General features: G+C 59.9%; 51 protein-coding genes, 1 pseudogene and 1 riboswitch (1 of these 53 running past the window's edge). Of the genes and pseudogenes, 30 read left to right on the top strand and 22 right to left on the bottom strand.

The window, feature by feature from the left end:
- On the top strand, positions 1 to 1,202 hold the 3' portion of the coding sequence (locus tag HB376_RS31705; RefSeq protein ID WP_213767622.1) for an N-6 DNA methylase. The gene continues 367 nt to the left of window position 1, outside the view; only the last 1,202 of its 1,569 coding nucleotides appear in the window; its start codon lies beyond the left edge, outside the window; it ends in the stop codon at positions 1,200 to 1,202.
- Here the strand turns inward: HB376_RS31705 and HB376_RS31700 are convergent.
- The 5 genes from HB376_RS31700 to HB376_RS31680 form a co-directional block, all read right to left on the bottom strand.
- The gene (locus HB376_RS31700; protein WP_213767621.1) at positions 1,117 to 1,992 is read right to left on the bottom strand and encodes a hypothetical protein; all 876 of its coding nucleotides are present in this window, start codon (positions 1,990 to 1,992) and stop codon (positions 1,117 to 1,119) included. The two genes, HB376_RS31705 and HB376_RS31700, sit on opposite strands and share 86 nt — an antisense overlap.
- A 1-nt stretch (position 1,993) precedes the next feature.
- A complete protein-coding gene (locus HB376_RS31695) occupies positions 1,994 to 2,224 on the bottom strand; it encodes a helix-turn-helix transcriptional regulator (protein ID WP_218627440.1) in 231 nt (76 codons plus the stop codon).
- A gap of 193 nt (positions 2,225 to 2,417) precedes the next feature.
- Complete coding sequence (locus HB376_RS31690) at positions 2,418 to 3,308, bottom strand: alpha/beta hydrolase (RefSeq protein ID WP_213767620.1); 891 nt, start codon at positions 3,306 to 3,308, stop codon at positions 2,418 to 2,420.
- A gap of 61 nt (positions 3,309 to 3,369) precedes the next feature.
- A complete protein-coding gene (locus HB376_RS31685) occupies positions 3,370 to 4,434 on the bottom strand; it encodes a DedA family protein/thiosulfate sulfurtransferase GlpE (RefSeq protein ID WP_213767619.1) in 1,065 nt (354 codons plus the stop codon).
- Between the two features lie 152 nt (positions 4,435 to 4,586).
- On the bottom strand, positions 4,587 to 5,282 hold the full coding sequence (locus HB376_RS31680; protein ID WP_213767618.1) for a FadR/GntR family transcriptional regulator: 696 nt from the start codon (positions 5,280 to 5,282) through the stop codon (positions 4,587 to 4,589).
- Between the two features lie 155 nt (positions 5,283 to 5,437).
- On the opposite strand from HB376_RS31680, the gene dgoD reads away from it, so the two are divergent.
- Together dgoD and HB376_RS31670 are read left to right on the top strand one after the other, a co-directional pair.
- The gene (gene dgoD / locus HB376_RS31675) at positions 5,438 to 6,586 is read left to right on the top strand and encodes a galactonate dehydratase (RefSeq protein ID WP_213767617.1); all 1,149 of its coding nucleotides are present in this window, start codon (positions 5,438 to 5,440) and stop codon (positions 6,584 to 6,586) included.
- 290 nt (positions 6,587 to 6,876) lie between these two features.
- The gene (locus HB376_RS31670) at positions 6,877 to 7,179 is read left to right on the top strand and encodes a hypothetical protein (RefSeq protein WP_213767616.1); all 303 of its coding nucleotides are present in this window, start codon (positions 6,877 to 6,879) and stop codon (positions 7,177 to 7,179) included.
- Positions 7,180 to 7,220: 41 nt separating this feature from the next.
- Here HB376_RS31670 and HB376_RS31665 read toward each other — a convergent pair whose 3' ends face one another.
- Positions 7,221 to 8,156 (bottom strand): CopD family protein, encoded by a 936-nt coding sequence (locus HB376_RS31665; RefSeq protein ID WP_213767615.1) that lies wholly within the window; start codon positions 8,154 to 8,156, stop codon positions 7,221 to 7,223.
- A gap of 438 nt (positions 8,157 to 8,594) precedes the next feature.
- Here HB376_RS31665 and HB376_RS31660 point away from each other — a divergent pair, with 438 nt between their 5' ends.
- The 4 genes from HB376_RS31660 to HB376_RS31645 all read left to right on the top strand — a co-directional run bounded on the left by HB376_RS31660 (position 8,595) and on the right by HB376_RS31645 (position 13,384).
- The gene (locus HB376_RS31660) at positions 8,595 to 9,356 is read left to right on the top strand and encodes a c-type cytochrome (protein WP_213767614.1); all 762 of its coding nucleotides are present in this window, start codon (positions 8,595 to 8,597) and stop codon (positions 9,354 to 9,356) included.
- 21 nt (positions 9,357 to 9,377) lie between these two features.
- A complete protein-coding gene (locus HB376_RS31655) occupies positions 9,378 to 10,676 on the top strand; it encodes a cytochrome c (protein WP_213767613.1) in 1,299 nt (432 codons plus the stop codon).
- A 278-nt stretch (positions 10,677 to 10,954) separates the two neighbouring features.
- Positions 10,955 to 11,575, top strand: coding sequence for a hemolysin III family protein (locus HB376_RS31650; RefSeq protein WP_213767612.1), 621 nt, complete (start codon positions 10,955 to 10,957; stop codon positions 11,573 to 11,575).
- A 309-nt stretch (positions 11,576 to 11,884) separates the two neighbouring features.
- On the top strand, positions 11,885 to 13,384 hold the full coding sequence (locus HB376_RS31645; RefSeq protein ID WP_213767611.1) for a DEAD/DEAH box helicase: 1,500 nt from the start codon (positions 11,885 to 11,887) through the stop codon (positions 13,382 to 13,384).
- 172 nt (positions 13,385 to 13,556) lie between these two features.
- Here the strand turns inward: HB376_RS31645 and HB376_RS31640 are convergent, their stop codons facing one another.
- Together HB376_RS31640 and HB376_RS31635 are read right to left on the bottom strand one after the other, a co-directional pair.
- Positions 13,557 to 14,072, bottom strand: coding sequence for a hypothetical protein (locus HB376_RS31640; protein WP_213767610.1), 516 nt, complete (start codon positions 14,070 to 14,072; stop codon positions 13,557 to 13,559).
- A 223-nt stretch (positions 14,073 to 14,295) separates the two neighbouring features.
- Positions 14,296 to 15,123, bottom strand: coding sequence for a ferritin-like domain-containing protein (locus HB376_RS31635; RefSeq protein ID WP_213767609.1), 828 nt, complete (start codon positions 15,121 to 15,123; stop codon positions 14,296 to 14,298).
- A gap of 768 nt (positions 15,124 to 15,891) precedes the next feature.
- Between HB376_RS31635 and HB376_RS31630 the strand changes: the two genes are divergently transcribed.
- Both HB376_RS31630 and HB376_RS31625 read left to right on the top strand, forming a co-directional pair.
- Entirely contained in the window at positions 15,892 to 16,671 is a 780-nt protein-coding gene (locus HB376_RS31630; protein ID WP_213767608.1) for a DeoR/GlpR family DNA-binding transcription regulator, read from the top strand.
- Positions 16,672 to 16,990: 319 nt separating this feature from the next.
- Complete coding sequence (locus HB376_RS31625) at positions 16,991 to 17,188, top strand: hypothetical protein (RefSeq protein ID WP_031359543.1); 198 nt, start codon at positions 16,991 to 16,993, stop codon at positions 17,186 to 17,188.
- A gap of 86 nt (positions 17,189 to 17,274) precedes the next feature.
- Here the strand turns inward: HB376_RS31625 and HB376_RS31620 are convergent, their stop codons facing one another.
- Positions 17,275 to 17,652 (bottom strand): hypothetical protein, encoded by a 378-nt coding sequence (locus tag HB376_RS31620; RefSeq protein ID WP_213767607.1) that lies wholly within the window; start codon positions 17,650 to 17,652, stop codon positions 17,275 to 17,277.
- Between the two features lie 254 nt (positions 17,653 to 17,906).
- On the opposite strand from HB376_RS31620, the gene glpD reads away from it, so the two are divergent.
- The 3 genes and pseudogenes from glpD (at position 17,907) to ribB (ending at position 21,560) form a co-directional block, all read left to right on the top strand.
- Positions 17,907 to 19,481 carry a glycerol-3-phosphate dehydrogenase gene (gene glpD, locus HB376_RS31615; RefSeq protein ID WP_213767606.1) on the top strand — a complete coding sequence of 525 codons (1,575 nt, stop codon included), beginning with the start codon at positions 17,907 to 17,909 and terminating at the stop codon, positions 19,479 to 19,481.
- Positions 19,482 to 19,786: 305 nt separating this feature from the next.
- Positions 19,787 to 20,395, top strand: a pseudogene (locus HB376_RS31610) (XRE family transcriptional regulator); the annotation flags it as partial.
- A gap of 100 nt (positions 20,396 to 20,495) precedes the next feature.
- Positions 20,496 to 20,676, top strand: a riboswitch (FMN riboswitch).
- 158 nt (positions 20,677 to 20,834) lie between these two features.
- Positions 20,835 to 21,560 carry a 3,4-dihydroxy-2-butanone-4-phosphate synthase gene (ribB, locus tag HB376_RS31605; RefSeq protein WP_213767604.1) on the top strand — a complete coding sequence of 242 codons (726 nt, stop codon included), beginning with the start codon at positions 20,835 to 20,837 and terminating at the stop codon, positions 21,558 to 21,560.
- Between the two features lie 209 nt (positions 21,561 to 21,769).
- On the opposite strand, the gene HB376_RS31600 is transcribed toward ribB, so the two are convergent.
- The 3 genes from HB376_RS31600 to HB376_RS31590 all read right to left on the bottom strand — a co-directional run bounded on the left by HB376_RS31600 (position 21,770) and on the right by HB376_RS31590 (position 24,474).
- Positions 21,770 to 22,639 (bottom strand): hypothetical protein, encoded by an 870-nt coding sequence (locus tag HB376_RS31600; RefSeq protein WP_213767603.1) that lies wholly within the window; start codon positions 22,637 to 22,639, stop codon positions 21,770 to 21,772.
- Positions 22,640 to 22,844: 205 nt separating this feature from the next.
- Positions 22,845 to 24,023: an MFS transporter gene (locus tag HB376_RS31595; RefSeq protein WP_213767602.1), complete on the bottom strand. Its 1,179-nt coding sequence runs from the start codon at positions 24,021 to 24,023 to the stop codon at positions 22,845 to 22,847.
- A 10-nt stretch (positions 24,024 to 24,033) separates the two neighbouring features.
- Entirely contained in the window at positions 24,034 to 24,474 is a 441-nt protein-coding gene (locus tag HB376_RS31590; RefSeq protein WP_346730615.1) for an extradiol dioxygenase, read from the bottom strand.
- A gap of 113 nt (positions 24,475 to 24,587) precedes the next feature.
- On the opposite strand from HB376_RS31590, the gene HB376_RS31585 reads away from it, so the two are divergent.
- From HB376_RS31585 to HB376_RS31515, 15 genes are all read left to right on the top strand, one after another.
- Positions 24,588 to 25,559 carry a LysR family transcriptional regulator gene (locus tag HB376_RS31585; protein WP_213767601.1) on the top strand — a complete coding sequence of 324 codons (972 nt, stop codon included), beginning with the start codon at positions 24,588 to 24,590 and terminating at the stop codon, positions 25,557 to 25,559.
- Positions 25,560 to 25,729: 170 nt separating this feature from the next.
- Complete coding sequence (gene miaB, locus HB376_RS31580) at positions 25,730 to 27,091, top strand: tRNA (N6-isopentenyl adenosine(37)-C2)-methylthiotransferase MiaB (RefSeq protein ID WP_213767600.1); 1,362 nt, start codon at positions 25,730 to 25,732, stop codon at positions 27,089 to 27,091.
- A gap of 56 nt (positions 27,092 to 27,147) precedes the next feature.
- Positions 27,148 to 28,257: a PhoH family protein gene (locus HB376_RS31575; protein WP_213767599.1), complete on the top strand. Its 1,110-nt coding sequence runs from the start codon at positions 27,148 to 27,150 to the stop codon at positions 28,255 to 28,257.
- Positions 28,254 to 28,727: an rRNA maturation RNase YbeY gene (ybeY, locus tag HB376_RS31570; protein ID WP_213767641.1), complete on the top strand. Its 474-nt coding sequence runs from the start codon at positions 28,254 to 28,256 to the stop codon at positions 28,725 to 28,727. The genes HB376_RS31575 and ybeY overlap by 4 nt, the downstream gene beginning before the upstream one ends.
- Positions 28,728 to 28,760: 33 nt before the next feature.
- On the top strand, positions 28,761 to 29,429 hold the full coding sequence (locus HB376_RS31565) for a gamma-glutamylcyclotransferase (RefSeq protein WP_213767640.1): 669 nt from the start codon (positions 28,761 to 28,763) through the stop codon (positions 29,427 to 29,429).
- Between the two features lie 247 nt (positions 29,430 to 29,676).
- Positions 29,677 to 30,582 carry a transporter associated domain-containing protein gene (locus HB376_RS31560; protein WP_213767598.1) on the top strand — a complete coding sequence of 302 codons (906 nt, stop codon included), beginning with the start codon at positions 29,677 to 29,679 and terminating at the stop codon, positions 30,580 to 30,582.
- Between the two features lie 226 nt (positions 30,583 to 30,808).
- On the top strand, positions 30,809 to 32,536 hold the full coding sequence (gene lnt, locus HB376_RS31555; protein ID WP_213767597.1) for an apolipoprotein N-acyltransferase: 1,728 nt from the start codon (positions 30,809 to 30,811) through the stop codon (positions 32,534 to 32,536).
- Entirely contained in the window at positions 32,517 to 33,014 is a 498-nt protein-coding gene (locus HB376_RS31550; protein WP_213767596.1) for a GNAT family N-acetyltransferase, read from the top strand. Before lnt ends, HB376_RS31550 begins: the two co-directional genes overlap by 20 nt.
- 183 nt (positions 33,015 to 33,197) lie before the next feature.
- On the top strand, positions 33,198 to 34,205 hold the full coding sequence (glyQ, locus tag HB376_RS31545) for a glycine--tRNA ligase subunit alpha (RefSeq protein ID WP_213767595.1): 1,008 nt from the start codon (positions 33,198 to 33,200) through the stop codon (positions 34,203 to 34,205).
- A gap of 18 nt (positions 34,206 to 34,223) precedes the next feature.
- On the top strand, positions 34,224 to 36,323 hold the full coding sequence (gene glyS / locus HB376_RS31540) for a glycine--tRNA ligase subunit beta (RefSeq protein ID WP_213767594.1): 2,100 nt from the start codon (positions 34,224 to 34,226) through the stop codon (positions 36,321 to 36,323).
- 11 nt (positions 36,324 to 36,334) lie between these two features.
- Positions 36,335 to 36,898 carry a D-glycero-beta-D-manno-heptose 1,7-bisphosphate 7-phosphatase gene (gmhB, locus tag HB376_RS31535; RefSeq protein WP_213767593.1) on the top strand — a complete coding sequence of 188 codons (564 nt, stop codon included), beginning with the start codon at positions 36,335 to 36,337 and terminating at the stop codon, positions 36,896 to 36,898.
- Positions 36,899 to 36,955: 57 nt separating this feature from the next.
- The gene (locus HB376_RS31530; RefSeq protein ID WP_213767592.1) at positions 36,956 to 37,765 is read left to right on the top strand and encodes a lysophospholipid acyltransferase family protein; all 810 of its coding nucleotides are present in this window, start codon (positions 36,956 to 36,958) and stop codon (positions 37,763 to 37,765) included.
- A gap of 96 nt (positions 37,766 to 37,861) precedes the next feature.
- On the top strand, positions 37,862 to 38,854 hold the full coding sequence (locus tag HB376_RS31525; protein ID WP_213767591.1) for a SprT family zinc-dependent metalloprotease: 993 nt from the start codon (positions 37,862 to 37,864) through the stop codon (positions 38,852 to 38,854).
- A 160-nt stretch (positions 38,855 to 39,014) separates the two neighbouring features.
- On the top strand, positions 39,015 to 39,401 hold the full coding sequence (gloA, locus tag HB376_RS31520; RefSeq protein ID WP_213767590.1) for a lactoylglutathione lyase: 387 nt from the start codon (positions 39,015 to 39,017) through the stop codon (positions 39,399 to 39,401).
- Between the two features lie 553 nt (positions 39,402 to 39,954).
- Positions 39,955 to 40,890: a DMT family transporter gene (locus HB376_RS31515; protein ID WP_213767589.1), complete on the top strand. Its 936-nt coding sequence runs from the start codon at positions 39,955 to 39,957 to the stop codon at positions 40,888 to 40,890.
- A gap of 9 nt (positions 40,891 to 40,899) precedes the next feature.
- Here HB376_RS31515 and HB376_RS31510 read toward each other — a convergent pair whose 3' ends face one another.
- The 6 genes from HB376_RS31510 to HB376_RS31485 form a co-directional block, all read right to left on the bottom strand.
- Positions 40,900 to 41,844 (bottom strand): LysR family transcriptional regulator, encoded by a 945-nt coding sequence (locus HB376_RS31510; protein ID WP_213767588.1) that lies wholly within the window; start codon positions 41,842 to 41,844, stop codon positions 40,900 to 40,902.
- A 157-nt stretch (positions 41,845 to 42,001) separates the two neighbouring features.
- The gene (locus tag HB376_RS31505) at positions 42,002 to 43,150 is read right to left on the bottom strand and encodes a porin (RefSeq protein ID WP_213767587.1); all 1,149 of its coding nucleotides are present in this window, start codon (positions 43,148 to 43,150) and stop codon (positions 42,002 to 42,004) included.
- 416 nt (positions 43,151 to 43,566) lie between these two features.
- A complete protein-coding gene (gene rsmA, locus HB376_RS31500; RefSeq protein WP_213767586.1) occupies positions 43,567 to 44,379 on the bottom strand; it encodes a 16S rRNA (adenine(1518)-N(6)/adenine(1519)-N(6))-dimethyltransferase RsmA in 813 nt (270 codons plus the stop codon).
- Positions 44,380 to 44,439: 60 nt separating this feature from the next.
- Complete coding sequence (gene pdxA / locus HB376_RS31495) at positions 44,440 to 45,432, bottom strand: 4-hydroxythreonine-4-phosphate dehydrogenase PdxA (RefSeq protein WP_213767585.1); 993 nt, start codon at positions 45,430 to 45,432, stop codon at positions 44,440 to 44,442.
- 11 nt (positions 45,433 to 45,443) lie between these two features.
- Complete coding sequence (locus tag HB376_RS31490; RefSeq protein WP_213767584.1) at positions 45,444 to 46,814, bottom strand: peptidylprolyl isomerase; 1,371 nt, start codon at positions 46,812 to 46,814, stop codon at positions 45,444 to 45,446.
- A gap of 124 nt (positions 46,815 to 46,938) precedes the next feature.
- Entirely contained in the window at positions 46,939 to 49,317 is a 2,379-nt protein-coding gene (locus HB376_RS31485; RefSeq protein ID WP_213767583.1) for an LPS-assembly protein LptD, read from the bottom strand.
- Positions 49,318 to 49,565: 248 nt separating this feature from the next.
- Here HB376_RS31485 and HB376_RS31480 point away from each other — a divergent pair, with 248 nt between their 5' ends.
- Both HB376_RS31480 and murU read left to right on the top strand, forming a co-directional pair.
- Positions 49,566 to 50,606 (top strand): phosphotransferase, encoded by a 1,041-nt coding sequence (locus HB376_RS31480; RefSeq protein WP_213767582.1) that lies wholly within the window; start codon positions 49,566 to 49,568, stop codon positions 50,604 to 50,606.
- 17 nt (positions 50,607 to 50,623) lie between these two features.
- Positions 50,624 to 51,316 carry an N-acetylmuramate alpha-1-phosphate uridylyltransferase MurU gene (murU, locus tag HB376_RS31475; protein ID WP_213767639.1) on the top strand — a complete coding sequence of 231 codons (693 nt, stop codon included), beginning with the start codon at positions 50,624 to 50,626 and terminating at the stop codon, positions 51,314 to 51,316.
- A 32-nt stretch (positions 51,317 to 51,348) separates the two neighbouring features.
- Here murU and HB376_RS31470 read toward each other — a convergent pair whose 3' ends face one another.
- Complete coding sequence (locus HB376_RS31470; protein WP_213767581.1) at positions 51,349 to 51,771, bottom strand: type II toxin-antitoxin system VapC family toxin; 423 nt, start codon at positions 51,769 to 51,771, stop codon at positions 51,349 to 51,351.
- A complete protein-coding gene (locus HB376_RS31465; protein ID WP_213767580.1) occupies positions 51,768 to 52,013 on the bottom strand; it encodes a plasmid stabilization protein in 246 nt (81 codons plus the stop codon). The genes HB376_RS31470 and HB376_RS31465 overlap by 4 nt, the downstream gene beginning before the upstream one ends.
- A 152-nt stretch (positions 52,014 to 52,165) precedes the next feature.
- On the opposite strand from HB376_RS31465, the gene purB reads away from it, so the two are divergent.
- Complete coding sequence (gene purB / locus HB376_RS31460) at positions 52,166 to 53,554, top strand: adenylosuccinate lyase (protein WP_213767579.1); 1,389 nt, start codon at positions 52,166 to 52,168, stop codon at positions 53,552 to 53,554.
- A gap of 81 nt (positions 53,555 to 53,635) precedes the next feature.
- Here the strand turns inward: purB and HB376_RS31455 are convergent, their stop codons facing one another.
- On the bottom strand, positions 53,636 to 54,580 hold the full coding sequence (locus HB376_RS31455) for an Ig-like domain-containing protein (protein WP_213767578.1): 945 nt from the start codon (positions 54,578 to 54,580) through the stop codon (positions 53,636 to 53,638).
- 717 nt (positions 54,581 to 55,297) lie between these two features.
- The coding region (locus tag HB376_RS31450) for an Ig-like domain-containing protein (RefSeq protein ID WP_255631664.1) at positions 55,298 to 57,671 on the bottom strand (2,374 nt) is incomplete at its 5' end.

Below are 57,671 nucleotides of genomic sequence, written 5' to 3'. Positions count from 1 at the left end.
ATAGACAGCGCTTAAAGCAAGCCTATCCTGACTTCTACGTGCGCGAGTCCTATGGATTATTTTTTAAATTGTCAGTGAATAGGTTAAGAGAACAGGGGCGTTATGTGTTTCTACTTCCGGACACGTTTTTATCCAGTAAAAATCACACTCCTCTTCGCAGATTTATAGTGGAGAAAGCTGCGCCAACTCATATCATTCGATTTCCGTCGAAACGATTCGAAACCGTGAACTTCGGATATGGCAACCTTTGCGTGATTGCAGGATCGCACCGGGCACTTTCTCGAAACGCGAAGATCCAATGGGTTGACATGTTTGACGACTCTCAGAATCTTGCGGATATTACGCCGGGGCCTCATACAGAGATAGACGCCTTACGCTTATATGCTAATGTCGAGACAGGATGGAATACAGCTTCGCGGGCTTCGCAACACTTCACGTCGGATTGCTGGACCGATCTCGGAACGTTGGCGCAGTGTAAAACTGGGATTTATACTGGGGATAATTTCAGATTTATTGGTTACGACCCGTCAAGAATAAAGCGTCGAATTAATGGCCATCCGATCAACTGGCACGAAAACGTGCGCTCAGATGGACTGTCTCAAACAGAGCGTATCGGTGGTTTACAGGGATTTCAGACTTATGTTCCTCTAATACGAGGAGGTCACCGACAAATGTTCGAGCATCCTTCATCAGCAATAGATTGGAGCAGTGAAGCCATTGATTTTTATAAGACGGATAAAAAAGCAAGACTACAAAACTTCCAATTTTATTTCAGGAAAGGATTGTCGGTCCCAATGGTTGCATCCGGGCGGATTTCTGCAGCCATAATGGACAACGCAATCTTTGATCAAGGCGTCGTAGGAGTATTTCCTGCAGACGAAAGATTGATCGCACCTCTGCTGCTATACTTAAATTCCTCATTCGCCTCGCAAGAAATGAAGCGAATCGTCAATGGTGCGGCTAACAATTCGGCCAATTATTTAAAGCGCATGCCGGTTCCCAACTTTCGACAAGCGGATATTGAAGCCGCGAACATTTTGCTTGCCGAGACCAACGGCGAAAAGTCGCTTTCGCCGTTGGCTTGTGATGCATTCGTTCAAAGCGTTATCGAAGCTGTCACCAGTCAAGATATGGTCTCAAATCTTTCGGCTGGTTCGCAAGATGATGAAGAAATTCCTGAGATAAATCTTCACGCCAATTAACCACGTTGCGCCGCATGAGGTTCATATCAGTACCCGTAATGTTACTGATTTGTTCATATGCGGCGTGACCAGTAAATACAGACCAAAGCCCGAGACGTTGAAGCACTCCCAAATAGGCATTGTTTTCGACTTGCCTAACCAGAAGCATCAGCCTAGTATTCTGATTCCATACGCGGTATGCTCGACCGACCGTTTGCAGCCGTAACATGTTTCCTTTTTCGTTGGAACCAAAGCCACTCTTGAAATCGATAACATGAGGTATATCTGAAACAGTGAACACTTCATCTTCATTCATATTAATGTCACCGATGATTTCAAACAACAGATCCACGTCAAGCAGCAGTTCATCTCGCCGTCCGTGTTCCCCGATGTTTTCCTGAAGTCTATTTCTCAACACGTTCCGTACGAGGTTGAAATCGGGATGAGCAATACGTCTGACTTCCGAAGTATTGGGATGATCCCATGCGGCGGAGCAGAAACCTTCCCATAGCTCACCTACTCTACGAGAGAACGCCATGTATTCGTAAGCCCAAACCTTGTGCCGATATTCGAGGCTCGCAACCGAAAAGCAATATTGCAAGGTAATAGCCGCCTCGGCACGAAAGACTGCCGGCAAAGCGGCGATTCGCCACGAAATCGCATTCTTTACTTCGCTAGCCAACGCGTTCACTGCTTGCGCTTTTTTTTGCGGAGTCCATTCCTGCAAATTAATCGATTGAACCCCCGCGCTGAGTTTCTCGTGAAACCTACTAAGCATGTCATGTTTGTTTAACGTGTGATCCAATGTCATATTATTTTTTTAACTCGCATTCAAAAAGAGATCGTACTGGAACATTAAGTGCATCTGCGATTCGGAGAATATTTTTCAAACTGGGATTCCGTTCTCCCCTTTCTATACCGCCGATATAAGTGCGATCGAGTCCGCAAGTGTCTGCGAACTCTTCTTGGGACAACCCGGCGGCCGTACGCAGGTATCGAATCTGCGCGCCGAATTCTTTGATTAGCTGATTATCAATACTCAAGATATGTAGTTTCTGCGAAGATGAGTTGTAATCTTTATCTCATGATGAACATAAGTCCACGGACTATGAGTATCATTCTGAGATATGCGGTTGAACGCCTCAGGGGCGCGGTGACCCATCTCGCACCTCTGTCCGGTCCCGTGAACCACAACAATCGCCGTGCGAGCAAACAAGGCAGATGTAGAGCCATAAATCAAACTTTTGAAAAGGCTGCCGCCCGATTAAACACCCCCGCATGCGTAACATTCATTCCATGCGACGCGCCTTCAATCGTCACTCTCTGCGCCCCTTCAATCCACTCTTCCAGCGCCCCCACCGCATCCCGAAACATCCGCGGACTATTCCCACCATCAATCAGCAGCGTCGGGCATTGCACCCTCGCTGCAGCCTGCGCATCGTAGGCAGGCAACGGATCTCTAAACTGCAACGCCAACGTGTTCGCGTTATCCATCGCCATCGCCTTGAACTCTTTCGGACTCCTCGCCCAGAACCCTGGCCGGCTCACCGAATCGACAAAAAGCTCCAACCCCGCATCAACTTCCCCGCTACCAATCAACTCCGCCGCCTTAGCCCTTAGCGCATTAATCGGCGCAGGCAAGACCGACCGCGCTCTCCCATCATCGCCGGGCCTAGCCACCGCCCCACCCGGATCAGCAAGCACCAACGACTTCACCAACTCCGGATATCTCACGGCGAGATGAAACGCAACACACCCACCCCGTGAGTGCCCGACAACATTCACAGCCCCAACGCCCAACCGCTCGATAAACCGCCCCAACTCATCAACATGCGCGTCCCAGCTAAACTGCCTTGACCCACCGGCCATCGCACCAAACCCCAACACCCCCGAAGGCCAATAATGCGAAAGACTAGGCGCGACACATCGATACTGCTTAGCAAGCGGCCCTAACTGCGGCTTCCAGTATCGAAAGTCACAAAGCGACCCATGCACGAACAGCATCACCTCATGATGCTCATGCCCAGTCTGTACAAAGGGAACTTGCAAACCATCATCAAGCGTGGCGATATCCGGCGCAGGCAGGCCAAAAAGTTGCGAGGAATCCACCCCATCCAACAGCTTCATCCGATGCAACTCCGATTAACGAGAACAACTCGAAGAACAACTAAATCCCAAACAAAAAACCTCACTCCGGCGCCGTAGCCCGAACGGTCACCATATCGCCCAGGCTCCGATCATCGTCATCATCGAGCGAAGAAGAAGCCGAAGAAGAAGACGCCGAATCCAACGCCCCCGCAGCCGTCCCAAAAGAATCAAAAGGAATAGCCTCCACCGGAAACCCCTTCTTCTCCCACGCGTCCAACCCGCCCTTCAGCGGCCGCACGTTCCGAAACCCCTTCGCCCTCAACTGCCGCGCGATCTGCTTGGCCGTCGCTTCATTCGGACACACGCAATACACCACGACCTCGTGCTCCCGAAACATCGGATCGATTTTCCCTGTCGATTCCAAATCCAGCGGAATCGCGCCTTTGATCCGATGCGCCTCCTTCCTCCTCACCTCTTCCGGCCGGGCATCGAAAATAACGGGCGGCGCATCCGACCGCATCATTTCATCGAGTTGTTCGGGCGATATCCGATACTTCGCGAGCCATCGACGAAACTGCATGCGGCGCACCCACCGGTACGCCAAAAACGCGCCTGCGGCCATCGCGAGCACATCGAGCGCGGTGAGCCCATACGTCCTCACGAACGCCAGCAGGTGCGCGACTTCGGCCTTCAAGATCGCGCCGCCGAGCATCCACGCCGAAGCCCAGAGCGCCGCGCCCACCAGATCCCAGAACACGAAAACCCGCACATCGATCTGCGTCGTCCCGAGCAATGGCGACGACACCAATCCCAATCCCGGAACGAATTTAGAAAGCGCCAGCAAAGGCACGCCGAATCGCTCGAACCAACTCCGGGCGGTACGCAAAGTGGTATCGAGGGAAAGCGAAAACCGCACGAGCGAGTTCAGAAACCGCCGGCCATACAACCGCCCGGCCGCGAACCAAAGCGAATCGGCGATGATCACCGCGATGACCGCGGCCGCCAACATATGCCAGAACGAAGCCAGCCCGGCCGCGACTAAAGTGCCGGCCAGCACCAGCATGGGTGCAGCGGGAATGGGAACGCCGAGCTGGGTGGCGAGCACGCTGACGAACACGGCCCACGCGCCCCACGACGACACAACGGAGATCGGGACGTACGGCATTCGGGCTCCTTCGGGACGGTGCGGAGCGCCGCGTGTCGGATAGACCACCTAAAAACGTCGGCTAAAACCATGCCAAAACAGCGCTCGGACCCGCAACTTTATCCCGAAAATGAAAATATCGCCGAGTGCGCCGAACGTCGTTTATCTCCGCGCTACCCCTCAATTCGCGCCCGCGTCACGCCGAGCAAACCGCCCATCGCGTCACGCGCCGCCGCCGAATTCCGCGCGACGATGGCATCGAAAACGGCCGTATGTTCCGCCATCGATGCGTTAAACACCTCCGCCCGCCGCGCGTTCAACCGCAACTGCGCCTCAAGCGTGCGCTCGATCAACGTCCCGAGCGGCACCAGCAATTCATTGCTGCACGCGTTCAACACGCTCAGATGAAACCGCAAATCGGCGCGAACCCATTCATCGACATTGCGCGCATCCAGCATCGCTTGATGTGCTTGGCTTAAACGTGATAACGCCGCGTCATCGTGATTTACGGCGGCCAATGCAGCGGCATAAGGCTCGATCATCTCGCGCATTTCCTGCAGCTTGATCGCGAACTGCAACGGCTTCGCAACCCGCGAATACCATTCCAAAACGTCGGCATCGAGAAGATTCCACGCCTGCCGAGGCCGCACTCTCGTTCCAATCTTCGGCCGCGATTCAATCAATCCCTTCGATGTCAACGTGCGCAGCGCCTCGCGCAGCACCGTCCGGCTGACGCCAAAACGCTCCATCAGTTCGGCTTCACGCGGCAACGTGGACGCCGGCGGGAAATCGCCGCGCAGAATCTCGGTGCCAAGCTCATACGCCACGCGTCCGTGCAGATCGTGCTGGATATCCTTCCCCTTTCCCAAAGTTGACGCCAGGCAATCAAAACCACGCGATTATACGGACCCTTCCCCGGCAAGGGTTTCCATCGAATAGTACTATTAATATACACATCAAACGGTTTTTTGATAGCATAGAAACCCTCGTTCCTCACTTACCGGAAAAATCAGGAGACGCCAGCATGAAAATCACCAAACTCGAGACTTTTATCGTTCCGCCGCGCTGGTGTTTCCTGAAGATCACGACCGATGAAGGCATCGTCGGCTGGGGCGAACCGGTGGTGGAAGGCCGCGCGCATACGGTCGCGGCAGCGGTCGATGAGCTGTCGGACTACCTGATCGGCAAGGACCCGTTGCTGATCGAAGACCACTGGCAGGTCATGTATCGCGCGGGGTTTTATCGCGGCGGGCCGATCGGCATGAGCGCGATTGCGGGCGTCGACCAGGCGCTGTGGGACATCAAGGGCAAGCATCACGGCGTGCCCATTCACGCTCTGCTCGGCGGCCAGGTCCGCGACCGGATCAAGGTGTATTCGTGGATCGGCGGCGACCGCCCCAGCGATGTCGCGAGCAACGCACGCGCCGTCGTGGACCGCGGTTTCAAGGCGGTGAAGATGAACGGTTCGGAAGAACTTCAGATCATCGATACCTTCGACAAGGTCCAGGCCGTCATCAATAACGTAGCGGCGGTGCGTGAGGCGGTGGGACCGAATATTGGCATCGGCGTGGACTTCCACGGCCGCGTGCACAAGCCGATGGCGAAGGTCCTCGCGAAGGAACTCGATCCGTTCAAGCTGCTGTTTATCGAAGAGCCGGTGTTGTCGGAGAACGTTGAGGCGTTACGCGACATCGTGAACCAGACGAGCACACCGATCGCGCTCGGCGAGCGTTTGTACTCGCGCTGGGACTTTAAGCACATCCTGGCCGGCGGTTACGTGGACATCATCCAGCCGGACGCGTCGCACGCGGGCGGGATTACGGAATGCCGCAAGATTGCATCGATGGCCGAAGCCTACGACGTCGCCCTCGCCCTCCATTGTCCGCTTGGGCCCATTGCGTTGGCGACCTGCCTTCAAATCGATGCGGTCAGCTACAACGCCTTCATCCAGGAGCAAAGCCTCGGGATTCACTACAACAAGGGCAACGACCTGCTCGATTACATCAAGAACCCCGAAGTCTTCAAATATGAAGACGGCATGGTGATGATTCCGCAAGGGCCGGGCTTGGGCATCGAGGTGAACGAGGAGAAGGTGCGCGAGATGGCCAAGGTTGGGCATCGCTGGCGCAATCCGGTGTGGCGTCACGCGGATGGCAGCGTTGCAGAGTGGTGATGTAAGAATTGCGATGCACCGCACTATGCAGAAGCGGCGGGCATCGTAGAATGGCGTTATTGAGACAGGAATTCCGTCTCGATGGCGTTACGTAACTTGCTGGCAAGATCGCATAAGCCAACGGGTTACAGCACTGGAAACGGCTTCCTTTCGGTACACGAAACCCTTGTGCCGAAAGGGTTTGCATGCGGTGACGACGCCTGGCCCGCGTCTTGCGTTATCTGGCGTACGTGTGTTTGTTTCGACCCAGCGCCCGGGAAGAGCGCGACGATCAAGCTAGAGAGTCCAGCATGTATTACACCCTTCCAGATGAATTCGTCCGCACGCAGATGGCCGTCGGCGCGCTGGTGCTGTTCGGCGTGCTGCGCGTGATTGGTGCCGTGATGGGCGCCCATCACGGCTGGCGCATGTCGACGGTGACGCGCTGTTTTGTCGGCGCGGCGGTGCTGTTTTGCTTGCCGCAACTCATCGATGTGGTGATCTCGTGGCCCATGTCGCACCGCGCTTTCGTCGAACTTCAGGGCAAAGCGATCGGCTGCGCGCTGGCGCTGTTCTGCGCACCGATCGTGAGTCACAAACTGGGCTACGAGTAAGTATCGGCATCCGGTAACTTAGCGCATGTAGCCCCCGACGATTAACCCATCGCAGAAAAACCCGGCACGCTGTGCGACAGCACGGCGGCCGCGACGAACACAGCAACAATCAGCAACGCTTCCATCCGCATCACGCCGGTGAACGTGTGCGCATCGACTGTCGATGCAGTGCGCTGCAATCGCGGCATGACGGACCATCGGTTCATCGCGCCGAGTAGTAACGCGGTGGCAATCAGCACGCCCTTCACAACCAGCGCATGGCCCCATCCGCTCGTTTCGAGCGCCACAGCCGATCCTCCCAACCCGCGCCAAGCGTTGTAAATCCCGGTGAGAATCACGAGCGATACGGCAACCACCGCCGCCGTAGAAACCTTCCCGGAAATACGAATCAAGGACGCCCGCGCCAGCGACGTCCCCAGCGCCGGCAACACCCGCCACGCGCACACGATGACCAACCCGCCCCACACGGCCGTTGCCAGCAGATGAACCGTCTGCACGCCTTCGGCAAGCGAAAACGCGCCGGCATCGGCGGCATGTCCCACCGACGCCTTACCCGCCGCTGCCACCAGAGCGCCGATGGCGAACAACCCGATCCGCGGTCCGCCCTTCGGATTACCCAACGCAGTAGCCAGGATCAGCAGCACGCTGCCGGCGAACGCAATCGCCCAGCCCGTGCCGGCATGCGTGCCGGTCACAACGGTGACGACTGCATCGAAGGCTTGAAAGAGAGGCGCACCGCTCATCGATGCCGCCTGCATCCACACCAGCACAAGATCCGCCACCGCGAGCACGACCGCGCCGCCCGTGCTCAGCCGCCGCGCCCTCACCCAGCCGAGACGCGCGGGCGAAACAGGGGCAGCCGCGTTTTCCTTCGATAACCACACGCTCAGGAACGCCCCGCCGAGCGCGCAGGCAAACGCAATATCGGCAATCGCGGCAACGATGACTTGAGCGAACCACAGCGGATCGTCACTCATGACCGCGCCTTGACGAAGAAATTCAGCCTGAAAGTAAACAAGGAATGCATTGAAGGTTCGATGAAGGGTCGAGGAGGAAACTAAACAAACCACCGGGAACGCGAGTCTAGCGGAACGGCCACATGGAATGCACCCATGCGCAAGGACACCCGAGGCACACAAAACCGCCGCCGAGCCTCGGAAAACCCATCGATGCTTTGTCAAACACCGTCAACTGTTAACTGTCACGCATAGTCAAAAACCCCTGTCGATCGGTCGCGCGGCAAATTGTCGCGTACACGTTGAAAGCGAGGCGCAACAGGGCAATGCTCAAATAGTCACCATCAGGCAACGATGATAGAATGCCGCGTCGCATCACGGGCTCGCAGAGCCAATGTGGCAATGGTTCACCACATATTCGCACCGGGCCGAACGAAGCTCGGCAGGTCCTCGAAATTCATGGAGTGTCGCGTGTCTTCAAGACGCATCTTTCGTCCGTTGCTCGCCCCGCTAATGGCTCTGGCGCTGATCGGCGCCTCCTGCATCGCCGGCGCAGCAGAAACCCCGGCGCCCGCTCAAGCCGCCGCCCAGCCAATGGCGCCGGACACCATGGCAGCGCGTGTACAGGGTTGCACGGCATGTCACGGCGTCCACGGCGAAGGCACGGACAACGACTATTTCCCACGTCTTGCCGGCAAGCCGGCAGACTACCTGTACAACCAGTTGCAGAACTTCCGCGAAGGCCGCCGGAAGTATCCGCCCATGAACTACCTCGTCACGTATCTCTCGGACGACTACCTTCATCAGATCGCCACGTATTTCTCGGAACAACGCCCGCCGTATCCGCAGCCGGCCAAGCCGACTGTGTCGGCGTCCACGTTGTCAAAGGGCCAGCAGATCGTGCTGAACGGCGACGCAGGGCGCGGTATTCCGGCCTGCGCGGCATGCCACGGCGCGAACCTGACGGGTATGCAACCGGCCATTCCGGGTCTCGTGGGATTGCACTCGGACTACATCAGCGCGCAGCTTGGCGCCTGGCGTGCGGGCTCGCGCCACGCAATAGCACCTGACTGCATGCAACAGATTGCCACCCGCCTGACCGACGACGACGTGACCGCTGTCGCCGCCTGGCTCTCCACGCAAACCGCACCGGCTAATCCGGTACCCGCGCCCGCAGGCTCGCGCAAAACGCCGCTCGCCTGCGGCAGCGAACCGCAATAAGGCGCGAGGAGCGAGAAGAATATGAAACGCAAGTCCCTGTTCGCACTTTCGGCTGTTGTTGTGATTACAGCCGCCGCAGCCGCCGCAGCACTCTGGTCAGGTGGCGACACCTTCCATTCGGGCGGCGCCGTTGCCGCCGTGCCCGCCGACCAGACCGAGTTGATCAAACGCGGTGAGTATCTGGCGCGTGCTGGCGACTGTATTGCCTGCCACACGGTTCGCGGCGGCAAGACGTTTGCCGGCGGCCTGCCCATGCTCACGCCGTTCGGCACGCTCTACACGCCGAACATCACGCCGGACGACCAGTACGGCATTGGCAAGTGGACATCGGAAGATTTCTATCGGTCGATCCATCTCGGTCGCTCAAAAGACGGCAGCCTGCTGTACCCGGCCATGCCGTTCACGGCTTATACCAAGGTCACGCGCGCCGACTCGGACGCCATGTTTGCGTACATGCGCTCCGTGCCTCCGGTCAATGTAGCCAGCCGCCCGCACGAACTGCGCTTCCCGTTCAACCAGCGCAACATGCTGATTGGCTGGCGCGTGCTGTTCTTCAGTGAAGGCGAATTCAAGCCGGACCCCACCAAGTCGGTTGAGTGGAACCGCGGCGCTTACCTGATCGAAGGGCTTGGCCATTGCAGCATGTGCCATACATCGATCAACCCGCTGGGCGGCCCGGTCAGCTCGGCAGCGTTCGGCGGCGGTCTGATCCCGTTGCAGAACTGGTATGCGCCGTCGTTGACGTCGAATAAGGAAGCGGGCCTCGGCGACTGGGACATCAAGGACATCAACGACCTGCTGAAGACCGGCGTATCGCAACGCGGCGCGGTATTCGGCCCGATGGCTGAAGTGGTCCACAACAGCTTGCAGTACATGACGGACGCGGACATCAACGCCATGTCGACGTTCCTGAAGTCGATCCCGCAAAAGGGCGAAGCGCCGGAAACGATGCAGTTCGAAACATCGGCGCAGTTCGGTTCGGAATTACTGCAGCAGGGCAAGAAGATCTACACGGAAAACTGCGCGAAGTGCCACGCGGAAAATGGTCTCGGCAAACCGCCGGCCTACCCGCCGCTTGCCACGAACCAGTCCATCCAGATGCAGTCGGCCGTGAACCCGATCCGCATGGTGCTCAATGGCGGTTATCCGCCCAGCACGGAAGGCAATCCGCATCCGTATGGCATGCCGCCGTTCGCTCAATCGCTGTCGGATACGGAAGTGGCTGCAGTGGTGACGTACATTCGTATGTCATGGGGCAACCACGGCACGCCGGTGTCGCCGCAACAAGTCAGCAACCTGCGCTCGGCGCCGCTCGACTGATTGAAGAAGGGTTTTCCGCAGGTAGCGTAAAATACGCCGAAAGGCGCAAGCAGGGCGCAGGCCTCGAAACCGGGGCTGCGCCCTTCTTCTTTTTTGAGCACGAATAAGCTGGAACGCGGGTAGGCAGTCTGGATGCGCCTCAGGGGCGGTAAAATGCCCGGGGTTGGTTTGCCGGATTGCGCGGGTTTTGCTCCGGTCTCAACATTTCCTGATGTAGAAAATGAAGCAGAAAAGCGCGGCGTTGCAGACAGGACGCAATACCGCGATGAGGATGGTCGATGCACATTGGTGAACGGTTCAACAGCGTGACCCATCTCGTCGGCACGGTGCTGTCGGTGGCAGGGGTCGCTACGCTCGTCACCATGGCCGCGATGGAACGCGACCCGTACAAGATCGTCAGCTTTGCCGTGTACGGCGCCATGTTGCTCGTGCTGTACACCATTTCCACGCTGTACCACTGGGTCCGCAGTCCGCGGGCCAAGGCGGTATTGCAAAAATGCGATCATTCGGCCATTTACTTGCTGATCGCGGGAAGCTACACACCGTTCACGCTTGTCACGCTGCGCGGCCCGTGGGGCTGGTCGTTATTCGGCGTAAGCTGGGGGCTCGCCGCTCTTGGCATCGTTCAGGAACTCACGCTCGGGCGTCGAACCCGCAGCGTATCGATGGTGATTTACGTGATGATGGGCTGGCTCGCGCTCGTAGCCATCCGTCCTCTCGTTTCAGCACTACCGCCCGCCGGCACGGCGTGGCTGCTGGCCGGCGGTTTGATCTACAGCGCCGGCATTTACTTTTTCATCAACGACGAGCGCATCCGGCATGGACATGGCATCTGGCACCTGTTCGTGTTGGGCGGCAGCTTGTGTCAATTCGTCAGCATTGCACGCTACGTTGCTTGAGTATGTTGCTTGAATACGTAGCATGAGCCTGCCCTAAAACGGCACCCAATGCCTGACGCGAAGCGTTTTACGGCGTTTCAAATGCAACTTAACGCCAGTCAGCGTGTCTTGATAGCGCGTTGATCTTCGCGGCAACTTTCCCGGCGCTCGTAGCTTGTGCTTTGAGCAAGCGCCTCGAACGTCATGCCGCCCGATTTCCTCGATCGTCGTACGCACGCACCTAGTGGTGCGGGCCGCCTTTTTTTGGGCTTCAGGCCTTTTGGGGCTTTAGCGATAGCGCCGGTCGTCATACCGAATCTGTGAACACTTATGTCTTTTGATTCCCTCGGCTTGTCCGAACCCTTGCTTCGCGCTGTCAACGAACTCGGCTACACCATCCCTACTCCTATCCAGTTGCAGGCCATTCCGGCTGTGCTGAACGGCGGTGACCTGCTCGCAGGCGCGCAAACCGGCACGGGCAAGACAGCGGGCTTTACGCTGCCTATCCTGCAACGTTTGTCAGAAGCGCCTGCACCTTTGGCCGGTGCCAAGCGCCCGGTCCGCGCGCTGATCCTCACCCCTACGCGCGAACTCGCCGCCCAGGTGGAAGAAAGTGTGCGCGGCTACGGCAAGTATTTGAAACTGAAATCGACCGTGATGTTCGGCGGCGTGGGCATCAATCCGCAAATCGATGCACTGCGACGCGGCGTGGATATTGTCGTGGCAACGCCGGGCCGGTTGCTCGATCACATGCAGCAGAAGACCATCGATTTGTCGAAGCTCGAGATTCTCGTACTCGACGAAGCCGACCGCATGCTCGACATGGGCTTTATCCACGACATCAAGCGCGTGCTCGCCAAGTTGCCGCCGAAGCGCCAGAACCTGCTGTTCTCGGCTACGTTCTCCGAAGAAATCAAGACGCTTGCGGACAACCTGCTCGACCGCCCGGCGCTGATTGAAGTGGCGCGCCGGAATTCGACGGTTGAAGCTATCGCGCAGAAGATTCATCCGGTGGATCGCGACAAGAAGCGCGAGTTGCTCACGCATTTGATTCAAAAGAACAACTGGTTCCAGGTGCTGGTTTTCACGCGCACGAAGCATGGCGCGAACCGGCTCGCCGAACAATTGACGAAGGACGGCATCAGCGCGCTGGCCATTCACGGTAATAAGAGTCAGTCGGCGCGTACGCGTGCGTTGGCTGAGTTCAAGGACAACACGCTGCAAGTGCTGGTGGCGACGGACATTGCGGCGCGCGGTATCGATATCGACCAGTTGCCGCACGTCGTCAACTTCGATCTGCCTAATGTGCCGGAGGATTATGTTCACCGGATCGGCCGTACGGGGCGTGCTGGAGCAACGGGTGAGGCGCTGTCGCTGGTTTGCGTCGATGAACATCAGTTGCTGAAGGACATCGAACGCCTGATCAAGCGGCCGATTCCGCAGGAAGTTATCGCGGGCTTTGAACCGGATCTGACGCAGAAGCCGGAACCGATTCTCCGACGCAGCCAGGGCGGCGGCGGTGCGCGTCAGGGTCAAGGCGCGCCGCGTCAGGGCGCGCCGAAGCAGTCGAACGGCGGCGGCCGGCCGTCGGCCAAGCCGGCTGGTAATGGCAATGGCAATGGCGGTGGTAATGGTGGCAACGGCGGGGGCTACGGTTCGCGCTCGCCGAAACCCGTTGCGGCGAAAACCGGTGGTAATGGCGCCGCGCCGCGCAAGCCGGAAGGCTCACGGCCGCCCGGCGCTGCGCTGCTCGGCGGCAAGCCGCGCAGTGAAGGCGGCGGCGGTGCAGGTCGACGCGATACGCCCCGCACGGGACAACGCGGGCGTTAAATAGCGCGATGTGGGTGCGGGTGGGAAGCTCGCCCGCGCCTTCTTCGCTTGAGGGAAGGCGGTTGCTTTCGGCTTCGCTATGGCGGCGGAAAGTCAAATGGAACTCTTTTGCGTGCAACCGCCCCACACTGCGTTCGATAAAAAAGCGGAGCCTCGGCTCCGCTTTTTTATTTCAGGCAGCGGCGCTCGCCGCACGCTTCAGCACATCGATTTGTTCTCGCCAGCGGGCCAGCACCGCGTCCCCCTGTCCCTGAGCAAACTCGAATCCAATGCCCTGCACGAGCCGCGCGTAAGGTACTTTCTGCCATTCCCCGCTTTCTATCGTCGCGATAAAACACGTGACCGGCGAACCCTCCAACGGCGCAATTCGCGCCTGAAGCTGGACCTGGAAGAAGGCTTCATCGAAGACGAAAGTCAGCGTGGCGTTACCCGTCTTCGACACCAACCGCGCCGCCCTCGACTGCGGCCACAACGAAAAACACAACGTGCCCGGATCCGGCGCGAACAACTCGCCGACGCTCAACAGCGATGTCCGCACGCGGCCGTCATCGGCTGCGAGCAACGACGCCGTGAAGCCCGTTTTCGTCTCGATCGACGTGCCGTCGAACAAGGTCCGCAATTCGGCAGGCCATTCGTCAAACGTGCCCTGCTCGATACCTGGCGCACCGGACGCGGTGGAAGCGGTCATGCGGATCTCCGTGAAAAGACGATGGCCCGCGAAAGCGGGCCATCGAATAAGCTTCCCCGCCGCAAGCAGCGCGGTATTGCCGCACAGCGACTCGTACGCTTCGCGCCTCGGCTCTGCAGTGCCCTGACGGACACGGCAAAGATCGCTTACGCTGCAAGCAGCGGGGAATTCGACCCGAAGAGATTAAAGCGTAGCAAACCGTTCAATGCAAACGCCGGCCGGCCTACCGGAAGAACACGTGCTGCGTGATCTTCGCGAGCGGATAGTGCACGCTGGGCTGAATTCGGGCCGGAAGATCGAGCGGCTTGAGCAGCATTTTCACGCACATATCGGCCGACAAATTGCGCCGGACCAGCGCATTCACCCGCGCCGCCAACTCCCGATTGTGCGCGGTGTCATTTGCGCGCTCCGGATAGCGGATGGCAAATACATGGCGTAGCGCGATCTCGGAATCCTCATTCTTGATTTCCATGACACGACGCAGCAACGCGCCGAGAACCGCGAAGCGACCGTTGCCTTCGATCTTGTTGTACTTCTTGAAAAAGCGGAAGAAGTGCTTGTAATGGCGGACTTCGTCTGTACGGATATTGTCCGTCAGTTGCTTGAGAACCGGGTCGTCCGAGCACTCATTGATTGCCCGATACAGCGTGGCCGTCCCGGTTTCAACGACACAACGCGCGACCATTTCCAGCGCACGCGTTTTTTCGAAGTCCTCGACCGAACAGGTCAGCGAGTATTCGGCGAAGAAATTCTTGAACGCCGTGTCCCAGTCGAACTCCGGCCACACATGATGGATATACGTTTTCAACGCCCGGCCATGCTGCATTTCTTCCGGTTCCCACTCGTTGTTGAGCCAGTCGGAAACTTCGGGGTCGTCGTTGAAATACGTACTCAGGTTGCTCGTATAAAGATCGGTCCCGCTCTCAATGAACGAGGCCGCGCATAGCAACAGGAGAAGGTGTTCATTGGATGCCGCTTTACGCCGGTCGATCCGGGACAGGTCGATATCTTCGATCCGCCAAGGCATCACATGGGTACTGTCAGTGTGCATAAAAATCGCGCTCCCAAAGCTGTACTGAACGCGCCGTCAGCCAAACCGGCCGAAAATCAGGCGACGCCGTGAACGTAACGTCGCGGCGTCCTCATGTGGTTAAAGACTTGGAGCCTGCATCTTAGCCGGGTTGCAACGAAGCTGCAGACACGAACACAGACCGTTAGAACCACATGTCAGTTCCGGATACCGCACAAATCAGCATAAATCGTACCGCGCCGGATCGCGTTGCGATAACGCATGCAACGCTTGATTCCCATTCCCTTACAGACGTATTTCGGCAAGCCGCTAAAAGACGATTCAGCAATGGCGTTTTGGCCGATCGATTTGCCTGTTGAATCCGCACACAGCGCGGTAGAGTCCCGGCCGCTAACCCGCGTTCAAACTCGACACCATCTATTTTGCCATCCTGAGGAGTTGCTGCGCAGAACGCGAAGCATGCAATCCGTACGGCCGGTGCGAACATGGGGACATGCGGATATGTACATGTGCGGATCACGCGGGAACGGCTTCATCCCAAATCGTTCGCGGTTGCGGCGCGGGCGTAATCGAGGTAATCGACGTAACGCGTGGTAACGAACTTGTCGCTCTCAATGTGCCGCCCGAGCCCTAAACAGCACCGGCAAGGCGCTCGTTGGCGCGCTTGCATCGTGGCTATCGGGGAACGATAACCAAAGGCAACGCGGGTGATCGGGCATTGCCGTCCTGCCGGGCCTTTCCCTTACAATACGGGCCACCTCACGACAATAAAGCGCACTCTTCGACGCCATGACACGAGATCCCCGCATCACCTTGAACGCACGACAGCAAGAGCTGCTCGACTGGGTGCAACGCGATGGCTTCGTGACGGTAGAGGACCTGGCCACGCATTTCGACGTCACGCCGCAGACCATTCGCCGCGACGTCAACTGGCTCTCCGACATGAACCTGCTGCGCCGCTATCACGGTGGCGCGAGCCTCCCGACCAGTTCGGAGAACGTCTCGTACACCGCGCGCCAGCGCATGTTCCACGACGAAAAGCGCCGCATAGCCGCGCTGGTTGCTCAGCACATTCCCGATCAGGCGTCGCTCTTCATCAACCTGGGCACGACGACCGAGGAAGTCGCCCGGGCGCTGAACCGGCATCGCGGCTTGCACGTGATCACGAACAACCTCAACGTGGCGAGCATGATGAGCGGTTACCCCGAATGCGAGGTGCTGATCACCGGGGGGATTGTGCGGCCCTGGGACAAGGGCATTGTGGGCGAGCTGGCGATCGACTTCATTCGCCAGTTCAAGGTGGACTTCGCGATCATTGGGGCGTCGAGCATTGAAACCGACGGCACGCTGCGCGATTTCGATACCCGCGAAGTCCGCGTGGCCGAAGCGATCATCAAACACGCCCGCACGGTGTTCCTCGCCGCTGACCATTCGAAATTCGGCCGCCCTGCACTCGTCCGGCTTGGTCATCTGAGCCAGATCGACGCGCTTTTCACCGATGCCCCCGCGCCACCCGACATGGCTCAAACGCTCGCCGAGGCAAACACGCAGGTGTTCATAGCGGAGTAACGGCCAGCCCGCACACCCTGCACCGCCTGTGTGCACTGCGGCACGAACCTCATGTAATTTCTACGATTCCGCTTGTCCGCCGAACCGCTTTCACGCTCCTGAAAAGTCAAACCCAATATTTTCCGCAAGCGTTTGGCACTCGTCCGGCACTTGCCTACAATCAAATCCCCGGCAACGAAGCGCCGCTTTTCGGCGCTGCCAGCCACGCTATGCAGCATGCGTCTGCCGGACACGAAGTTCCAGCCTCGCCCAACGTTCCCAAGCACGGATGCCGGTCACCGACCGGATAAAGTGCCGTTCGATCGTCATGGAGAACACGATGCTCAGTCCGCATGAATTTGCCACGCTGCTCCTGTTGCAAGACGCGCCCCATCAGATGGACATGGTGCGCGACGAACTAGACGCCCTGCTCGAACGCCAGCTTGTCCAGTTGGAAAATCTTGCGTCTGGACGCCAGTTGTGGAGCCTGACGGCTTCCGGCGACTCCACGATCAAAGCAATCAAACGGTATTCGTAAATCTGCTCTGCGGTCAGCTCGCCCCCGCCAGCGTGCCCAATCAGGCTGCATGAGCGAGCCGAGTAGCGGACCAGATAGCGGCCCAACTAGCCGCGCAATGTCGGGTCAACGGCTGCGCGCCAGCTAAGCGCTTGTGCCCGCTGATCTGCGAAGAACAAAGCCCACGCGCTTTGAGCCGTCGGCGTACGGCTAGCACTAAAGCTCGTATATTGACCCGCAAGTCCCGCCTGGAACGCGCAAAACTGCTCTTTTGGCAACTTGCCACGCTTTTGCGCCACGTAAGCGTCTAGAAGCGCCGAATACACGCCCTGTGCGTCCGTGCCGTAATCGACAGCACTCCCGCCGCACATGGACTGAAGCGCGGCCAGGGACGGCGCCCCCCTTGATCCCGAAACATCCGGCGCGGATATGCATCCGCCCAGCATCAGCGCGCCTAGCGCGCCGGCCATCAAGATCTTTCGCATTGCGTCCACTCCTTGGTCTCCAGTGTCTACAGTATCGGTCGCTGGCCCGCTTCGCGCCACTCGGCCGGACGGCCTATGAGCCCGATCGGGAACAAATACGACCACGACCTGCACTTTTCCGGCAAAACGCCGTAATAGCGAGAGTTAGCCATTCAGACGACTTTACATTTTCGTTTTTGTTCGTTAAATTTCGAATTCGAACATTATTATGTTCCGACGGAGTTCTCTGTTGGTGGCCATGGGGCGGACAAGCGATGCAAGGCAATCTTTATGATGTGCTCGTGGTGGGCGGCGGAGTCAACGGCACGGGTATAGCGCGGGACGCGGCGGGCCGTGGCCTCACCGTCATGCTGTGCGAAAAGGACGACCTGGCTTCGCACACGTCGTCGTCGAGTACAAAGCTGATTCACGGCGGGCTTCGTTATCTCGAATACGGTGAATACCGGCTCGTGCGCAAGGCACTTCAAGAGCGTGAAGTGTTGCTGCGCGCGGCGCCGCACATCATGTGGCCGCTGCGTTTCGTGATGCCGCACATGCCCAACCTGCGCCCCGCCTGGATGATCCGCGCCGGCCTTTTCCTCTACGATCACCTCGCACGCCGTGAATTGCTGCCCGGCTCCCGGGGCATTGACATGCGCCGGCACCCGGCCGGTACACCGCTCATCGACTCCATCAAGCGCGGTTTTGTCTATTCCGACGGCTGGGTGGACGACGCACGACTCGTCGCGCTCAACGCCGTTGACGCGCAGGAGCACGGCGCGGTAATCAAGACGCGCACGCGCCTGGTCAGTGCGCGCCGCGGCGAAGGTCTTTGGCATGCCACACTTGCCGACAACCACGGGGCGACCTTTGACGTTCGGGCGCGCTCCATCGCGAACGCTGCCGGCCCGTGGGTCAGTGACCTGCTCAAGGATTCACTCAACAGCAACACGCATACACGCCACACCGTGCGGCTGGTCAAGGGAAGCCACATCGTCACCCGGCGCCTCTTCGAGCACGACCACGCCTACATTTTCCAGAATCCGGACAAACGCATCATCTTCGCGATTCCGTACGAGCACGAGTACACGCTGATCGGGACGACGGATCTCGAGTATCACGGCGACGCGTCGAAAGTCGCCATCAGCCCGGAAGAAACCGCATACCTCTGCGACTCCATCAATCGCTACTTCAAGAAACACATCAGTCCGGCCGACGTCTGCTGGACCTATGCCGGTGTGCGCGGCCTGCTCGAGGACGAAAACGCGGAGAACGCGTCGGCGGTCACGCGCGATTACCTGCTCGAACTCGACACGCCCGCGAACGAAGCGCCGTTGTTATCGGTATTCGGCGGCAAGATCACCACGTTCCGCAAGCTGGCCGAAGAAGCCGTCGACAAGCTCGGCGAGGCGCTACAGTCGCCGGCCCGGAATAAACCCTGGACGGAAGGCGCACCGCTCCCCGGCGGGGACATTGCCAATGCCGATTTCGCGCTTTTCCTCAAATCGTTCAAAGAACGCAATCGCTGGCTGCCCGACGGGCTCGCGCATCGTTATGCACGCGCTTACGGCACGCGTGCACAGAAGCTGCTGGGCGATGCAAGCTCGCTCGCCGATCTCGGCGAGGCCTTGGCGCCCGGCCTCTACGAAGCGGAACTCCGCTACATGCGCGACAACGAGTGGGCAACCTGTGCGGACGACGTGCTCTGGCGCCGCTCGAAACTCGGCCTCCACCTGGAGCCGGGTTCACTGGATGACGTGATTCGCCGCATCGACGGGTGGTTCGCATCCGGCGAGCCGGAGAAGGAACCGCGGGCGGCTTCATCCATGCCCACTCGCACGGTCGTTTAACCGGGCGTTGCCGCGAATAGCTACCCTGCGGCACCTGATAACGGTGTGACGATATCTTCGTTTGACCCACGTTAAGCCAATGCTAGTCTTGCTTTCACTTGTCCCCGCGCCGTTTCGCTGGGCGGGTCTTATCGACTGAACGAATGAAAGACTGGAGGCTCATCATGGTTGCACCGGCTTATTCATCGCTGGAACTCGTGCGCGAGTCGTTCGATGCGCACGCGCCGGCCGAACTCGCCGAGGCAACACGGGCGGCATCGGCTAACGTTCATCAAACGCATAACACCGACGCGCAGGAAGCGAACGACGCGCTCGAATATCTCGTTGGCGTGAACCTGGCGCGGCTGCGCGCCGAACGCCAGCTTTCGCTCGATGCCCTCGCTCGCGCGTCGGGCGTATCACGGGCCATGCTGGCACAGATCGAATCCGGGCGGAGCGTGCCGTCCATCAAGGTGCTCCACAAGATCGCGAGCGCGCTCAAGGTGTCGGTGGCGGCGTTCCTTCGACGCCACGCGACCAATGGCATCGAATATTTGCCGGCCGAGCAGGCAACGCGCCTCGTGACATCGAATGGACGCTTTTCGGCACGGCCGCTGTTTCCGCTGAGCGCGCCGGCATCGGCGGAATTCCACGAACTGCGCATTGCGCCGCTGCACGCCGAATCCGGCAGTCCGCACCCGCCCGGCACCACGATCAATCTGGTTGTAAGCGACGGCACGCTGGAAATCCGCGTGCATGACCGGGCGCAGTTGCTGGCCACGGGCGACGCCATTGTGTTCGACGCCGATCAGCCCCACACGCTGCGTAATCCCGGCAACACGGAAGCACGCGCTTATCAGGTCACGGTGAACGCGGAAACGCCGCCGCGCTGGCATGTTCCGGCCGATTCACGTCGTATCGACGATGCCAGCTAGGCGCGCTTCCGTCCAAGCTATAAACATGCAGTACTGCAACATCGGCTGGTCTGTTGTATCCTGAAATTAGTCGCGTTGTTAAGTGTTTAGCGACAAGTCAGTACGTCTTCAGGGCGGGGTGCAATTCCCCACCGGCGGTATGCGAGTGGCTGAAAGCCTCCCGCGAGCCCGCGAGCGCCCGTGAACGCAGCTTGCAAGTCATTGCGAGCCACGTAACGGGGTCAGCAGATCTGGTGAGATGCCAGAGCCGACGGTCACAGTCCGGATGAGAGAAGATGTGCAGACGGTCATGTCCGTTTCGCGTGTTTGCCGCGGCGTTCTTGTGTCCGCGTTGAACGGGCGCTGTCGATTGACGGCGCTGAAAACGCGTGTCGTTCTGTCTGTTTGCAATGCCCTGAAACGTTTTTCGCCCCATTTCTTTTGCGAGAGCGTTTCACCCATGTTCGACTCAGTGTCCAGCTTCACCTCCCCCGCCACCGCCTTTGCTGATCTTGCGCAACTTCGCGCAGGCGACGCTTTCGTTGTCATCCCTCCCCGAATTGCCGCGGCCCTGCAAGCGTTGCGCGAAGGCCGCGCGGTCGCCCTGCTCGATGACGACGATCGCGAGAACGAAGCCGACCTCATTTACGCCGCTGAAAAACTCGACGCCGAAGGCATGGCGCTGATGATCCGCGAGTGCAGCGGCATCGTGTGCCTGTGCCTCCCGGACGAGACCGTTCGCGCGCTCCACCTGCCGCCGATGGTCGCCGCCAACGGCAGCAAATACGGCACGGCATTCACGGTGTCTATAGAAGCACGCGAGGGCGTGACGACGGGCGTATCAGCCGTTGACCGGTTGACCACGATCCGCGCCGCCATTGCCGACAACGTCAAGGCTGGCGACATCGTAAGTCCCGGCCATGTGTTCCCGCTGCGCGCGCAGCCGGGCGGCGTGCTGACCCGGCGGGGTCATACGGAAGGAACCGTCGATCTGACGATCCTCGCCGGGTTGAAGCCGGCTGGCGTGCTATGCGAACTGATGAATCCGGACGGCACGATGGCGCGCGGTGCGCAGATCGATGCATTTGTTAAGGAGCGCAACATTCCGGTGCTGACCATCGCGGAACTCGCCGATTTCCGCATGGCGCTCGCCGCCGCGCGCGAACCGGCGGAAGAAACGGTTTAACGGCGGGAGGCTCCGTTCGACGGAGTATCGAGAGCACTGAAAAAACGCGGCCCTCTCAACTGAAGGGCCGCGTTTTGCGTTTGGGCATCGTGGCAAAGCTGGAAACAATCGCGTCCGGCAAAAGAGCAACTCAGCCACCGCAGCGCCCGTTCACGCGTTTCAAACCGCTGTCATGCAAACGTGGAGAAACAAACGCCGCCACCACAAAATCACACAGATTCCGCTCTCAAAATCGACGCGAACTTCCTGTACAGCCAGACCGAGCAGGTTGCGCCCGTTGCCGTATAAAGCAGCGTGCCCACGCTTTGCACGACCATCAAACCCATCGTCAGGCTGCCGATGGACCCTGCCGTCGCCAGCATTTCTGCGATCACCGTCAACACCGTCGCAATACAAATGATAGGCAGGATCGCGAGCACGGCCGCCGTCGTGATAAACCAGAAGTGCCCGCGCGTGTCCTCCCAGGCGGCGCGCCATTGAATCCGGCCACCGGCGGCAGTGTGCGGAAACAGCAAGGAAAGCCGCGCCGACACATAACTCACGCCGCACACGGCCAGCACAGCGAGCGTGGCGGTCGCGGCCATCGATGTGCCGCTGGACAATCCCGCCAGCCGCAACCCGATCCACACGATTACGACCGCGAGCGTCGCCCCCACGTAACCCGCAACCAGCGCGATGCAAAGCAGGAAGTAGCGCCGGATACCGGCGTCCCAGAGACGCGTCGCCGGCAGTACAGGCGCGGAGGTGGCGGAAGCTTCGGCGGACTCTGCGCTCAGTTTCATCGCGAAGCGGACCACGAACACGGCCAGCACCGCGAGTATCAATGTCTGTACAAACGTGACGCCAAGAGAAACCAGCGCCTGTCCGAACCCGGCGGCATGACCGGCGCTGCTGCCGGTCATCGCAGTGAGCGAACCGCCCGATTCCGCCATGCCGGGAAATTGCGCCGTATAGCCGGCGGTTGCCGTCGCGAGCACGGCTACGAACGCCACTAGAAATACGATCGGCATGTGCCGCACGGCGGAGGCGGCGTCGCGCCATGCGCCCTTCAGGCATTGGCGCAGCGTGATGTCTTCCATAAAACCTCGGTCGAAAAGCGTGATGAAGCGAGAAGCCGCGGATGCGGCTCGCACGACACGCTAGTCGGTTGAGGACGCCGGGTCAATATCCGGCTAGATCGGCGTGGGGGCCGCCCTATCGCGCAGGGCGGATCGGCGCGCGTACCTTCCCATGCCGCACGCTGAATCAACGCGCGTATTCCCCCATCCCACACGCCCCACGGATTCAAACCGCATCCACCGCACCCGCGCTCGCTCCCTGACCGCCGCGATCGAGCCGGGCCGCGTACCACGTCACGCCGAGCGCGACCACGGCGACTACGGCCGCCACCCACGGCAGCGAATCAAGGGGATGTCCTTGCTGCAGCACCACACCGCCGAGCCACGCGCCGCCCGCATTGCCCAGGTTGAACGCACCGATATTCAGCGTCGACGCCAGATTCGGCGCGTGTTTCGCCTTCTCGACCACGCGAGTTTGCAGCGGCGGTACGGTAGCGAACGCGGCGATGCCCCAGATAAAGATCGTGATAGCCGCCAGCGTCTGGTTGTGGCTGGTCTTCGCGAACACCGCCATGATGATGGCCAGCGCGACGAGAATGCCCATCAGCGACGGCATCAGCGCCCGGTCGGCCAGCTTGCCGCCGATCGTGTTGCCGATCGTCAATCCGACGCCGAACAGCACGAGCACCAACGTGACGCCGTGTGGCGAAAATCCGCTGACCTGTTCGAGGATCGGCGCGATGTAGGTGAAGACCACGAACACGCCGCCGAAGCCGAGCACCGTCATTGCCAGCGCGAGCCAGACTTGAGGCTCCTTCAGCACGCGCAGTTCGTGGCCCAGGTTCGACGGTCCCGAATCGTGCTTGTTCGGCACGAGCGCGGCCACGCCGATCAGCGACAGCACGCCGAGCGCCGCCACGACCCAGAACGTCGAGCGCCAGCCGAACTCCTGTCCGATAAACGTCCCGAACGGCACGCCGAGCACGTTCGCGAGCGTGAGCCCGGTGAACATCAGCGCAATCGCGCTCGCGCGCTTTTCAGCGGGAACCAGCGACGCCGCGACCACTGCGCCAATGCCGAAAAACGAGCCGTGCGCGAACGACGTCACCACGCGGGCAACCATGAGCATCGAATAACCGGGGGCAACGGCGCACAGCACATTGCCGACGATAAACACGCCCATCAGCAATTGCAGCGCGAGTTTGCGCGGCATTTTTGCGGTCAGTACGGCGAGCAGCGGCGCGCCGACGGCTACGCCCAGCGCGTAGCCCGTGACGAGAAAACCCGCCGATGGAATCGATACAGCCAGATCGCGGGCCACGTCGGGCAGCAGCCCCATGATCACGAACTCGGTTGTACCGATGGCAAACGCGCTGATCGCGAGCGCCAGAAGTGGAATAGGCATGGAAATCCCCTTAGTTTGAGAATGCGGAGGGTGAGGATGGTGACGATGGTGAGGAAACCGACGTCACGAATTCGATGACCACGCCTGGCGCAAGCTGCACGAACACTTGCTGTTCGCGGGCGAGCGGAACGTCGGCTTCGGAAAACGGAATCGCGTGTTCGTGCAGACGCGCGAGCAACGCCTGCCATTCGGCCGCGCCTTGCACGCGCAACGCGAGATGATCGATGCGCGTCGCCGCCCGGCCACCGGTGGGCGACGCCAGCACCGAGCCGTTCTCGATCAGATGCACGGCCGGCACGTCGTCGAGATAAAGCCAGTACCCGCCTATGCCGAACGGCGGGCGCGGACCGACTTTCATGCCGGCTATATCGACGAGAAAATGGCGGATCGGCTCGCAATCGGGCGCGACGATGGTGACGTGATCGAGTTTCATCAGGGCAGGTTTAGACACTTCAGGCGGCATGATTTCCAGCTTCACACGCTGCAACGCACCAAATTCTGCGCGCGAAGAGACATTTTGATAATTGGCGTAGCATTTGAAGCATTATCAAAAGTAAATTGAGAATGACGATGGATCGACTCGGCGATATGCGCCTGTTTACCGAAGCGGCAGCGCTCGGCAGCTTGTCGGCGGCGGGGCGCAAGCTGGGTTTATCGCCGGCGGCGGCCAGCGCCCGGCTGCTCAAACTGGAGAAATCCCTCACCGCACGGCTGTTCGAGCGCACCACCCGCCAGCTCAGGCTCACCGACGAAGGCCGGCTTTATTTGCAGCATTGTCGGATTGCGCTGCAGGCTATCGAGGACGGCGAAGCCGCGCTGCACGCCGGCCAGAATCTCGTACGCGGCAAAGTGCGGATCTCGGCCACATCGGATTTCGGCCGCAACCTGCTGTGCCATTGGCTCGATGAATTCAGCCGCCTGCATCCGGATGTGAGTTTTTCGCTGACGCTGTCGGATTCGGTGTCGAATCTGCTGCTGGAAGATATTGATCTGGCGATCCGCTTCAACCAACCGCCCGAGGGCAATCTGGTCGCGCGGCGGCTGGCGCCGAACCGGCGTGTGCTGTGCGCATCGCCGGACTATCTGGCGCGGCACGGCGAACCGAAAATGCCCGCCGATCTCAGCGCGCATACGTTCACGGTGCTGGTGACATCGACGGCTACGTTCAATCAGTTCCAGTTCGTCCGCGGCGACGAGCGTTTCACCCACACCGTGCCCCTCGACGAAGCCTGGGAAACGAACGACGGCGCGCTCTCGCGGGCCTGGGCGCTGGCTGGCCAGGGTATTGCGCACAAATCAATCTGGGATATAGCCGCCGACGTCCGCTCCGGCGCGCTGAAAATTTTGCTGGCAGACTGGTGTTCGAACGAAGCGGCGGTTCACGCGGTGTTCCACGGCAACCGGTATATGGCGCCGCGGGTGCGCGTGCTGCTGGATTTCCTGATCGAACGCTTCGCCCGGGCGACGGCGGAATTGCTTGGCGACTTGGCCTACCCGCCCGGCCAGCAGGGTCACGAAGTCGAGCGGACGCTATAATATTAAGTTAAGCGTCGAGCTACGCGGCGTCCGAATTTCGGCCATTTCAGGCGAAATCGGGCTAAAGCAGGGCTAAAAGCGAGCGCAAAAGCCGACGAACGAAATAGGTAAGTCCCTTCAACGCATTAAAAACCGCGCCCCCAGACTAATCACTGCGACCGGCGAAATTCATGACCAAGAAAGTATATGTAAAGACCTTTGGCTGCCAGATGAACGAGTACGACTCCGACAAAATGGTCGACGTGCTCGGAGCAGCCCATGGCCTCACCCAGACGGATACGCCGGAAGACGCGGACGTCATTCTCTTCAACACGTGTTCAGTGCGCGAAAAAGCGCAGGAAAAGGTTTTCTCGGACCTTGGCCGCGTGCGCGAGTTGAAGGAAGCGAACCCAAACCTGATCATTGGCGTGGGCGGTTGCGTGGCAAGCCAGGAAGGCGCGGCTATTGTGTCCCGTGCGCCGTACGTGGACCTGGTATTCGGCCCGCAGACTTTGCACCGCCTGCCCGAAATGATCGCGAAACGGCGTTCCAGCGGCCGCGCGCAAGTTGATATCTCGTTTCCGGAAATCGAAAAGTTCGATCATCTGCCGCCGGCTCGCGTTGATGGCCCGAGCGCGTTTGTATCGATCATGGAAGGTTGCAGCAAGTACTGCAGCTATTGCGTGGTGCCCTACACGCGCGGCGAAGAAGTATCGCGGCCGCTGGACGACGTGCTGACCGAAATTGCCGGCCTCGCCGACCAGGGCGTGCGCGAAGTCACCATGCTGGGTCAGAACGTGAATGCGTATCGTGGACCGGTGACACAGCATTCCACGGACATTGCGGATTTCGCTACGTTGATCGAATACGTGGCCGAAATCCCGGGCATCGAACGGATTCGCTATACCACGTCGCATCCGAAGGAATTCACGCAGCGCCTGATCGACACCTACGCGAAAGTGCCCAAGCTCGTGAGCCACTTGCACTTGCCGGTGCAGCATGGTTCCGATCGCATCCTGATGGCCATGAAACGCGGTTATACCGTGCTCGAATACAAGTCCGTGATCCGCAAATTGCGCGCGATTCGTCCGGATTTGTCGCTGTCCACGGACATGATTGTCGGGTTCCCCGGCGAGACGGAAGATGACTTCCAGAAGATGATGAAGCTTATCGACGAAATGAGTTACGACACCAGTTTCTCGTTCATCTACAGCCCGCGTCCCGGCACGCCCGCGGCAAACCTGCACGACGACACCCCACGCGAAGTGAAGCTCAAGCGTTTGCAACATTTGCAGGCGACCATCGAGGCGAACGTGGCGAAGATCAGCAACGCCATGCTGGGCTCGGTGCAGCGCATTCTGGTGGAAGGCCCGTCACGCAAGGACCCGAGCGAACTCGCCGGGCGCACGGAGAATAATCGCGTGGTGAATTTCCCGGCGCCGATCTCGTCACACAAACGGCTGATCGGCCAGATGGTCGATGTGGAAATCAACGTGGCGTATCCGCATTCGTTGCGCGGCGAGCTGATTATGACGCCCGCTACGACTCACTAAGTTGCCCCTTTATTGGCCTCATTAACTGCAGCTTCGACAGGAACCCGACTCTCGCCTTGAAGACCGCTCAGCAGCATATGGAATTCACCGCACCGCGCGAAGACAACGCGCGGCTCGCCAACCTCTGTGGCCCGCTCGACGAAAACTTGCGGCAGATCGAGCAGGCGCTCGACGTGACGCTCACGCGTCGCGGACACAAGATCACCATCCGCGGGCGCGGCGCGAAGGTTGCGCTGGCGGCGCTCGAGAATTTCTACAATCGCGCGAAGGACACGTTGTCGGTGGACGATATCCAGTTGGCGCTGGTCGAAGCGCGCAATGCGGCGAGGCGCGGGTTGAACGTCAATAAGCCTTCGAACAATCTCAATTCCGACCCTGTCGATCCACGTTTTCGCGGCGACCCCGATCATCCGTTCGATGAGCCCAACGTGACCATCGACCTGGGCGACGAGGAAGATCCAGGGCCAAAGTTGTACACGCGACGCGCCGATCTACGCGGCCGCACGCCAATGCAGCGTGAATACCTGAAGCAGATCATTGCGCACGATGTGACGTTTGGCATCGGCCCGGCGGGTACGGGCAAGACCTATCTCGCGGTCGCGTGCGCGGTGGATTCGCTCGAACGCGATCAGGTGAAGCGCATTGTGCTGACGCGTCCTGCCGTAGAAGCCGGCGAGCGGCTGGGTTTCCTGCCGGGCGATCTCGCGCAGAAAGTGGACCCGTATCTGCGGCCGCTTTACGACGCGCTCTACGACCTGCTCGGCTTCGATAAAACCGCGAAAATGTTCGAGCGCCAGATGATCGAAATCGCGCCGCTCGCGTACATGCGCGGCCGGACGCTGAATCACGCGTTCATCATCCTGGACGAAGCGCAGAACACCACGCCCGAGCAGATGAAAATGTTCCTGACGCGAATTGGTTTCGGGTCGAAGGCCGTTGTCACCGGCGACACCACGCAGGTCGATTTGCCGCGCGGGCACAGGAGCGGGCTGATCGAAGCGCAACACATACTGGCTGATGTGCGCGGTATCGCGATGACGAAGTTCACCAGCGTGGACGTGGTGCGCCATCCGCTGGTGGCGCGCATTGTGGAAGCGTACGACGCGCAGTCGGACCGTGATGCCGCGGCGGCCGCGATTGCCGCCGCAAAATATCGCTCTGAATAAGCATGCCCAAACTTGCCTTGACGCTGCAGTTTCCCGCCGCCAAAGCCTTCCCTGAACACAAGGCGCTGTTGCCGCGCGCAACCGTCGCCAGCTGGATCAAGGCGTCGCTGTTCGCGGACGCGGAACTGACCGTGCGTTTCGTCGATACCGAGGAAGGCCGGACGCTGAACCGGTCTTATCGGACGAAGGACTACGCCACTAACGTGCTGACGTTCGCGTACGCCGAATCGGAAGACGATCCGGTCACGGGCGACCTGGTGCTGTGCTGTCCTGTAGTGGAACGCGAGGCGCGCGAGCAGAACAAGCCGCTCGCCGCGCATTACGCGCATCTGATCGTGCACGGTACGCTGCACGCTCAGGGCTACGATCATGAAGATTCGGCGGAAGCGGAGGAAATGGAATCGATCGAAACCGGCATCATGCAAAAGCTGGGTTTCACCGATCCTTACTTGCCGCTGCCGCCCAACTAAGCCGTGACTGACGACCCTTCCCCGCTCCCCGAACTGCTGAAGGAATTGCCTGCGCAGACTCCCGACGACTATCCGCCGGTGTTCGAGGAGTCGCGTCTTCTCACCGATGAAGAACTTGCGGCGTCGCGTGAAAAAGCGTTGGCGCACTGGGATCGCAAGACGGATCTCTGGCTGTTCGGCTATGGCTCGCTGATCTGGAATCCAGGCTTGCCCGCCGTGGAAACGGTGCGCAGCAAGGTGCACGGTTATCATCGTGGACTGTATTTGTGGTCGCGCGTGAATCGCGGCACGCCCGAGCAGCCTGGGCTTGTACTGGCGCTGGATCGCGGCGGTTCATGCACGGGCATGGCGTTCCGGCTTGCCGCCGTTGGCGCGGAGCCGCACCTTGACGTGCTGTGGCGACGCGAAATGGCGATGAATTCGTACCGCGTGGCCTGGTTGCCATGCACGCTGGTCGACGGCCGCCGTGTCGACGCGCTGGCGTTCGTGATGCGACGTGAGGCCTCCACCTACGCCGGCAAGCTGGCAGACCCGATGGTGCGCCACGTGCTCGGCTGCGCCACCGGCCGATACGGCACTACGCTCGATTACGTCAGCCGCACGGTTGCCGCACTACGTGAATGCGGCATGCCCGACCGGCAGCTCGAAGCGCTGTTGCAGCGCTGCCAGAATGTGAATTCCGTGAATTCGTCGCAGGAATGAATGTGACGGGACACGTTAGAGGTACGCATGAAGGTACGCATGAACCTGCTGAGAATGCTCAGTAATATGCTCAACTGCGACCAATCGGCCAACGTCACCGGCTCGACATACTCAGCCGATATTTATCAGTTACGATGTTTCTACGAGATTTGAACGTCTTCGTGCCCGCTTGAACTGGCGCGAATTTTCCTTGGTGTATTCTTAACGCTCCGTAATTTCGCGTCCGGAACACTCCGGGCGCCCCACTATGAACGACGCCTATCCCAGTCGACGACACACCGACAAACCGCCGGAAAAGCGCACGCTGCTTGAGCGCCTGACCGATTTCATCTCGCACGAACCTGAATCGCGCGACGAATTGCTGGAAGTCCTTCAGGACGCCCACGAACGCAATCTGCTCGACGCGGATTCGCTCTCCATGATCGAAGGCGTGTTCCAGGTGTCCGAACTCTGCGCGCGCGACATCATGATTCCGCGTGCCCAGATGGACGCCATCAACATTGCCGAAACGCCCGAGCAGTTCATTCCGTTCATGCTCGAAAAAGCGCACTCGCGCTATCCGGTATTCGAAAGCAACCGTGACAATGTGATCGGCGTGCTGCTTGCAAAAGACTTGCTGCGCTATTACCACGAAGAAGAATTCGATGTGCGCGGCATGCTTCGCCCCGCCGTGTTCATCCCCGAATCGAAACGCCTGAACGTCTTGCTGCACGATTTCCGCGTGAACCGGAATCACATTGCCATCGTCGTCGATGAATACGGCGGCGTGGCGGGACTGATCACGATTGAAGACGTGCTGGAACAGATTGTTGGCGACATTGAAGACGAGTACGACTTCGACGAAGAAGCCGGCAACATCATTGCGACGCCGGATGGCGCGCATCGTGTGCGTGCGCTGACTGGCATCGAGCAGTTCAACGAGCAGTTCGGCACCCATTACTCCGACGACGAAGTCGACACCATCGGCGGGCTGGTCACGCACCGGTTCGGACGTGTGCCGCATCGTGGGGAGAAGGTGCGGATTGACGAGTTCGTGTTCGAGATTCTGCGCGGCGACGCTCGCCAGATCCACGTGCTGCGCGTACGGCGCGCGCCGAATACGAACCTGCTCGACGGGAATTCGCGGCGCGACCACGACGACGAACGCGATTGAACGCGATTGAACGCGATTACTTTCGCTTGATCAAAATAGAGAACGCGTCGGAACGCCACACACACTGAGCGGCACTGACCTGCTCAAGCCTGTACCACTGATTGTTCACACTACGCGTCAGTGGCCGGTGGTGTGTCGGCTATGCAGGCGTTTTGCGCCTTTTTCGTGACATGACGAGCGCCGGTCACGCTCTGTCATTCGCTTACTTTCTGCCGACCCGTAATCCATGGCCGACTCTTCGTCTCCTGTTACCTCACGGCGCGGCTCTCAGCCGATACCCGCTGAAAAACGCGCCGGCACGGCTCAGTCCTTGCCGTTCTGGCATTACCTCGTCGCGGCCGTGCTGGGCGCCGCGAATACGCTGTCGTTCGCACCTACGCCGCACGGCGGCTGGGTCGAACTGGTGATTTTCACGCTGTTCTTCGCGTGGCTTACGCGCACCAATGGCTGGAAAAGCGCGGCGTTGACGGGCTGGGCATTTGGATTCGGCAACTTCGTGACGGGTGTGTGGTGGCTGTATGTCAGCATGCACGACTACGGCGGCATGGCGGCGCCGCTGGCGGCTGCGGCCGTCGCGTTGTTCTGCATGTATCTCGCGATCTATCCGGCGTTGGCGGGCGTGGTCTGGTCGCTGTGCGCGGGTCGTGCGCGATATGGAGACAATGAGGACGACACGGGCTCCTCTGCTACCGTGCCAGCCGATGAACCGCGCTTCGTGCCGACCTGGCACGGCGCGTTTGCCTTTGCGAGCGCGTGGGCGCTGGGCGAATGGTTGCGCGGCCTTGTGTTCACCGGCTTCCCGTGGCTTGCGAGCGGGTATGCGCAAGTCGATGGCCCCCTGGCGGGGTTCGGATCGGTCGCGGGCGTGTATGGCGTGGGCTGGGTGCTTGGGCTTGTGGCGGCGCTGCTCGTGCAGGGGTTCTATGGCTTTCGGCGCCACTCAGCGGCTGAAACGTCGAAGGCTGCGCGACTTGCGCCGTTCATCGTGGCGGTGGTGTTGCTTGCGTCCGGCATGTTGTTGTCGCTGGTCGAATGGACGATCCCGGCAAACGCGCCGCTTACCGTCAGGCTGCTGCAAGGCAACGTCAAGCAGGAGATGAAGTTCGAGCAGGACGGCGTTGATCAATCGCTGGCGCTGTATAAAAAGCTGATCACCGAGAAGCCTGCGGATCTTATTGTCACGCCGGAAACCGCGTTGCCCATTCTTGCCGTCCAGGTGCCGCCGGATTTGGCGCTTGCGCTGCGCACTTTCTCCGATACAACCAACTCCTCCATTCTGTTTGGCGCTATCGGCGTGACGGCTTCGGAAGGCCGCGTAACCGGCTACACGAACAGCCTGTTCGGCATCACGCCGAATCAGCGGGACGTGTACCGCTATGACAAACATCATCTCGTGCCATTCGGCGAATTCGTGCCGACGGGTTTCCACTGGTTCGTGGCGCTCATGGGCATTCCGCTCGGCGATCTCGGGCGCGGGCCGCCGGTGCAGAAATCGTTCTTCGTACACAACCAGCCGATTGCCGTCGATATCTGCTACGAAGATATTTTCGGTGAAGAGATTGCGCGGACGATTCGCGAACAGGAAGCGCCCGCGGGCATTCTGGTGAATTCGACGAATCTTGCGTGGTTCGGCAACACCATTGCGCTGGATCAGCATTTGCAAATGGCCCGCATGCGTTCGATCGAAACCGGCCGTCCAATGCTGCGCTCGACCAACACGGGCATCACCGCGGTGATCGCGGCGAATGGCGCTGTAGTAGGACGGTTGCCCGTGTACACAGTCGGTTCTCTTGATGCCATCGTGCAGGGCACATCCGGCCGTACGCCGTATGTCACGAGCGGCAACATGACCGTGATCCTGGTGTCGCTGTTGTTGCTGGCATTCGGATTTGCGTTCGCGCCGGGCAGGAATGGGCGCAACAAACCTGACGACAATGGCATCGGAAAATCCTGAACCCGCCCGGTTCATTATCCGCAAAGCAGTGCGGGCAGACGCGGACGCCGCGTGGGACATCCGCCGCGCCGCCGTGATGAATGAATGCGCGGGCGCGTATCCGCTGGATCAGCTCGAAGAATGGACGGGCGGTACGACCTCGGCAGCATTCGCCGATGCCGTCGAAGCGCGTTTCCTCGTGGCCACCATTGACGAGCACGTGGCGGGCACCGGCATGATCAACCTCGCGACCGGCAAAATCGATGCGATTTTTGTCCATCCGGCGTATATGAAACGCGGCATCGGTGCGGCAATGATGCGTCACCTTGAAACGCTCGCCCGCTCGGAAGGACTCCGCGAACTCAAGCTCGACTCCACACTGAACGCCGCGGCGTTTTATCGCGCGCTCGGTTTCCAAGGCGATGAAATCGCGCCGTACCATTCGCCACGCGGCCTGACCATGGATTGTGTGCCGATGACGAAACGGCTCGGCGGATAATCCCCGTTTTTACCGGCCGAATGGCCGATGAGTCCGCCGGTCATCCCCGGAAAGTCGCACAAGCCCCTCATTCCCGCTAAAATTCAACGTTTTAGCCCTCCGGCCGGTGCATTTTTCCGGTCCGCTTCGACCACGCGCCGGCCCACCGGCCCCAAGCTTCGAAGGCACGCTTCAAAGGCATTCATGCTCACTTTTCAGCAAATCATCCTGACGCTGCAATCCTATTGGGACAACAAGGGTTGCGCGCTTCTCCAGCCGATCGACATGGAAGTCGGCGCGGGTACCTCGCACGTTCACACGTTCCTGCGCGCCATAGGCCCGGAACCGTGGCGCGCGGCGTATGTCCAGCCGTCCCGGCGTCCGAAGGACGGCCGTTACGGCGACAACCCGAACCGCCTGCAGCACTACTACCAGTATCAAGTGGTGCTGAAACCCGCGCCCGAAAACATCCTGGACCTGTATCTCGGCTCGCTTGAGGCGCTCGGCTTCGACCTGAAGCAGAACGACGTGCGTTTCGTGGAAGACGACTGGGAAAATCCAACGCTCGGCGCATGGGGCCTTGGCTGGGAAGTCTGGTTGAACGGCATGGAAGTGACGCAGTTCACCTACTTCCAGCAGGTCGGTGGTATCGACTGCAAGCCGGTGCTCGGTGAGATCACCTACGGTCTCGAACGGCTCGCCATGTATCTGCAGAAAGTGGAGAACGTCTACGACCTCGTGTGGACCGAATGGGAAGAGGACACGCCGAACGGCCGCGAACTGCGTCGCCTGACCTATGGCGACGTCTATCACCAGAACGAAGTCGAGCAATCCACCTACAACTTCGAGTACGCGAACGTCGACCTGCTGTTCACGTTCTTCAAGAGCTACGAAGCCGAAGCACAGAAGATGATCGAAGCGAAGCTGTCGCTGCCCGCCTATGAGCTCGTGCTGAAAGCCGGTCACACGTTCAACTTGCTGGACGCGCGTGGCGCGATTTCGGTGACGGAGCGCGCGGCGTATATCGGCCGGATTCGCGATTTGTCGCGTGCCGTCGCAAAGGGGTATTACGAGTCGCGTGAAGCGCTCGGTTTCCCCATGCTGGGCAACCCAGTACACGCCGCGGCCGGACTCACCACGGACGCACAAGATGCCGCCAAGCCCGCGTGGGCGCCGGCGCTGAAGGTCGAGCGCAATATCGATCAGGCCTGACCAGAGCACGACATAACAATGACTGAAACCAACCTTGCATCGCTGCTCGTCGAGTTGCGGACCGAAGAACTTCCGCCGAAAGCGCTCGCGCGCCTGGGCACCTCGTTTGCCGAAGGGATTGTGCAGCGGCTTGCCGCGCGCGACCTGATTGAAGGCGAAGCGAGTTTCGAAAAATACGCCACGCCGCGACGTCTCGCCGTGGTCATCAAGAACGTGCGCGCAGTCGCGCCGGAACGGCAGGTACGCGAGAAGGTGCTGCCGGTTTCCGTCGCACTGGACAAAGACGGCCAGCCCACCGCGCCGCTCGCGAAGAAGCTCGCGGCGCTGGGTTTCCCGGACTTCCCCATCGGCGACCTCGAACGCGCCCAGGACGGCAAGGCCGAAGCGTTTTTCCTGCGCTACGCGGCACCCGGTGCAACACTGGCCGACGGCCTGCAGACCGCGCTGCAAGAAACGCTCGGCAAGTTGCCAATCCCGAAGCTGATGACCTATCAACGCCCCGACGGCACCAGCGTGCAGTTCGTGCGGCCGGTGCATGGGCTGGTCGCGTTGCATGGCCGCAGAATCGTGCCGGTGAGCGCGCTCGGCATCGACTCCGGCGACACCACGCTGGGGCATCGCTTCATGTCGGAAGGGATTGTCGCGATCACGCACGCCGATGATTACGCCGAGACCCTGCGCTCGAAGGGCAAGGTCGTGGCGAATTTCGACGACCGCCGCGAATCCATCCGGACGCAATTGCTGGCATTCGCGGGTGAAGATCGCGTGGTCATGCCTGAGTCGTTGCTGGACGAAGTGAATGCGCTGGTCGAATGGCCGGTCGTGTATCAGTGCCGTTTCGACGAGTCGTTCCTGCAAGTGCCGCAGGAATGCCTGATCCTCACCATGCAGACGAACCAGAAGTATTTCGCGCTGACTGATGATCACGGCAAGCTGCGTTCGCGTTTCCTGATTGTGTCGAACATCGACACGCAGACGCCGGGCGATATTGTGGAAGGCAACGAACGCGTGGTCCGTCCGCGTCTGGCCGACGCCAAGTTCTTCTTCGAGCAGGACAAGAAGAAACGCCTCGCCGACCGCGTGCCGCTGCTCGCGAACGTGGTGTATCACAACAAGCTCGGTTCGCAGTTGCAACGCGTGCAACGGCTTGAAGCGCTGGCCGGTGAAATCGCGCCCATGATCGGCGTGGATGCAACCGTCACGAAGCGCGCCGCCCTGCTCGCGAAGGCCGACCTGATCACCGACATGGTCGGCGAATTCCCGGAATTGCAGGGGACCATGGGCACGTACTACGCGCGCCACGACGGCGAGGTGGAAGAAGTCGCGCTCGCGTGTTCGGAACATTATCAGCCGCGTTTCTCCGGCGATGAAACCCCGCCCAACGGCGTGAGCAGCGCCGTCGCTTTGGCCGATAAACTGGAAACGCTCGTCGGCATCTGGGGCATCGGCCTGCAGCCAACCGGCGAGAAAGATCCGTTCGCGCTGCGTCGTCACGCGCTCGGCGTGTTGCGCATCCTGCTGGAAAAACGCCTTGCCATCGACCTGTTCGACTTGCTGCGTATCGCACACAAGCAATTCGCCGGCATGCCGCAAGTCGTTGATTCAACCGACGCCATCTACGCGTTTTTCATGGACCGGTTGCGCGGCGTGCTGCGCGAGCGTGGTTTCAACGCAATTGAAATCGACGCTGTGCTGAGTCTGAACCCCACGCGCCTGGACGACATCGTCGCGCGTCTGGACGCTGTGCGCGAATTCGCGTCGTTGCCGGAAGCCGCATCGCTTGCCGCGGCGAACAAGCGCATCTCGAATATCCTCAAGAAGTCGGCGGAAGCCGTGCCGTCGAGTGTGCAGCCAGCGCTGCTTCAAGAAGCGGCCGAAAAGGCGCTGTACGCGCAACTCGAGCAAGTCGCGCCGCGCGTGCAAAAACAACTGGCCGAGCGCAATTACACGGAAGCGCTGTCGGCGCTGTCCGCGTTGCGCGACGCCGTGGATACCTTCTTCAACGACGTGATGGTGAACGCGGAAGATCCGGCGCTGCGAAGTAACCGCCTGGCTCTTCTCGGCGCACTGCATCAGCAGATGAATTGCGTCGCGGACATTTCGAAGCTTGCCACCTGATGCGCCACACCATGCCGACCAACGCAAACAAGAAACTGGTGATTCTCGATCGTGACGGCGTGATCAACGTCGACTCAGACGCGTTCATCAAATCGCCCGATGAATGGGTTGCCATTCCCGGCAGCCTGGAAGCAATCGCGCGTTTGAACCAGGCCGGTTACCGCGTGGCGATTGCATCGAATCAATCGGGTATAGGCCGTGGTCTGTTCGACATGGCCGCGCTCAACGCAATGCACGAAAAGATGAACCGGGCGGCGGCGGCGGTGGGTGGCCGGATAGACGCGGTGTTTTTCTGTCCGCACACGCAGGAAGACGAGTGCGAGTGCCGTAAGCCAAAGCCCGGCATGTTGAAGCAGATCATCGAGCGCTTCGAGATCGATCCTGCTGACACGCCCGTGGTCGGCGACTCGCTGCGCGATCTGCAAGCAGGCGCGGCGCTCGGCTTCGCGCTGCATCTGGTGCTGACCGGCAAGGGGCATAAAACGCTGGCAGCGGGAAATCTTCCGTCGAATACGAAAGTACACGACGACCTGCGCACCTTCGCGCTCGACTTCCTCGCCGCACATCAAGACTGACCTGACTGACCTGAAGCTGGTTTTTTTCGTCACATCACATAAGACTTATTCAAGCCGATGCGCTTCATTCGTTCGCTGTTGCTGATGGTTTTTTTCGTCGTTTATACGGTGCCGTACGCGTGTACGTGCTTCCTCGTATTCCCGTTCATGCGCGCTGAAAAGCGTTACTGGATGGCGGCGTACTGGTGCAAGTCGTGCATCGTGGTGATGCGATACCTGAACGGCATCCGCTACCGGATCGAAGGCATGGAGAACCTGCCGGACGGTCCGGCCGTGCTGTTGTCGAAGCATCAGTCGGCCTGGGAAACGCTGGCATTCCCCGCGTTGATGCCACGGCCGCTCTGCTATGTGTTCAAGCGTGAGTTGCTGTTTGTACCGTTTTTCGGCTGGACCATGGGCATGCTGAAGATGGTTCATATCGACCGGCGTCAGGGCAAGGATGCGTTTGCATCGGTGGCGCGGCAAGGGCGCGAGCGCATGGCCGAGGGAGCGTGGGTCATCATGTTTCCGGAAGGCACGCGTACACGCGTGGGCCAGCAGGGCAAGTACAAGTCAGGCGGTGCGCGTTTCGCGTGCGCGGCGGGCGCACCGGTCGTCCCGATTGCCCACAACGCCGGACACGTATGGCCGCGGAAATCGTTTCTCAAATATGCGGGTATAGTCACTATGTCGATCGGTCGTCCGATCGACACGACAGGCCTCACGCCGGATGAAGTCAACGTGCGCGTGGAGCGCTGGATCGAAGCGGAAATGCGTCGCATTGATCCGGACGCGTACGGTCCCGCCGATGGTTTCGCCGCCAAGGCTGACGCTAAGTCTGACTCTAAGTCAGAGTCCAAGTCTCACGGCGCGGCTACCGGCCTGTAGACCCTGGTGTCGTTATCGCTACGTTCGTTACGTTTGTTTCTATCGTTAGTGTCGTTCTTCCCGTCATTCCTGCGCCGCGTGCGCCAAGCTGAGCCGATGCAGAAGACTCCCTCGCGACAGCGTCCCGCTGCCGCGCTCGACAACCCGCAACTCGACCTGCCGCTCAACCTCCCCAGTGAGCCGAGGCTGTCGAGTGCGGCACCATCGCCTGCTGCGTCGGGCGCACCTGCCTCACCCACCCCTGCCATGCCAGCAACATTGCGTGGCGAGATCGCGCCGACCGATACAACCGAGACGGCAAGCACACCCGCGCCGCCTCTGCGCAAACCCGTTGCGCCCGACGGCACGCGCAACCGGCAACTCGTGCTCGGTTCGCAGATGCTCGATTACCGTTTGAAACGTTCGTCGCGCCGGACGATCGGCTTCACTATCGACGGTACCGGTCTTGCGATTACCGCGCCGCGCTGGGTGACGATCGGGGCAATAGAAAGCGCGATTGCCGAGAAGGAAAAGTGGATCTTCAAGAAGCTCACCGAATGGCAAACGCGCGTGGAGCAACGCGCGGTACCGCGGATTGAATGGAAGGATGGGGCGCAGCTTCCGTATCTCGGGCGAACCGTCACTGTCATGATGACCGCTGCGCCGGGTACGACGGGCAAGAGCGCGACACAACCCGCCTTCGATACAGAAAGTGACGTGCTCTGGCTCGGCCTTCCCGCAATGGCAGAGGGTCAGCTCATTCGCGAGCGCGTGCAACGTTGGCTACATGTTCAGGCGTTGCAGGTTTTCGGCGAGCGGTTGCCCGTGTATGCAGCCAAATTGGGCGTGGAGTTCAGGGCATACGCGTTGTCGTCCGCGGCTACGCGCTGGGGCAGTTGTTCCAGCGACGGCAAGATCCGCCTCAACTGGCGGCTGATTCATTTCCCCGTGCATGTTATCGACTACGTGGTCGCGCACGAACTCGCGCACCTTCGAGAGATGAATCATAGTGCGCGCTTCTGGGCCACCGTCGAATCCATTTTCCCGGACTTTCGCGAAGCGCGGCATACGCTCAAACATCATCCGCCCGAATTGCTGCCCCTGCTTTAACGCCCCGGCGGCGCGGAGCATCGCGCTGCGAGCCTTTGCGGCGGGCGGTACAATTTTGGATGTGGCCATTTTAATCGTGCGCGTTGTTCGCTGAGACACAGTAAAAGACACGGTAAAGCGGACCACCCGTTCCATCGACATTCCCCACAGGAACCCCATCATGCGACTTCTTCACACCATGCTGCGAGTCGGCGACTTGCAGCGATCCATCGATTTCTACACGCGCATCCTCGGCATGAAAGTACTGCGTCAAAGCGAAAACACCGAGTACAAATACACGCTGGCGTTCGTCGGTTATGGCGATGAAAGCGAAACCAGCGTGCTCGAACTGACCTACAACTGGGGCGTCGACAAGTACGACCTGGGCTCGGCTTACGGCCACATCGCGCTGGAAGTGGACGACGCGGCGGCAGCTTGCAATCGCATCCGTGAAGCCGGCGGCAAGGTCTCGCGCGAAGCCGGTCCGGTGAAAGGCGGGACGACGGTGATCGCGTTTGTTGAAGATCCGGACGGCTACAAGGTCGAGTTGATCGAGAAGCATGCTTGAGGCGGTTTGGGGGTAACGACCTGCCAGCGATGGCGGGTTATCTCCAGACTTTCTGCGACGGTCATATTTGCACTGGTTGCTCCCAGCCCCAAAAAAATGGCGCTTTTCGATGCCGCGAAATTTCACCGGTTGCAGATAGGTAGGCTTACGGGGTTCGCAAGGACGTCTATCTGCCTCCTGCGCGAGCAGGGTCCAGCCATGCTGGTATGCAGGTTTCCAGCCAAGCGCTCCCGCGCTGTTTGAGGCTCCTTCGGGAGCCTTGTTCGTTTCCGCCTGATGTGGACCTTTCGCGAATTATCATCAGATATCCTGAATTATTGATGTTCACCAGCGCGATCTATTCATCGTGAACAAAGTGAACAACGGCCAGCGCTCCCCCATTTTCGTGCAGCGCACAACGCGCCAAGATTAGTCACTCGACATTGCCGGGCCGCGCACCAAGTGCCGGTAACGCTGACTCCATGCGCAACGCGCCCGCATGACAGCCTTACGCCATCGATGGCAGAATGCGCCAGAGACTTGGCTCAGCAACCGGTTAAACCACAATAATTCAATGAGCACCACAGCCCTGCCCTCGCGCCGCGCGCCCGACGCGACCGCCATCCTGCTGATGATCGCGCTATGCGCAGTGTGGGGTTTCCAGCAAGTCGCCATCAAGAGCGCGAACGGCTCTTTCCCGCCGCTGCTTCAGGCTGGCATCCGTTCAACCATAGCAACAGTTCTCGTCTGGATATGGACACGTTCACGCGGCGTCGCGCTGTTTCGCCGCGACGACACCCTCGCGTCCGGCCTGCTTGCCGGCGTGCTGTTCGGCGGCGAGTTCGTGTGCATTTTCCTGGGACTGACGTTGACCAGCGCCACGCGCATGGTCGTCTTTCTCTACACCGCGCCGTGTTTCATGGCCCTTGGCCTGCACTGGTTCGTCGCGGGAGAAAAGCTGAAGCGGGTGCAGTGGGCAGGAATAGCGCTCGCGTTCGGCGGCATCGCGCTCGCTTTCGCCGATGGCTTCCTGCACCCGGCAACGGGCAGCGCATCGACATGGCAAGGCACCGCCGGCGATGCTCTCGGCGTGCTCGGCGGCGTGTTCTGGGCAGCGACAACGGTCGTCATCCGCGCATCACCGCTCGCTCGTGCAAGCGCGAGCAAGACGCTCCTCTATCAGCTCGCGGTATCGGCCATTGTTTTGCTTGCGCTCGCCTTCGCGCTCGGGCAAACGCATGTGAGCACGATCACACCAACTGCCGTCGCCAGCCTCGCGTATCAGGCGATCGTGGTGGCGTTCCTGAGCTATCTCACGTGGTTCTGGCTGCTGACGCGCTACATGGCGTCGCGGCTCTCGGTATTCTCGTTTCTCACGCCCATCTTCGGTGTCGCGTTCGGCGTCGTGCTGCTGGGGGAAACGCTGACTACGCGTTTCATGCTTGCATCGGCGCTGGTTGTCACGGGCATTGCGCTGGTCAATGCACCCGCCGGACGGCGGCGTACCTGAAAAGGCCGGCTAACGGGCACGCCCGGCCGCTTGCGCGGCGCGGCTGGCGTCATTCATGATCTGCCCGGCAAGCGTAAGCGCCGCCTCCGCCGCAGCGGATTGCGTTCGATCGGCAAGGCAAACGAGTGCGAATTGAAGCCCCAGTTTGCGCGGATGAACAATCGACACACGCACGAGGCGCTGGCCATCGGGATCTCGCTGCAACACTGAAGCCGTGCAGAACATCACGGCATCGGATCGCGCGACCACATCCTTGAGCGCGGTGACATCGCTACATTCCAACTGCACGGGAACGGCCTCGTGCGCGCGAAACTTCAGCAGCCGGCGCAACGCGTCTTCCATGAACGCAGACAGCGGCACGGACACCATGGGGAATTCGCGCAATGCCGCCAATGGCACCGGCGCACGCGCGAGCAACGGATGACCGGGGCGCACGAACCAGCCGCCGTCGTGACTGGTCAGGCGATGGGTGGTGACATCGGGCGCAGCCGGCGTTTCACGACGATCCATCACCACGAAATCAGCATCCTCCGAGCGCAGGCTTTGCATCAGCGCGCTGGCTTCTGCTATTTGTACGGATACCTTGGTAGCCGGAAACTGCCGTGCACATTCGACCAGTAAATCTGGAAACAGGATGGCGGCGGCATAAGGCCCCATTCCGATTCTCACTTCCCCCAGCGCGTCCGACCTGATCAACTCGACATCGCGAAAAAGACAGCGTGTTTCGAACAGCACGCGCCGGGCACGCTCGACCAGCATCCGGCCGGCAGCGGTTGTCGCCACGCCGCGGGCCGCGCGATCGAAAAGCTTGATATCGAACTCGTCTTCCAGCGCCTGGATACTACGGCTGAGCGCGGGCTGACTCAGATGAACCCGCTCCGCCGCACGCGCGAAACTACCCTCTTCGGCGAGCGCAACCATATGCGCGAGGCGACGCGAATTGATCTCATGCATGATTTAAAACGGAACCCTAAATAATTGATCGCTGGTTTCGGAGCCGGGTGGTTATATCACCTCCTGCTGCCGCGGAGCCGCGCATACCGGCGCCGGACGTTCGTGAAAAATTGCAAAAAACCGGCGGCGTCCCGCGCCGGATGCCGCCGGTCCCGGCTCAAAACTTGTGCCGGATTCCGGCCATCACGCCAAGCTGCGTGCTTTTCTGCGCGAGGCTGACAGCGTTGACCCCTTGCAACTGAGAGCCGATCAGATCGCCCCTATAGAGTGAATAATCGGTTTCCAGATACACGTCTGTGCGCTTGGACAGGTCGTAATCGGTGACCAGTTGAAATTGCCACGCCGAGCCGTCCTGCGGTTGGGTCTTGCCGGCCTGCAGCGTGCGCCACACGTTTGCGGCGAAGTGCCATGCACCTGCTTGCTGCGTAACGCCGCCGAGTATCATCCTGCGCCGCTTGAAGTCGGAGTATTTCAGCGCGGCGAGTCCCGGCGCGGCGAAGGGTCCGTTGGCGAAGGTGGAGAACCCCTTGTCGTTCTGATTGACGATATAACCCAGCGCGAAACGCGTCTTGTCCCACGTGTACGAACCGCCAACGGTCCACGCCTTTGCGTTGCTGCCGTTGAGCGAGTCCTTCGTCTCCTTGAACGCTCCACCGAGCGTGAATGGGCCGTTCGCCGGCGCGTAGGCTGCTGCTACGCCGTACTGGCTGCCATATGCCATATGACCAGCGTTGCCGCTGAACGAATAGGCGGTCGAGATGCGAAAGTCCTTGTACCTGCCGTGATACTGGATCTGGTTGCTGCTCCAGATACCGCCGGTCATGGTGACTTCGGGCTGAAAGTTGAAGTCGTAGGGAATCCATGGATTGCTGGAGTACCCGCCCATGGTGATGCCTTCGATCATCACGTTGTACTGACGGCCCAACACGACCTGCCCATACGTCGACGACTGCAGGCCGATTTGCGCTTCGTTGAAAAACGGCATGGTGGTGTCGCTCTGGCCGTTGTTCAGGAGAAAGCGGTTTTCGAGCTTGAAGAAGGTTGACCAGCCACCGCCCAGATCTTCAACGCCCTTGATGCCCCAGCGGCTCTCGCTCATGCCGCCGGGTCCCATCAGGAAGCGGCCGTTACCCCGTGTGTCGGCGTTGGACAGATAGCGCACGCTCACGTCGGCGATGCCGTAGAGCGTGACGCTGGATTGTGCGTGGCTCGTTTCGCAGGCGAACGCGGCGGGCAGCAACGCGTAAGTCACCTTGCACCATTTTCCCAATCCACCCGTTTTTTTAAGTTGTCCCGACCTGTTCATACGTCTCCTCGTGATGTCGTCATGCGACGATCAGGCCTCGCCTGTATCGCCACGAATCAAAGAAGTCGTTGCCCGTCTCCGATGCATACCCGCGTCATGCCGCTGAAGCGATTGCCCCTTACAAGAGTCTTTCTGCGCGTTTGCGCTGCCAATTTGAGACCAGCGATGGGATTAACTCCAGTGCATTTCTTGCATCGCGAGGATGCAGTGGCCGCATGAAGGCAAGAAGAAAAGGGGAGCGGACAGAGGTCGCGAGATTCGCGTCAGCGAACCCGGAATAATGAGATAAAAAAGACGCAGGGAGCGGCAGCAAGGGCGATAGCGGCTTGATAAAACTGCCTTGACGCGACCGGCGAGGCCCGCTCAGGCGAAACACCACACGCGCTATCGAAACCCGTCTGCGGCCTTAAAAGCGACTACTGCGCCGCCTTCACCACCTGCGCCAGTTTCACGAACTCGGCCACGGGCACTTCTTCCGCGCGGCGTGAAAGGTCAAATCCCAGCGCATCGAAATCCACGCGATCTCGATACACGCCCAACGTATTGCGCATCATCTTGCGCCGCTGCGAGAACGCCGCGAGCACGACTTCGCCGAGAACCTTGTCATCCACGTCCGGCAACTCATGCGGCGCGAAGGGAATCATCCGCACGATCGCGGAATTCACTTTCGGCGGCGGATTAAAGGATTCGGGCGGGACGTCGATGAGCTTATCGATTGCATAGCGATACTGAAGCATCACGGTCAGCCGGCCAAAGTCCTTGTTGCCCGGCTCGGCGATCATCCGGTCCACCACTTCGTCCTGCAACATGAAATGCTGATCGATGACTTTCGGCGCGAACGCGGTCAGGTGAAACAGCAGCGGACTGGAAATGTTGTAGGGCAAATTCCCGACAATCCGCAGTGACGGTTTTTCACCTTCCAGCGCGAGCGAACCAAAATCGAACGCGAGGGCGTCGCCGGCATGCAACGCCAGCAGATTGCCAAACCGCTTCTCAAGCCGTCCGATCAAATCACGATCCAGTTCTACCGCGTGCAGCGGCGATTCGGGCGTGGAGAGCCGTTCGACCAGCGGCGCGGTGAGCGCGGCAAGACCCGGGCCGATTTCGACCATGCGTTCGCCGCGCTTGGGCGCGATGGTGTCGACGATCGAATCGATCACGCCTTGATCAACGAGGAAGTTCTGCCCGAAGCGCTTGCGCGCGAAGTGGCCCTGGTGCTTGATGGACATCGGAGAAGCCGATTAAAACCGCAATGAAAAGGAAACAGACAAGGAACGAGGCAAAAGAAATCAGGCTGTGCGGCGGTGGCGCGCCATGGCGACGGCTGTGTCGATAGCCACCATCAGGCTGCCCGGATCGGCGCGGCCCGTGCCGGCCAGATCGAGCGCAGTGCCGTGATCGACCGACGTGCGGATGATCGGCAGCCCCAGCGTGATGTTGATGCCTTCGCCGAACGTCGCGAATTTCAGGACCGGCAAACCCTGGTCATGGAACATGGCGAGCACGCAATCGGCGTCTTTGAGATAACGCGGCTGGAACAAGGTATCAGCCGGATAGGGACCGGGAGCGTCAATGCCCAGCGCGCGCGCTTGCAGCAGCGCAGGCGTGATGACATCGATTTCCTCGCGGCCCAGATAACCATTTTCGCCCGCGTGCGGGTTGAGCCCGGTCACGAGGATGCGCGGTTTCGGCAGACCGAACAGCGCTTTCAGATCGCGGTCAATAATGCTCAACGTCTCGACAATGCCATCCACCGTCAACGCCGCCGACACGTCTTTCAGCGGCAGATGGGTGGTAGCGAGCGCGACGCGCAGCGGCCGGTCGCCCATGCCCGCGAGCATCATGACAACGCGCGGGGTATGCGTGCGTTCAGCGAGATATTCGGTGTGGCCGGTGAACGGAACGCCGGCGTCGTTGATGGTACTTTTCTGCAGTGGCGCGGTGACGATGGCATCGAACCGACCGCTCACCGCCCCGTCTATGGCTGCATCGAGCAGGCCGAGCACATAGCGCCCGTTCGCGGCGTTCAGCGTGCCCGCGGTGACGGGCACGCTCAGCGCGTGATGCTCGATCTCGATTGCCGCGCCCGTTGAAAGCCACGGCGATGAACCAGCCCGCTCGGCCATCAGCTCACGGTCGCCAAGCACGGTAAAGCGCACCGACGGCCAGCGCTGAGCCGCTTCAGCCAGCGCCGCCACCGTCAATTCAGGCCCCACGCCCGCCGGTTCCCCGGTGGTAATGGCTATGGACAATAGAGACGGTGAGCGGCTTGCTGCGTTCATCTCGCCAAACCTTACTGGTTCAGCGCTTGTTGAGCCGCGACGCCCTTGTACTGCACGTAAGCGGTGTCGCGCAGTTCACGCAGCCAGTCGGAATACGCTTGCTCGGCCTTGCGCTGACCGATCGCCTGACGCGCCGTGTCCAGTTGCTGCTGCACTGAACCTTCTGCCTCGCGGCGTCCCAGCACCTGGATCAAGTGATAACCGTACTCGCTGCGAACCGGGTCGCTGACCTGACCGTCTTTCAGGTTGTTCATGGCGCGCTCGAATTCCGGCACGGTTTCGCCCGGGCTGATCCAGCCGAGGTCCCCGCCTTGCGACGCGGAACCGTCCTGCGAATAAGTCCGCGCGAAGTTGGCGAAATCGCCGCCCTTCTGAACGTCATCCTTGATTTCCAGCAGCTTCTGACGGGCGGCCGACTCGGACACGCCATCGGCTACGCGCAGCAAGATGTGCCGGACGTGGGTTTGCACGAGCTTCGGGGCATCGGCGGCCTGGCCTTGGCCTGTCCGGCGCTCCACCAGCTTGATGATCTCAAAACCGCCGTCGGTGCGAATCAGTTGCGGATTCACCTCGTTCGGACGCAGCGTTGCAACCGCGCTCACAATGGAAGCCGGCAACGAAGCCTGCGTGCGGAAACCGAGATCGCCGCCCTTGGCTGCGTCGGTATCCTGCGTATTGTTCTTGGCCAGCTTGGCAAAGTCCGATCCGCTTTGCGCGTCTTTCAGCACGCCTTCGGCCTTCGCCTGGATAGCGGCAATGTCAGCCTGCGACGCGTTCTCCGGCACCTTGAACATGATGTGCTGGAGATGCAGGTCGTTGGACTGGAGGGCGTTCGGTCCACGCTGGCTGGCAACGTAGTTGGCCACTTCGCCGTCCGACACCGTGATCTTGCTGTCCACCTCTTTCTCACGCAATTTCGATAGCGTCAGCTCGGTGCGGGCATCGCGCTGGAAAGTCGTCCAGGGCACCCCTTGCGCCTCGATGCGCGCGCGGTACACGTCGAGCGTCATCTGGTTTTGCTGCGCGAGACGCTCGAGCGTGCGTTGCACGGTCGCGTCGTCAATGGTGATGTTGTCTTCCTTCGCCTTCTGCAACTGAATCCGCTCGATCACCATCTGGTCGAGCACCTGGCGTTGCAGCTGATCCGCCGGCGGAACCGGCGCGTTCTGCTGTTGCAGGCGGCGCACGATCAGACCCGTGCGGTCGGCGAGTTCACGTTCCGTGATGACGTCGCTGTTCACAACAGCCGCGACAGAGTCCGCAATCTGCGCGCCGCCCGCCGTGGGCGAGGGCGCCAGCGCCTGAGCGTGCGCCACCGGTCCGGCCAGTAAAGCTGCGGCGAAAACACCTGCCGCGAACATTGCGCACTTCAACTTGTTCATGTTTGACACAGATACTCCATCGATTGCGGCCGGTGACCGACCCTGTTGCCTGTTGCCCTTCTGCCCTGTACCTACGGCTTCCTGCCTATACCCTGGCGTATTCCCCGGCACCCGCTCCGCACGCTCATTCGTAATTCGTGTAACGCGCGAGCGGTGCGGGCGGCGGCGGCGGCGGCGTGTAACCGTTGACGCCGGCGCGGAACGCCGCGGTCAGCCCATTATCGACGTTCGACAGGCCCTTGAACGTCATTTGAGCGAGAATACGCGTCCCGGCAGTGTTACTTCCGGTGCTGGTGATACCGTTTGCGTAACGCTGCAAGCCAACGCCCAAGGTCCAGCAGTCGGCATCGTACTGGAAGCCCAGCAGCCCGTCGACGAGTCGATGCCCCGCCAGATCGTAGTTCACCCGGGCGACGCTATAAATGTGTCGCGACAATGGCCATTGTGCCGAAACCAGAATCTGGTTGATCGGCGAGGTGGACAGCGTGGTCTCGTTCGCCCGCGTGTACCTATACCCAATATTGATGACTTCGCGCGCCGCCGGGCTGAACCCGAAACCGATGCTCGACCGCACCAACTGGTTGTTGTCGGCATTATATTGGAACGCAGTTTCCTGTGAAAAACCAGCGCCCAGCTTGAAAGACGCGCCCAGGATCAGGTCCGAGTGTTTCGCCTGGTCGAGCGGCTGGCCTTCCGTGATCGTGACGCGCTGCGGCTGGAAATAATACTGCTGCGCGATCACAAAACGCGCGCGTTCGTCGCCCGTTGCCGGGTTGATGAAACGCGAGGTCAGGCCCACCGTCAGACGGTTTGCATCGGCAATACGGTCGTTACCCGCGTACGTGTTCGGCGTATAGATTTCAGCGAGGCTGAAGTCCGACTGGCCGGTGTCGAAGATCGGCGCGAATTCCTGATTGCGATACGGCGTGTACACGTAATACAGGCGCGGCTCCAGGGTCTGGATGTAATCCTCCCCGAAGATGCGCACCGAACGGTCGAACACCAGGCCGGTGTCGAAGCTGACGGTAGGAATGGATTCCGACAGGTTCTTCGGCTGGCCCGCGGGCGTACCGTTGGCCGCACTGCCGATCTCGTTCAGGTCGTACGACGCGAAGTGATACTGGATCTTCGGCGTAACGAAATAACCGGGTCCGGTGACGCTGTAGCTCAGGTACGGATTAAAGACAACGCGCTGACCTTCCGTGGAGTCCGCGATGGTGGTCGTAAAGCGCGTGTAGTCCGCTTCCGCGCCGTAGTCGAAACCGCCGACGTTGTACTTGTTGTACAGGACATTCAACTGCGGTTCGCGCGCATACGGCGAGGTCGCCGGCGGCAACACCTGCCAGCGCTGCTCGTGAGCGAGAATCGACCACGGTCCGTTGTTGTACGTGAGCCCCACTTCCTGCTGATACAGCACCTGCGTGCCGTTGATGATCTGGTTCGACGCGTTGCCCAGGTCTTCCGGATACTGATTGTCCGAGACCTTGTTGTAGTTGATATAAGCGCCGAAACCGCCGCCAAAGTTCTGCTGGTGCTGGATGTAGATCGCATAGCGGTTCGTATGCGTCTGCAAGTCCTGCGGCAGGAATTCGCCGGTGATCGTGCCCGAATAAGTCGGCGACAAATACCGGAACGTCGACTGGATCTGAATACCGCGGCGTGTCATCAGGCGCGGCGTGACCACCAGATCGCGATTCGGCGCGATATTGAAGTAGTACGGCATCTCCACTTCAAAACCGGTGGTCGAATTCACCGACACCGTGGGCGGCAAGAGGCCGCTGCGCCGTTCGCCGGTCAGCGGGAACGACAGCCACGGGCTCGCGAACACCGGGAAGCCCTGGAAGAACAGCACACCGTTGTGCGCGACGCCTTCGTTCGCGCCGGTATCGAAATCGAACGACGTACCCTTGATGTACCAGGCCGGATCCAACTCGCACGAACACGCCGTGTACGTGCCGTGATCCACGCGCGTTTGTTCGTCATCGATCAGGTCCGCGCGCTGCGCGCTGCCCGAGCCGTTCGAGAGATTGAAGCGGTACTTCGGGTTCGTCATGTAACCCTCGTTCGCCTCCACCTTCAAGTGCGCTTCCGGGCCGATGAACGAATTGCCGTTGTTGAAGATCCTGACATGGCCGTAAGCATCGGCCATGTCGGTGTCCTGGTCGTAATGCAGCGCATCCGACTTGATCACCGAGACGTTACGGCGCAATTCGGCCGAACCCTTCGCGGCCATGTCCTGGTCGGCCGTGCCCGTGGTGTGGTCGCCGAGCACGAACGTGGCCGGCTGGCTGCCCTGGCGCAACGGCCGCTCTTCGAGCTGCGGCGCAAGCCGCAGGCTCCAGGCGTCGCCGAGCGGTTGCGAGTCGGCTGCCGCGCCCGCTAGCTGCGCGTGCGCGAGCGCCGGCATCAGGCCCGGCACGGCTATCAGCGCGGCGAACAGCCGCCGTCTGCGTAGCCGCGTTTCGCGCAATGGAACTGGTTTGGAAAACTGTCGTGGCGGCATGTTTGAGTGCTGTTCAATCGCGTCACGCTCGGCGCTCGACGAGAGCGTCCTGGCACAGTCACCGGAACTCGCGCCACCGGAGTTGACGGTTCGCTGCGAACGAAAGTGAATCGATCGATGGATGGTCGGGCGGTAATCTTAACCACCGGCAGCCGTCATGGCTTGCCGGAGGCTTCGCGCCGGGCGCAAACGGAATGCTTAAAAAGTCGTGGGGTATTATATGGCAAGACGTTTCACCCCTCGAGTTTATGACGCCCAATCCCCCCAATTCCTCGAATTTCCGCCTTACACAACTTCACGACTGGCTGCAGACTGTGGCCGAGCGGTATCGGCTGGATCTTTCCACGCTGGCGCCCGCTTCCACCGACGCCAGTTTCCGGCGCTATTTCCGGCTGGCGAGCAACGCCGGGCTCGAATTCGGCAAGACCCTGATTGCCGTCGATGCCCCGCCGCCCGAGAAGTGCCGCGAATTCGTGCAGGTCGCGGGTTTGTTGCGCGAAGCCGGCGTGCATGTGCCGCAGATCCTGGAGACAGATTTCGATGCCGGTTTCATGCTGGTGACGGATCTCGGCACGACCACGTACCTCTCCGTACTCGATGAAAAAAACGCGCGGCCGCTGATGCGCGCGGCTATTGATACCTTGATCCGGTTTCAGTCGACCTCGCGCGAAGGCGTCTTGCCTGCTTTCGACGAAGCGTTTCTGCGTCGCGAAATGGAACTGATGCCGGAGTGGTTCGTGACGCGTCATCTCGGCCACACGCTGGACGCGGCTGAACGCAAGGTACTCGACGACACATTCAACGTTCTGGTTCAAAGCGCGCTGGCACAGCCGCCAATCTTCATGCTGCGCGATTTCATGCCGCGCAACCTGATGGTCAGCGAGCCGAATCCCGGCGTGCTGGACTTCCAGGACGCGGTGTATGGGCCGTTGACCTATGACATCGCTTCCTTGTTACGCGACGCGTTCATCAGTTGGGAAGAAGCGTTCGAACTCGATTGTTTTGTCTATTACTGGGAAGGCGCGCGCGCAGCGGGATTGCCCGTGGACGCCGATTTCGGCGAGTTTTACCGGCAGATCGAGTGGATGGGCTTGCAGCGGCATATCAAGGTTCTGGGGCTATTCGCGCGGATTTATCATCGCGATGGAAAACCGCAATATCTGGCCGATTTGCCGCGGTTCTTGGGCTATGCGAGGAAGGTGTCCGAACGCTACAGGCCGTTAAGGCCGTTTGCCCGCTTGCTCGATACGCTGGAAGGCCGCGCCGTGGATGTGGGATATACGTTTTGACGGCTCTCAACGTAGCCATGATTTTCGCCGCCGGGCGTGGCGAGCGCATGCGGCCCCTGACTGACAGACGTCCCAAACCTTTGCTTGAAGCCGGTGGCAAAGCGTTGATCGTGTGGCAAATCGAGCGGCTCGCTGCCGCCGGATTCAAGACGATCGTCATCAATCACGCGTGGCTTGGGCGCATGCTTGTATCGAATCTCGGCAATGGTTCGCGCTGGGGCGTTGAAATTCGCTACTCGCCTGAAATACATGCGCTGGAGACGGCGGGCGGAATTGCCAAGGCTTTACCGCTGCTGGAAGAGCATGGCGAAGCCACCGTTTTCGCGGCGGTCAGCGGCGACGTGTTCTGCGAATTCGACTACGCACACTTGCACGAACGCGCCGCACAGATGGCGTTGCGTGATGAACCTGCGATGCATCTGGTGATGGTGCCGAATCCGCCCTTTCACACCCTCGGCGATTTCGCGCTTGATCCGAATGGCCGGCTCTCTCTTGATGGCTCGCCGCGCTTCACGTTCGGCAATATCGGCCTATACGATACCCGCATGTTTCGCGATCTCGCGCCCAACACACGGCGCGCATTGACGCCGTATTACCAGGAGACGGTCGCAGCCGGACGTGCTACAGGCGAGTTGTATGAAGGCCGATGGGAGAACGTTGGAACGGCGGTGCAGTTAGAGGCGCTGGATCGCGAACTGAGGGGCAAGTGAACGCAAAAGCGGACGCAAGCGGACGCTGCACGCTACGCTGCCGACCAGGGATCAATGACCGGGATTCCTGTCGCTTCGAAGTCCTTGCCGTTTCGCGTTGCGAGCACTGCGTCGCAACTGTGGCAGATAGCGGCGATTTGCGCATCGGCTGAACTGATTGGCCGGCCTTGCGCCTCGCGTGCGGCTACGAGGGCCGCATACCGACGCGCGGAACCCTGGTCGAAGGCTAGCACCTTGCCGGCTAATTCTCCGTCAAGCATCGATTCGATCGCGCCGCGCAGCGCGGTTTTGCGTTGGCCGTGCGGAAGCCGCGCAACACCGTACAACAATTCTGCAACGGTAATGGCCGTGGTGTGCAAGTCATGCGAGTTTTGCGCATCCAGCCAGGCCAGCACGTTTTCGTCGGGGTTGGCGCGCATGAGCTCCGACAAGACATTCGTGTCCAGAATAATCATTCCGGAAACTCAGCGGCCCGTGGCCGTTCCGTCCGTTCCGGTAGCGTCAGACCGTTGTCGGCAAGACTCGCAAAGCGTTGATGAATGCGGCTGCCGAAACCCGTCACGTTTGCTGTGCCCGCTACCGCATTCTGCAAGATCACTCGCACCTCCTCTTCCATGGAACGGCCATGCCGGGCAGCTTCCACACGAAGCAATGCCTTAACTTGATCGTCCAGGTTGCGAATTGTCAGCGTTGCCATTGGGCACTCCATTTTGCTGTCATTGACTGCAATGCTATCATAAAATGCATAGAATGGTCTCGAGCCAGCAGGTTGATACACGCGCCATTCGGTGACTGGTTCGCAAATGTTAAAATCTCTCCTTCCCTTTCGCCTTTTCTTCGCGGTTGCCCATGTCCGATACCCGTTCCGATACCCTCTTCGCGCTGACCGCGCTGTCGCCGCTCGACGGCCGTTATGCCGCCAAAACTGAAGCGCTGCGGGAGTGGCTGTCCGAATACGCGTTCATGAAACATCGCGTGAAGGTCGAAGTTCACTGGCTGATCTCGTTGTCGCAAGCGGGATTCGACGAAATCCCGAGCTTTTCCGAAGCGTCCGAGAATTTCCTTCTGCAACTCGCCGAACGCTTCACCGTGCACGATGCCTCTCGCATCAAGGACATCGAAAAGGTCACGAATCACGACGTCAAGGCCGTTGAATACTGGCTCAAGGAATCCGTAAAAGGACAGCCGGAGCTGGAACGCGCGAGCGAGTTCATCCACTTTGCGTGTACATCGGAAGATATCAACAATACGTCGCACGGCATGATGATCGCGGGCGCGCGCGAACACGTCATGCTGCCCGCGCTGCGCTCCGTGCACGAGCGCCTGATCAAACTCGCCCACACGCATGCCGCGCAGCCAATGCTCGCACGCACGCACGGCCAGCCGGCCAGCCCGACAACGCTCGGCAAGGAAATGGCGAACGTGGCGGCGCGCTTGCAAAACGCGATAGAACGGATTGCGGAAGTGCCGATTCTCGGCAAAATGAATGGCGCTGTCGGCAATTTCAATGCGCATCTTTCTGCTTATCCGGATTTCGACTGGGAAGTGTTCTCTGAAGGCGTGGTGGAAGACCGGTTGAAACTCACGTTCAATCCGTACACCATTCAAATTGAACCGCACGATTACATGGCCGAATTGTTCGACGCCATGGCGCGCGCCAATACCATCCTGCTCGATCTCGATCGCGATGTGTGGGGTTATATCTCCGTCGGTTATTTCAAGCAGCGGACCAAAGCGGGTGAGATCGGGTCATCGACCATGCCGCATAAGGTCAATCCTATCGACTTCGAAAATTCGGAAGGCAATCTGGGCCTGGCGAATGCAACGCTGCGCCATCTCGCCGACAAACTCCCCGTCTCGCGCTGGCAACGGGATCTCACGGATTCAACGGTGCTGCGCAACATTGGCGTGGCGTTCGGTTATTCGCTGCTGTCCTATGACTCTTTGATTCGCGGACTCGATAAACTCGAAGTGAACGCCGTACGCCTGAATGAAGATCTGGATAATTGCTGGGAAGTTCTGGCCGAACCGGTGCAAACGGTCATGCGGCGTTATGGCGTTGAAAATCCGTATGAGCAGTTGAAGGAATTGACGCGCGGCAAAGGCATTACGCGCGAAGGCTTGCAGTCTTTCATCAGCGGACTGGCCATTCCGGATGAAGCCAAGCAATTGCTGCTCGCCATGACGCCCGGGTCATATGTGGGTAAGGCTGTCGAATTGGCGAAGCGGATCAAGTAACACTCAAGTAACACCGTAGCCGCGTGTTTTGACCGGAAGCAGTTCGGGGAAGGTTGTCCCGAACTGCTTTTTGCTGCCCGCTCAATGCAACTCGATTCGCACTGCCTGCTCGATCAGCAATTCAGTGTGGCTACCCGAGTGCTCAATCACGTTGAACGTGTGCCCGCCAACCTGCGCGGTTCCGTGATGCTGCCATTGACCGTCGGACAATCCCGCAACAGGTGAGTTGCTCAGGTCAACTGAATCGCCATCCTTGCCGGTGACCATCAGTTGCTGTTTGCCATCGTCGAGAAAAAGATTGTGCTCGCCCAGGCTGAGTGTGTCGGCCAGCGACATTTTCAACGCGTTGTGTTGACCGCCAAGATCGAAGCCGCCAATCCCTGAGGACGTCGCCAGCGATCTGTCCGTCAGCGCGCCAAGATCCAGAACCTGGTGATGACCGAGAAACGCGAACGTTTCGACACTCTTCTCACCATGGGCGAACTCCAGTGTTCGCCTTGCATAAGGCTCGGACGGCTTTGGGGGCTCTGACGGCTCGGCGGCATTGACGGCACTGGAAACAGTGTGTCCCGAGGCGTCGCTGTCTGGAATCCTCGCGGCAGACCGGACGTGAAAGAAGTTCGCGGGAAAATAGGGCACGCTGCTGAGCGCGGAGTCAGCCGCCGCGTCAGTCGCGTAGAGGGACGCGTGGTTCGCGAAAACGTCGTCAATAAGCGGGGTTTCAACCGCTTCGGTTGTAACGGTGAAGTAATTAACCGTGCGGTCGCCGCCATAGTCTGCAGCCTGAACCGCCGACAAGTCGTGGACGCCATCGAAAAGCGGTGTGGAGAGCTGGAGCGACCACCCCCCCTGCCCATTCGCGACTACGACTCCGAGCAGCGTTGCACTGTCGTACACGTCTACAGTTGCGAACGGATTGGCCGTGCCGACAATCAATGGCTTTTCAGTGTGGATCGTACCGCCATCTTTCGCGCCTCCCACTTCGGTTATGACAGCTTGTGCGCGAACATCTAGGTTAGAGACCATTTTCGCGAATCCTTTTTTATAGCGAGTCAATGCAACCGCGCATGACTGATCAAGAAGTGGCTGCGACTTTCACCGTGTCAATACAATCGACCTGTATTTTCTGCTGCACCGGCAATTCGGCATGGGCGTTCAAATGCGGGTCGACGTTATGCACAAACACCGTCAACCTGCGCGCCCATGTTCTTATTCGTTGCCCTTCATCACTGGGCCATCGGAAGTTCGAAAAGGTCAACGAAACTTCCCTCCTTGCCATTTAACGCAGACTGTTGCGTGCATCCTTGCGGAACAAGTCCTCTTCGCTTTTGATGCCGCTGACGCTATGCGACATGCGATCGACAGACAGGTCGCTCAGGCAAGGATGATGCGCTCGACATCCTGCCTCCCAGAAAATTGCGATGCGTTCGACGATAAAGCACCGCGCGTAGCGGCTCCATCTCAACATTGAAATTCAGAGTTTTGGGACGACGCGCAGGGATGTGTTGACAACCGTGCTTGTTTTGAACGTGTCGATGCGATGCTGAATTGGTTGCTGTCAATGCGTCTCGCCGGCTGTTACGTCGACGACGAAATGATGATGCCGTCAGGGCGATCTGCGCCGTTAAGAGGACGCAAAAAAGCCGTTGCAGAATCACTTCTGCAACGGCGGCCAATCAGCTTTTTCGGGTCATGCAACCGACGATCCTTTTTGGAACCGTCGGTCTTAAAGACTTCCTTAGCTTAGTTATGCAACGCGATCTGCACGCCTTGCTGAACCAGCAACTCGGTGTGCGCGCCGGAGTGTTCGTACACGTTGTACGTCACCCCGCCTACCACCGCCGTGCCTTCCGCCTGCCACTGACCGTCAGCCACGCCCGCGATGTGCGCATTCGACAGATCAACCGTGTCGCCATTAGAACCCTTCACCATCAACTGCTGATGGCCGTCCTTCTGGAACAGGTCCTGTTCACCGAGGTTCAGCACGTCCGTCAGCGAAAGCTTCAGGTTGTTCGCGTGACCACCCAGGTCGATCACTTCGATGCCCGAGATCTTCGCCGCCGCTGTCTGGCCGGTCAGCGAGGTCAGGTCGAGCACCTGGTGATCGCCCGTCAAATGCAATGTATCGATGGCGCCGCCTTTCGCACCTTCAATGTGTGCTGTGCCTTGCTTGAAGTACGACGCCGGGTCGAGGTTCAGATCGACTGTTTCGTTGCCATGCGCCGCCACGCCGTGGAACACCCCTGTTGCGTCAATCGCGATATGTTGGCTGTCTTGTGTCTGCTCCACTGCCGCTACAGGTTGAGAATCTGTGTCAGTGGCGCTTACCGTCTGCTGGCTGTCCGTTGTTGATGCCGCTGCCTGTTCGGCGTCATGAGTTGACTGCGTTTCGTGGACCGCCATTAAATTTTGCGTGCCAGTCACTATCGAGCCGGCGAACGGTACGTAGGCACCACTTGCCGTCCAGCCGTCAACGACGCCGTTTGTAGTGTCTGCCAACTTGATACAGCCTGTTCCGCCAACATAGGGGGCACCGACAGGGACGAACCAGACCTGGAATATGCCTTGACTGGTGTCGCCCGAGCCCTTTGCGAGAGGCAATTTCAGGACTACATTGCTACCACCCGGAGTATAAATGCTAGTTGCAAGCCAGTTGCCGGATAACCCCATAGCGTTTACAAAGAGACTTCCTGCCGGCATTATTAGACCGGTAAAATCGAATGCCGCTATAGAGTCCGAGGCGTCGACAGGCGTCACATGTATCGTCCCTCCATGCCCTGTGTAGCTTTGTGCCGCTTCCGTAAAGCTGTACCCTGCCGAATACGCGCTCTGGCCAGCGCTGTTTTCCACGCGAGCCGTATAGGTGTGAGTTCCCACCGCCACGGCTGAATCGTTGTAAGACCAGTTTGTGCCACTCATGGTCGCATTGCCTACCTTGACGCCGTCGCGGTAGACCACCAGCGTCTCGCCACTCAACAACGTATGGTTCACCGTGCCTTGAACGATCGGCGAAGTGTCCTTAGTCGAGCCACCTTTCGCAATGTTCACGTTGCTGCCCGATGAGTCATCGACCAGGTTGGTGATCGTGACGGTTTCGGTGGGCGCGGTGGAGAAGGTGAAGCTCGTATTGGCCGAATGGGCGCTGGCCGTACCTGCTGCGTTCGTCTCCGTCACATTGATACTATGCGTGCCAGCCGCCAAGTCCGTCGCTGGCGTGAATGTCCACTTGCCGTTCGTGTCAACCGTGGCCGTGCCGAGCACCGTTGAGCCGTCATATACCGTGATCTTGTCGCCCGCCGTGCCTGTGCCGCTGATATGCGGATGCCCGTCGGCCGTCGTGCTGCCGGCCGGAATCGACGCGTTAGCGTCGTCGGTCAGGGTCGGCGCTGCCGGCGTAGCCGGCGTGCTGGTGTTCACCGTGAAGGTGAACGTGTTCGAGACTGCGCTCGTTACGCCCGCGCTGCTCGTTTGCGTAGCCGTGAGGGTGTGAGCACCCGTCGCCCACGTCAACGTTCCCCACCACCAAGAGCCGTCCGTGGCCACGGTAGCCGAGCCCACCAAAGTCGCGCCATCGTAGAGCTTGACCGTGTCGCCAGCAATGCCGGTTCCATAGACATTATTCGCAGCGTACGGTGTCGTGCTACCCGACGGCACTTTCGCGGCCTCGGCACCGGCGCTGACACTCCATTCGCCCAGGACGGTGATCACCGGCGGCGCCACTGTCTGCGCGAACGTGTACGTCGCTGCACCCGACATCGCACTCGTTGTGCCCGCCGCATTGGTTTGCGTTGCAGTGATGCTATGGGCACCTATCGACAGATCCGTTGCCGGCGTGAAGGTCCACTTGCCGGTGCCATCCACCTTGGTCGAGCCGATCATGGTCGCCCCATCGTAAATCTTGATGATGTCGCCCGACACACCCGTGCCGCTGATATGTGGATGGCCGTCGCTCGAACTCGCGCCCGCCGGAATTGACGCATTGCTGTCATCCGTCAAGGTCGGTGTAGCCGGTGCAGCCGGCGTGGTGGTGTCCACCACCACGGCCGTTGCCGGCGACGTCGCGCTCGGCGTGCCCGCCGGGTTCGTTTCAATCACCGTGAAGCTGTTCGAGCCGTTG

Origin of the sequence: Caballeronia sp. dw_19, from assembly GCF_018449515.1 — a bacterium.
Classification (GTDB): domain Bacteria; phylum Pseudomonadota; class Gammaproteobacteria; order Burkholderiales; family Burkholderiaceae; genus Caballeronia.
The sequence above is the reverse complement of the archived record's forward strand: the minus strand, read 5'-3'. Positions and strand labels throughout refer to the sequence as shown.

Bases quoted from the DNA above. Each gene is read 5' to 3' on its own strand.
- HB376_RS31700 (WP_213767621.1), bottom strand. From the start codon at position 1,992: ATGACATTGGATCACACGTTAAACAAACATGACATGCTTAGTAGGTTT.
- HB376_RS31690 (WP_213767620.1), bottom strand. From the start codon at position 3,308: ATGAAGCTGTTGGATGGGGTGGATTCCTCGCAACTTTTTGGCCTGCCT.
- HB376_RS31685 (WP_213767619.1), bottom strand. From the start codon at position 4,434: ATGCCGTACGTCCCGATCTCCGTTGTGTCGTCGTGGGGCGCGTGGGCC.
- dgoD (WP_213767617.1), top strand. From the start codon at position 5,438: ATGAAAATCACCAAACTCGAGACTTTTATCGTTCCGCCGCGCTGGTGT.
- HB376_RS31670 (WP_213767616.1), top strand. From the start codon at position 6,877: ATGTATTACACCCTTCCAGATGAATTCGTCCGCACGCAGATGGCCGTC.
- HB376_RS31665 (WP_213767615.1), bottom strand. From the start codon at position 8,156: ATGAGTGACGATCCGCTGTGGTTCGCTCAAGTCATCGTTGCCGCGATT.
- HB376_RS31660 (WP_213767614.1), top strand. From the start codon at position 8,595: ATGGAGTGTCGCGTGTCTTCAAGACGCATCTTTCGTCCGTTGCTCGCC.
- HB376_RS31655 (WP_213767613.1), top strand. From the start codon at position 9,378: ATGAAACGCAAGTCCCTGTTCGCACTTTCGGCTGTTGTTGTGATTACA.
- HB376_RS31650 (WP_213767612.1), top strand. From the start codon at position 10,955: ATGCACATTGGTGAACGGTTCAACAGCGTGACCCATCTCGTCGGCACG.
- HB376_RS31645 (WP_213767611.1), top strand. From the start codon at position 11,885: ATGTCTTTTGATTCCCTCGGCTTGTCCGAACCCTTGCTTCGCGCTGTC.
- HB376_RS31640 (WP_213767610.1), bottom strand. From the start codon at position 14,072: ATGACCGCTTCCACCGCGTCCGGTGCGCCAGGTATCGAGCAGGGCACG.
- HB376_RS31635 (WP_213767609.1), bottom strand. From the start codon at position 15,123: ATGCACACTGACAGTACCCATGTGATGCCTTGGCGGATCGAAGATATC.
- HB376_RS31630 (WP_213767608.1), top strand. From the start codon at position 15,892: ATGACACGAGATCCCCGCATCACCTTGAACGCACGACAGCAAGAGCTG.
- HB376_RS31625 (WP_031359543.1), top strand. From the start codon at position 16,991: ATGCTCAGTCCGCATGAATTTGCCACGCTGCTCCTGTTGCAAGACGCG.
- HB376_RS31620 (WP_213767607.1), bottom strand. From the start codon at position 17,652: ATGCGAAAGATCTTGATGGCCGGCGCGCTAGGCGCGCTGATGCTGGGC.
- glpD (WP_213767606.1), top strand. From the start codon at position 17,907: ATGCAAGGCAATCTTTATGATGTGCTCGTGGTGGGCGGCGGAGTCAAC.
- ribB (WP_213767604.1), top strand. From the start codon at position 20,835: ATGTTCGACTCAGTGTCCAGCTTCACCTCCCCCGCCACCGCCTTTGCT.
- HB376_RS31600 (WP_213767603.1), bottom strand. From the start codon at position 22,639: ATGGAAGACATCACGCTGCGCCAATGCCTGAAGGGCGCATGGCGCGAC.
- HB376_RS31595 (WP_213767602.1), bottom strand. From the start codon at position 24,023: ATGCCTATTCCACTTCTGGCGCTCGCGATCAGCGCGTTTGCCATCGGT.
- HB376_RS31585 (WP_213767601.1), top strand. From the start codon at position 24,588: ATGACGATGGATCGACTCGGCGATATGCGCCTGTTTACCGAAGCGGCA.
- miaB (WP_213767600.1), top strand. From the start codon at position 25,730: ATGACCAAGAAAGTATATGTAAAGACCTTTGGCTGCCAGATGAACGAG.
- HB376_RS31560 (WP_213767598.1), top strand. From the start codon at position 29,677: ATGAACGACGCCTATCCCAGTCGACGACACACCGACAAACCGCCGGAA.
- lnt (WP_213767597.1), top strand. From the start codon at position 30,809: ATGGCCGACTCTTCGTCTCCTGTTACCTCACGGCGCGGCTCTCAGCCG.
- HB376_RS31550 (WP_213767596.1), top strand. From the start codon at position 32,517: ATGGCATCGGAAAATCCTGAACCCGCCCGGTTCATTATCCGCAAAGCA.
- glyQ (WP_213767595.1), top strand. From the start codon at position 33,198: ATGCTCACTTTTCAGCAAATCATCCTGACGCTGCAATCCTATTGGGAC.
- glyS (WP_213767594.1), top strand. From the start codon at position 34,224: ATGACTGAAACCAACCTTGCATCGCTGCTCGTCGAGTTGCGGACCGAA.
- gmhB (WP_213767593.1), top strand. From the start codon at position 36,335: ATGCCGACCAACGCAAACAAGAAACTGGTGATTCTCGATCGTGACGGC.
- HB376_RS31530 (WP_213767592.1), top strand. From the start codon at position 36,956: ATGCGCTTCATTCGTTCGCTGTTGCTGATGGTTTTTTTCGTCGTTTAT.
- HB376_RS31525 (WP_213767591.1), top strand. From the start codon at position 37,862: ATGCAGAAGACTCCCTCGCGACAGCGTCCCGCTGCCGCGCTCGACAAC.
- gloA (WP_213767590.1), top strand. From the start codon at position 39,015: ATGCGACTTCTTCACACCATGCTGCGAGTCGGCGACTTGCAGCGATCC.
- HB376_RS31515 (WP_213767589.1), top strand. From the start codon at position 39,955: ATGAGCACCACAGCCCTGCCCTCGCGCCGCGCGCCCGACGCGACCGCC.
- HB376_RS31510 (WP_213767588.1), bottom strand. From the start codon at position 41,844: ATGCATGAGATCAATTCGCGTCGCCTCGCGCATATGGTTGCGCTCGCC.
- HB376_RS31505 (WP_213767587.1), bottom strand. From the start codon at position 43,150: ATGAACAGGTCGGGACAACTTAAAAAAACGGGTGGATTGGGAAAATGG.
- rsmA (WP_213767586.1), bottom strand. From the start codon at position 44,379: ATGTCCATCAAGCACCAGGGCCACTTCGCGCGCAAGCGCTTCGGGCAG.
- pdxA (WP_213767585.1), bottom strand. From the start codon at position 45,432: ATGAACGCAGCAAGCCGCTCACCGTCTCTATTGTCCATAGCCATTACC.
- HB376_RS31490 (WP_213767584.1), bottom strand. From the start codon at position 46,814: ATGAACAAGTTGAAGTGCGCAATGTTCGCGGCAGGTGTTTTCGCCGCA.
- HB376_RS31485 (WP_213767583.1), bottom strand. From the start codon at position 49,317: ATGCCGCCACGACAGTTTTCCAAACCAGTTCCATTGCGCGAAACGCGG.
- HB376_RS31480 (WP_213767582.1), top strand. From the start codon at position 49,566: ATGACGCCCAATCCCCCCAATTCCTCGAATTTCCGCCTTACACAACTT.
- murU (WP_213767639.1), top strand. From the start codon at position 50,624: ATGATTTTCGCCGCCGGGCGTGGCGAGCGCATGCGGCCCCTGACTGAC.
- HB376_RS31470 (WP_213767581.1), bottom strand. From the start codon at position 51,771: ATGATTATTCTGGACACGAATGTCTTGTCGGAGCTCATGCGCGCCAAC.
- HB376_RS31465 (WP_213767580.1), bottom strand. From the start codon at position 52,013: ATGGCAACGCTGACAATTCGCAACCTGGACGATCAAGTTAAGGCATTG.
- purB (WP_213767579.1), top strand. From the start codon at position 52,166: ATGTCCGATACCCGTTCCGATACCCTCTTCGCGCTGACCGCGCTGTCG.
- HB376_RS31455 (WP_213767578.1), bottom strand. From the start codon at position 54,580: ATGGTCTCTAACCTAGATGTTCGCGCACAAGCTGTCATAACCGAAGTG.